Origin of the sequence: Bradyrhizobium sp. S3.12.5 (genome assembly GCF_040548225.1) — a bacterium.
GTDB lineage: Bacteria > Pseudomonadota > Alphaproteobacteria > Rhizobiales > Xanthobacteraceae > Bradyrhizobium > Bradyrhizobium cytisi.
In genome coordinates this window covers 111,668-167,754 of the sequence record NZ_JBEPRF010000018.1, presented here as the reverse complement: position 1 = coordinate 167,754, position 56,087 = coordinate 111,668, and the positions used below count along the sequence as shown (strand labels likewise).

Below are 56,087 nucleotides of genomic sequence, written 5' to 3'. Positions count from 1 at the left end.
AAGACCTTGTTAGCGATCTGCGGAAGCCCCGGTCCGTAGGAGTACGGAAAAACCCGTAGATGAATGCGAATCCCGGCAAGCGCTTCAGGGTTCAATAAGAGAAGCGGCAGAGTTTCCGTCTATTGGAGATTTCTGCCGCATGAACGTCATCTCACAGAGAGCCGGATGGAGCCGCCTGCCGCTGCGCGCGGCGGCTTTTGTCGCGCTCACCTGCGTGGCGATCCTCGGCGTCAGCGGCTGGCGTGAATGGGTCGCGCGGGACGCGGTGCTCAAGGGCGCCGAAACCGAGATGGCGAACGTCGCCCGCTCGCTGACGCAGCATGCCGAGGACAGCCTTGATTTGCTGGATTCCGGCGTCGTCGGCGTCGTCAGCCGGCTGGAGATGGACGGCGCCGATCCCGCCACGATCGCGAAGCTGCGCAACCTGCTGGAGGCGCGCAAGAAGGCGATGGAGCGCGTCCACAGCCTCGCCATCATCGACGACCAGGGCAACTGGCTGACCTCGCCCGGCACGATCGCCTCGACGCTCAGCGATGACACGCTCTTCCGTCACCACCAGCTCTCGCCCAAGCGCGAGGCCTATGTCGGCCGTCCCGTGAAGAGCCTCGTCGACGGCGAATGGGTCGTCACCCTGTCGCGCCGCTTCAACAAGCCCGACGGCAGCTTTGGCGGCGTGGTGCTCGCGGCCATCGGCTCCAAATACCTGTCGCATTTCTACGAGCAGTTCGAGATCGGCCGCAACAGCTCCGTGACGCTGATGCACGGCGGCGGCATGATCATCGCGCGCAACCCGAACAACGAGAAGTTCGTCGGCCGCAGCGTCGCCGACACGGCGCTGTTCCGCGACGCCAGCCTGCAACAGCCGAGCGGCACCCATCATTTCAAGTCGCCGCTGGACGGCGCCGAGCGCGTCAGCTTCTTCAAGCGCAGCGCCCGCTATCCGCTCGTGCTGCTCGCAACCGTCGACAAGGACGAGCTGCTCGCGCCGTGGCGGGCAGCCGCGATCTCCCGCATGCTCTACGTGGTCGCGCTGGTGATGCTGATCGCGGTGATCGGCGCGGTGCTGGTGCGGCAGCTGCAGCGCGGCCAGCGCATGGCCGCGGCCCTGATCGAGAAGGAGGCGCATTTCCGCCTGCTCGCGGAAGGCTCCAGCGACATGGTCACCCGCATCGGGCTCGACGAACGGCTGCGCTACGTCTCGCCGTCATCCAACCGCGTCGTCGGCTGGCGCCCCAATCAGCTCATGGGCACAGACGCGCTTGCTGGAATCCATCCGGAGGATCGGCCGCAGGTGCAGGCCATCGTCGATGCCATGAAGCGCGGCGAAACGGACGAAGCGCGGCTCACCTACCGCAACGTGCACCGGCAGAAGACCGAGGTCTGGCTGGAATCGACCATGCGCGTCACGCGCAAGGACAACGGCAATGTCGACGGCGTCGTCGCGATCTCGCGCGACATCACCGAACAGAAGAAGCTGGAGACCCGGCTCGAGACGCTCGCGATCGAGGACAGCCTCACCGGGCTTGCTAACCGCCGCCGTTTCGACGAGCGGCTCAAGGAGGAATGGGCGCGGGCCTATCGCGATCGCTCCAGCCTTGGCTTGCTGATGATCGACGTCGATCACTTCAAGTCCTACAACGATGAATATGGCCATCCCGCCGGCGACGCTTGCTTGCGCGTGGTCGCAAAGATCATCGCGGCCGAGATGCAGCGGGTCGGCGATCTCGCGGCCCGTTATGGCGGCGAGGAATTCGCCATGCTGCTGCCGAACACCGATGCCGCCGGCTGTGCCCGGATCGGCGAGCGGATCCGCGGCGCCGTCCACGATGCGGGCCTGATTCATGCTTCCAATCCGACCGCGCCATGCGTCACCGTCTCGGTCGGTGGTGCGGCCTGCCGGCCGGCCTTGGAGCGCACCGCGGGCACGGGATCGCTGGTGGAGGCCGCCGACCGTGCGCTCTACGCCGCCAAGGACGCCGGCCGAGATCGCCTGATGATGTCAGGCGAGGTGACGAATATGCTGGCCAGGGCTTCCGGGCAATAATCCCACTCAATAATGCGGCGGGGGTTCGTTGGCCGGGCCCGGCGCATTTGCCTCGGCCTCCTGCAGTCGGTCGTTGAGCTGCGCGAGCTGTCGCGTCAGCACGTCGATCTGCTTCCACTGCGCGGTGATGGTTTGGTTCAGCGTCTCGATGGTGTCGTCCTGATAGGCCAGGCGCGTCTCCAGCGCGTCGATGCGCTCGGCGAGCGTCTTGATGTCATTCGTCACGTGCGTGCCCCAATTCTTGCTCGCGCAGGCCCCGTTCGCGCAATCCGTGACCAAGCGCCATGCGCTCGTCGAACACAAAACATTCGCCGCGCCAGCGGCTCTGCGCCTCCGGCACCTCTTCCAGATATTTCAGAATACCGCCTTTGAGGTGATAGACCTCTGCAAAGCCGCGCGCCAGCAGATGCGCGCTCGCCTTCTCGCAGCGGATGCCGCCGGTGCAGAACATCGCGATACGCCGGTGCTTTGACGGATCGAGCTTCTCGGCGGCGAAATCCTTGAACTGGCCAAAGCTCGTGATGTCAGGATCGACCGCGCCCTCGAACGTGCCCATCGCTACCTCGAAGGCGTTGCGGGTGTCGAGCACCAGCGTGTCGGGCGAAGAAATCAGCGCGTTCCATTCGGCGGCCTCGACATAGGTGCCGACCTGCCGGGTCGGGTCGGCGGCTGGATCGCCAAGCGTGACGATCTCCTTCTTCAGCCGCACCTTGAGCCGGCCGAACGGCATCGCTTTCGCGGTCGAGCATTTCAGTTCGAGATTGTCTAGCCGGCCGCCGAACATCGCCCCGTGCCCGAGCTCGTGCGCGAAGGCGTCGATCGCCGCAGGTGAGCCTGCGATCGTGCCGTTGATGCCCTCCTGGGCCAGCAGCACGCTGCCCTTCAGCGACAGGCCGGCACAGAGCGCGCGCAGCGGCTCCCGCAGCTCGCGGTAATCGGGCAGGGCGGCGAATTGGTAGAAGGCGCAGACCTTGTAAATCATGCGCCCGTTTAGCAGGCGGCCGGCGCCCAGAAAACCCGCAACCGATAGCTCTATTCCCAGCGAATGGCAGCCATTTCCCTGGTATGCCAGCATTGCCCGGGCGGGCTGGAATGTGTCATGTAGGCCCGGTTTTCCCGAGATCGCGGCGCACGCGCCCAGAGACTTAGCCCACACGCCCAAGAGAGCAAGAATTCGATGAGAAACTTCCATTTCCCCGGCAGGTCCACGGTCCACGCCACCAACGCGATGGTGGCGACCTCGCATCCGCAGGCCTCGTTGGCCGCGATCGAGGTGCTGCGCGAAGGCGGCACGGCGGTGGACGCGGCGGTGGCGGGTTCTGCCCTGCTCGGAGTGATCGAGCCACAATCGACCGGCATCGGCGGCGATTGCTTTGCGCTGATCCAGCCGCGCGGCGAAGGCAAGATCATCGCCTATAACGGCTCCGGCCGGGCGCCGAAGGCGGCCAACGCCGACTGGTATATCGAGCGCAAGATCAAATCCGTGCCGCTGACCTCGGCCCATGCGGTTTCGATCCCCGGCGTGATCGACGCCTTCGACACCGTGCTGCGCGACCACGGCAAGTTCGGTTTCGACCGCCTGCTGCAGCCCGCGATCAAGGCGGCCGAGGAAGGCTATGTCGTTGCCCCCCGCATCGCGTTCGACTGGAAGAACCAGTTCGAGAAGCTGAAGGGCGGCACCAACACCGTTCGTTACCTGTTGCCTGGCGGCAAGCCGCCGGTGGCCGGCGACATCATCCGCCAGGCCGAACTCGGCAAGACGCTACGCGCAATCGCCAAGGACGGTCGCGATGCCTTCTACAAAGGCGAGATCGCTGAGGACATGGTCGAGACCTTACGCGGCATCGGTGGCCTGCACACGCTCGACGATTTCGCCGCGCACACGACCGAGACGACGACGCCGATCGGCACGATGTACAAGGGCTACGACGTCTGGCAGTGCCCGCCGAACGGGCCCGGCGTCACCGCGCTGCTGATGCTGAACATCCTGTCGCGCTTCGACTTGACCAAATACGCGCCGCTCAGCGTGGAACGCTTCCATCTCGAGGCGGAAGCCGCCCGCATCGCCTACATGAATCGCGAGATGCACGTCGCCTCTCCCGAGCACATGAAGATCAACGTCGCCGAGATGCTCGAAAAGGGCTTTGCCGACGAGTACATCAGCAAGATCCGCCTGGACGGAATGCTCGACCTGCCGAACGTCGCGCCGCCGATGAATCCCTCGACCATCTACATCACGGTCGTGGACAAGGATCGCAACGTCTGCTCGTTCATCAACTCGATCGCACATTCCTTCGGCTCGGCGATCGTCGCGAACAAGACCGGCGTGCTGTTCCAGAACCGCGCCGGCGGCTTCCGCATTCAGCCGGGCCATCCCAACTGCATCGAAGGCAGCAAGCGCCCGCTGCATACGATCATGCCGGGCCTGCTTACCAAGGGCGGCCGTTCCACGATGTCGTTCGCAGTGATGGGCGGCCAGTATCAGCCGACCGGCCATACCCATCTCTTGACCAACATCCTCGACTACGGGTGCGACGTGCAGGAGGCGATCGACATGCCGCGCGGCCTGCATTACGAGGGCCAGTATCAGCTTGAGGACAGCGTGCCGTCTGACATCGTCGAGGGCCTCAAGAAGCTCGGCCACAAGACCACGAATGTGGTGGGCCCGCTCGGCGGCGCCCAGGCGATCTGGATCGACTGGGACAAGGGCACGCTCACCGGCGGTTCCGATCCGCGCAAGGACGGCTGCGCGTTGGGCTATTGAGCCTTCGCGAGGTTCCGCACAAGATCAGGAAAAGTTGACGAAGGGGCGGCGCGGCGCAGGCTGCGCCGCCCTTTCTTATTCGGAACTGAGCTCGTTACTCCAAGTTATGGGGCGATGAGCGGTGCAGGCGTGCGCTGCTTTGTTTCCAAGCGGCGGAGGCCGTCCATGTCCGATACCTCAAGTTCCCGACAATCAGGATTCCACCGGCGCGCTTTCATCGCCGGTGCTGCCGGCAGCGCTCTTGTTCCGCTGGCGGCGCGTGCGGCCTCGCAGGACGCGCGAGCGCCCGCGGCGCAGGATCCGGCGCTTCCGGTCGATGTCACGCTGCGGGTGAATGGCCAGGACAAGCGCCTCAGCCTCGACGCCCGCACCACGGTGCTGGATGCGCTGCGCGAGCATCTCAAGCTCACAGGCAGCAAGAAAGGCTGCGATCACGGCCAATGCGGCGCCTGCACGGTGCTGATCGGCGACCGGCGCGTGGTGTCGTGTCTGACGCTGGCGCTTGCGGCCGAAGGGCAGGAGATCACGACCATCGAAGGACTCGCGACCAACGACCGCCTGCATCCCATGCAGCAGGCCTTCGTCGACAACGATGCGTTTCAGTGCGGCTATTGCACGCCCGGCCAGATCATGTCGGCGATTGCCTGCGTGAAGGAGGGGCACGCGAATACCGATGCCGACATCCGCGAGTACATGAGCGGCAACATCTGCCGCTGCGCTGCCTACCCCAACATTGTTGCCGCCGTGAAGCAGGCCGCGCCCGAAATCATGAAAGGCTAGGCGCATGCGATCGTTTTCATATCAGAGGGCGACAGACCCCAGCATGGCCGTGCAGGCGCTCAGCGCCGCCGCGGCAGCCGACAATCCGCTAACGCAGGCCACAGCACAGCCACTCGCCGGCGGCACCACGCTGATCGATTTGATGAAGCTCGACGTGATGCGGCCCGCCGCGATCGTCGACATCAATCCGCTCGCGCAGGGCTGGTCGGCGATCGAGCCTGGGAGTGGGAGCCTGTGGCTCGGCGCGCTCGCAAAAATGTCCGATGCCGCCGCGAATGAGGACATCCAGCGCAACTATCCAGTCATTGCAGATTCCCTGAAGCTCGCCGCCAGCGCGCAGCTGCGCAATATGGCGACGCTCGGCGGCAACGTGATGCAGCGGACGCGTTGCAGCTATTTCCGCGACGTTTCCTACGAGAATTGCAACAAGCGCAATCCCGGCTCCGGTTGTGCCGCAATGGATGGCGTCAATCGCATGCATGCCGTGCTTGGCACCTCCGAGCAGTGCATTGCGACCTATCCCGGCGATTTCGCCCAGGCGCTGATCGCACTGGACGCCACGGTCGAGGTCACCGGCAGGTCCGGGACCCGCAGCATGCCTTTTGCGGAATTGCATAAGCCCCCCGGCAACACGCCCGAGATCGAGACCTCGCTCCAACCGGGCGAGCTGATTTCCGCCTTCGTCATTCCCGGCCGCTGGCCGCGCTCCGTCTACCTGAAGGCGCGTGACCGGCAATCCTATGAATTCGCGCTGTCCTCCGCCGCCGTCGCGCTCGATGTACAGGACGGCACGATCAGGGATGCGCGCATCGCGTTGGGTGGTGTCGCCACGGTACCTTGGCGCGCGCGAGAGACGGAGGCGCTGCTCAAGGGCCGGAAGTTCGATGACGGTCTGGCGCAGCGCGCTGCGGACGCCGCATTCGCCGACGCCAAGGGGCGTCGGCACAACAGCTTCAAGATCGCGCTCGGCAAGCGCGTGGTGGCGCGCGCGCTCCAGCAGGCCGTAACGATGGAGATCTGACCATGACTGCTGCTGCTCCCGAGCCCAAGGCGAACATGGGCCAGGCCGTGCCGCGCTATGATGCAACGGCAAAAGTCACGGGGCGGGCGACCTACGGGTCCGATATGCCGCTGGACAATCCTGCCTATGCGTTCCTGGTCACCAGCGCGATTGCCAGGGGCCGCATCAACAGCTTTGATCTCGGCGATGCCAAGCGTGTCCGCGGCGTGATCGACATTGTCACGCACGAGAATGCGCCGAAGCTGAAGGAGTCAAAGCTCTTCAGCAATGGCGGCTATGCCGGGACCACGATCCAGCCGTTGAAATCGGCCGACATCGCGCATGACGGCGAGATCATCGCTGTGGTCGTTGCAGAGAGCTATGAGGCTGCGCGCGAGGCCGCCAATCGCGTCAAGGTCGGCTACTCGGCGGCCACCCCGAGCGCGAGCTTCGACTCGCCGGGAACCACGAAAGCTGCCGCGAAAGGCCAGAACGCGCAATTCAGGGAAGATCCGCAGGTCGGCGATTTCGCCAAGGCGTTTGAGGAGGCCGAGGTGAAGCTCACCGCTTCCTACGACACGCCGACCCAGCATCACAACCCGATGGAGCTATTCTCGACCAGCTGCGCCTGGATGGGCGACAACCTCGTCATCTATGAGCCGAGCCAATATGTCTACGGCCTGAAGAACGGCGTCGCCGAGCAGCTCGGTATCGATGCTGACAAGGTGCGGGTGGTCAATCCCTATGTCGGCGGCGGTTTTGGCTCGCGCGGCTCGATGACGCCGCGTACCGCGATCATCGCCGGCATCGCCAAGCGGCTGAACCGGCCGGTCAAGCTGGTCCCGACCCGCGACCAGGGTTTTACCATCGCAACTTATCGCGCCGAGACCCGCCACGAGATCAAGCTCGGCGCCAGCCGCGACGGCAAGCTGGTTGCGCTCGGGCACGAGGGCGCAGAAGTATCCTCGCGCGCTGACGCCTATTGCGTCGGTGGCACCAAGACCACGACGCGGCTCTATGCCTGCCCGAACGTCGACAGCCTCGTGTCGATCGTGCGTGCGGATCGAAACACGCCAGGCTTCATGCGCTCGCCGCCGGAGGTGCCGTATCTGTTCGCGCTGGAGAGCGCGATGGACGAGCTCGCGGTCAAGCTCAACATGGATCCGGTCGAGCTCCGCCGCGTCAACGACACCACCAATGAGCCGATCGGCGGCAAGCCCTATACCTCGCGATCGCTGATGGCGTGCTTCGACGAGGCGGCCAAAGCCTTTGGCTGGTCGCAGCGCTCGGCCGCACCCAGATCGATGTCCGATGGCGACTGGCTGGTCGGCTATGGCTGTGCCTCCACTTGCTATCCGACGCAGATGGGGCCGTCGGCGGCACGCGTGCGCCTCCAGCGCGACGGCCGTACCCGGGTCGAGATCGCCGGCCACGAGATCGGCACCGGCGCCTACACCATCATTGCCCAGACCGCGGCTGAGCGGCTCGGCGTGCCCTTGGAGAAGGTCTCGGTCTTTATCGGCGACAGCGATCTGCCGCCGGCGCCGGTCGCGGGCGGCTCGAACTCGACCGCGAGCACCTGCTCGGCGGTGATGATGGTGTGTGACCAGGTCCGCCAGAAATTGTTCAAGGCAGTGATGCCAAACGAGAGCCTCACGGACAAGGCCAAGGAAACGGTCGGCATCGGCCAGACGCCGACGACGCAGGCGGCGAAGAGTGACCGGCCGCTTGATCTGGAGAAGGCATTCGACGCGCTCGGTGCCAGCGTGGTCGAAGAATATGGCGAGTGGAAGCCGGACGGCGCGCCGCTGGATTCCTTCAAGGCAATGCATAGCGGCCACGTGCGCCTCGTCGGTGGTGCCGCCTTGAAGGACAAGGTCGCCTACGCTTTCGGTGCGGAGTTCGTCGAGGTCAGGATCAACCGCTTCACACACGAGATCCGCGCGCCACGGCTGGTCGGTGCGTTCGCAGCAGGCCGCATCATGAATCCGCGGACAGCGCGCAGCCAGCTGATGGGCGGCCTGATCTGGGGCATGTCCTCGGCGCTGCTGGAAGCCACGGAGATCGACGAGCGCACCGCGCGCTACGTCAACGACAATTTTGCCGACTATCTCGTCCCCGTGAATGCGGATGTGCCCGGGGTCGAGGTGATCCTGCTCTCCGAGCAGGACGATCACATCAATCCGGCCGGCGCGAAAGGGCTCGGCGAGCTCGCCAATGTCGGCACCAATGCAGCGATCTGCAACGCGATCTATCACGCCACCGGCCAGCGCATCCGCAAGCTGCCGGTACGGCTGGAAAATATCGAGGCCTGAGGGGTGGAAACCGCATGCTCGTTGCGCTAGACACCTCCCGCCTCAAACGGAAGGTGTTCTATGCAGCGTTTCCAGCGCATGCTCCTCGCCATCATGTCGGCCCTCGCGATCACTGTGATCGCCAGCGTGTCGACATTCGTCCCCACCACGGCATCGGCCCAGACCGCAGGAAAACCCATGACCACAGCTTCAGGCTTGCAGACTATCGACAGCGTCGCCGGCACCGGCGCTTCGCCGAAGCCCGGCCAGATTTGCGTGATGCACTACACCGGCTGGCTCTATGAGAACGGCCAGAAGGGCAAGAAATTCGACTCCTCGGTCGATCGCAACGAACCATTCGAATTTCCCATCGGCAAGGGCCGCGTCATCGCCGGCTGGGACGAGGGCGTTGCCACGATGAAGGTCGGCGGCAAGCGCACGCTGATCATCCCGCCGCAGCTCGGTTACGGCGCGCGCGGCGCCGGCGGCGTGATCCCGCCGAACGCGACCTTGATGTTTGACGTCGAGTTGCTCGCGGTGAAGTGAAGACTTTCGCCGTCAGTGCGGATGGATAAAAAAAGACCAGCCTCGCGGCCGGTCTTTTTGCTTTCAGTTTCGATCTTGCGCGCGTTACTCCGCCGCGCGGCGTGCCGCCGCAGCGGCGCGATCGATCGCTTCCTTCGCGGCGTCCTTGGCATCGCCCGTGGCCTTCTGGCCCTTGCCCTTCACCTCCTGGACCGCGCCTTCGCCCTGCAGGTGTTCGGAACCGGTGGCTTCGCCGATGTCCTGCTTGGCCTTGCCGATCGCTTCGTTGGCGGCGCCCTTGATCTTGTCGCTCGTGCTACCCATGAAACTCTCCTTCCGGTTTTCTCTCCGGGACAACAGCTGACGCGCGCGAGGGTTCCTATTTTGGTATGGCTTGATGTCGCGGCTTTGGTTAGCTTGCCCCGCACGGAACCAACAGAAAGCAAGATCAATGACCGGCCATGACCACTCGCATTCCCAAAATGCACACGATCATGACGATCGCTGGAAACATGACGGCGTGCGTGTCATTCCCGGCAATCAGCTCGATACCAACGTGCCGTCGACGGCAGGCATGGACCGTGCGGCCGCGATCAATTTCGCCCGCGTCGGCGCACAGAAATTGTGGGCGGGCACGGTCAGCATCAAGCCGGATGCGAAGACCGGCGCGCATCATCACGGTCATCTCGAAAGCGTCATCTACGTGGTGAAGGGCAAGGCGCGGATGCGCTGGGGCGAGAGCCTGCAATTCACCGCCGAGGCCGGTCCCGGCGATTTCATTTTCGTGCCGCCCTACGTGCCGCACCAGGAGATCAATGCCAGCCGCGACGAGGTGCTGGAATGCGTGCTGGTGCGCAGCGACGGCGAGGCGGTCGCGATCAATCTCGACATCGAGCCGGTCGAGAAGCCCGAGACCGTGCTGTGGATCGATCCGGTGCACCGGGATCCGAACGAGAAGAAGTAAGGCCGAAGACTGCGCGGGGTTCGGTGCGACAGAATCCCGCAGCCGGCGGCCGGGAAAATATTTCGGAAGCCGTGTCGGATGGCGGTCCAGCCATCCGTCCTTGGAAGAACCCGCCCAAGGAGCTTTCGATGCCCAGGATGATTTTCCTCAATCTGCCGGTGACCGACCTCAAGCGTGCGACCGCCTTTTATGAGGGGATCGGCGCGACCAGGAACCCGCAGTTCAGTGACGACACGGCGAGCTGCATGGTCTTTTCGGAGACCATCTACGCGATGCTGACGACCCATGACAAATTCCGCCAGTTCACGCCGAAGCCGATCGCCGATGCAAAGACCTCGAACCAGGCGCTGTTCTGCCTGTCCGCCGATAGCCGGAACGAGGTCGACGATATCGTCGGCAAGGCCGAGGCTGCGGGCGGAGTGGCCGATCCCAGCCCGAAGGACGAATACAGCTTCATGTACGGCCGCAGCTTCGAGGATCCGGATGGTCATATGTGGGGTGTGAACTGGCTGGACGTGGCAGCCGTCCCCCCGAAGCCCGCCATGGCGAACGCCTGATCGAAACCCTGAAGAGGAGCATTCGCAATGTCCAAGCTCGTGCCCTGCATGTGGTTCAACGGCGACGCCGAGGAAGCCGCGAAGTTCTACGTCTCGCTGGTGCCGAATTCGGCGATCACGCACGTCCAGCACAATGTTGCGGACAACCCGTCCGGCAAGGAGGGCTCGGTGCTCGTCGTCGAGTTCGCGGTGGCCGGCCAGCCGCTGGTCGCGCTCAACGGTGGCATGAAGGTGGAATATACCCACGCGCTGTCGCTGATGATCCATTGCGACGATCAGGTCCAGGTCGACAGCGTCTGGAATGCGTTCCTGGCCAACGGCGGCAAGGAGCAGCAGTGCGGCTGGATCTATGACCGCTACGGCGTGTCCTGGCAGGTGGTGCCGAAAGTGATGTTCGACTTCCTGTCGAGCCCCGACAAGGCAGCCGCCGCACGCGCGATGCAGGCCATGATGAAAATGGTGAAGCTCGATGTCGAGGCGCTGCGGCGCGCGTTCGAGGGCAAGTCGGCGGCGTGACGTCAACATCGGTGCCGTAGGGTGGTGCAAAGGCGCGACAGCGCCGTGCCCACCATTCGTCTCCGGTTGAGAAAGAAGTGGTGGGCACGCTCCGCTTTGCCCACCCTACGAGACTGGGGCTCGCGGCTAGTAACTAATCCTCAACCCCACGCCGCCGTGGATGGTGTTGCCGACCGGCTGCGGGCCTAGCGTCCCGTTGGCGAAGAGGTCCACGATCCAGCCCTTCTGCACGCGGAAGCCGAGGCGGCCGCCATATTCGAACCAGCCCTGGTTGCCCATCGTCGGCACCACCATGCCGTCGCCGGTCACGGTCGCGACGATGCCGCTATGGCTTGCGAACGACTGCACCCAGCCGCCGTTGATGTTGGTCTCGATGTTGCCTGCGAAGAGATGGGTCCACTGGCCGCCGATCTTGATCAGGCTGGTGCGGTCGGTGCCGGTCGCAATGCTGGCGTCGAACGGATTGAACGCGACGGTGTTGTCCGTATAGCCCGATACGCGCTGCCAGAGCTGCCAGACCTCGACGGAGGCTGCGACCTCGTCGCGCGGTGACAACCGGCTCATCCAGCCGGCGCGGCCATAGACCGCGTAGTTCGCGGCGTTGGTCGAGCTGGTCACGCTCACCGGGCCGAGGCTGGTGTTGTAGCTGCGGGTGTAGCGCGCCTTCTCCCACGGCGTCAGGATCGTACCGACGTCGAAGAATGGACGCGACGAGCCCCAATCGGTGAAGTCATAGCGCAGCGCAAAGGCGCCGATCGGTGCGCTGGTGATGTTGTAGCCGCCCTCGCCGTACTGCGTGTAGGCGAGGCCGGCGAGCAGCGACAGATTGGGCGTCAGCTCCTTGCGGCCGTGGATGCCGGCCGAGAACGAGCCGGCCGAGCCGAACGCGCTGATGCAGTCGCTGCAATTGACCTGCTCGTTGACGCCGAGCAGCACGTTACCGAGCACGCGGTTGGTGATCATCTGGTTGAAGCGCTGGTTGGCGAGGCCGTTGACCGAGTTGCCGCTGGAATCGGAGCCGGTCGGCGCCGGGCTCGGCGGCGGAGACGGGCTTGGGGACGGAGACGGGCTTGGAGACGGAGACGGGCTCGGGGAGGGTGACGGATAGGGGCTCGGCGAGGGCGAGTATGTCGGTGACGGGGAGGGTCCCAGCCCGCCGCACTCTGATTCGCAGCTCGCCTGGGCTGCGGCCGGACCGGCGTCGAGCGCAAACAGCGCAAGCGCAGCGGATGCGCTCAATGCACCAGCCAGGACGAAGCGTCTGAAGCCGAGCTTCCCCACCATCAGCGCCCGCACAGCATGCCATCGTCATGGACGGCGGGCGAGATGGTCGGCGAGGCGTCGGCATACTGGTTGACGGAGCAAAGCCCGGCATTCGCAGCGCAGTTGGCGGCGAAAGTCCAGGGCGGGGTGTTGGTCTCGGTGATGCTGGCCTTGCCGCCGGTCGAGGTGATGACCGCGGTATCGCCAGGCTGGGTGAGCTGGATGCATTGGAAGTTCAACGTGCAGACGCTGGCCGCGCCCTCCTGAAGCACGACGACCGAACGGCCGCGCTGCGACAGGATGTCGAGCGTGGTGCCGCGCACCCCGATGGTCGCGAGCGGCGTCGTGATCTTGTAGGCGGTTTTCTCCGAATGTCCGGTGACGAAGCGGAATGCTCCGGTGGTCATGCGGATCGCGACGTCGCGATAGCTGTGCTCGTCGTTGAAGACGGTGCGGTCGAGCTTCAGCGTCGCGCCCGGTCCAAGCGACAGATTGGTGCTGTCGGCCATGACGAAGCGCGCTGCGCTGTCGGCGCCGGTGCGCACGGTCTCGTCGCGCAACATGCTGTCGCCGACGCTGATCGGTGACGTCGTCGCGGCGACGCGCACCACTTCGTTCTGAACCAGGACGGCTTCGCCGACGCGCGTTTGAGCCTGCGCGCAAGGCGCAGCGCACAATGTGGCCGCCAGCAGTGAAGGGAAAAACAGAAAACGAAAATTCATATCATACCGATCGAAATCCCTGATCGCGCACCCGTGTTGTGGCAGAATTATCACAAGCGGCGCGGGACGAGCGTAAGCTTAGTGACAGTTGCGGCAGAATGCGTTCAATGGATCGGCTGAGTTATTTTTTATTCGCGGTGACGCAGATTTGCCACGCAAAGTAGCCCTACAGCAGTCGCTTGAAGCACATGCGGTTCCGAATTTGTCGCGAAGCGCAGTGATCGCTGTCGCGATCTTCCTGGCTGCGCATCTCGCGCTGCTGATCGGGCTGGTGACGCCGGAAAAGTTCGTGTTCGACGAGGTGCATTACGTGCCGGCTGCGCGGCAGATGCTGGGCTCCGGCGCGTCGCAGCCGATGCTCAATCCGATGCATCCGCCGCTGGCGAAAGAGCTGATCGCGGGTTCGATCGCAACATTCGGCGACAATGCGTTCGGCTGGCGCTATCCGGCGACGCTGTTCGGTGCGCTCGCGATCGTCGCGGTCTATCTCTGCGGCCTCGCGCTGTTCGGATCGCAAGGGCCCGCGATCGCAGCGGCGCTGATCGCGGCGTTCAACCAGATGCTCTATGTGCAGGCGCGCATCGCGATGCTCGACATCTTCGCACTCGGCTTCGGTCTGCTCGCCATCGCCGCCTTCATGCACGGCTTTCGACGAGAGCGGCCGCAGGCGCTGTTCGCGCTCGCAGGTAGCTTGTTCGGTCTCGCCGCCGCCTGCAAATGGAGCGGCCTGTTTCCGCTCGGTGTCTGCATCGTCATTGTTGCGGTGATCCGCCTGATGCAGGGCTGGCACGCGCTGTTTGCCGACGCCGAGCCGAGCGACTGGTATCGCCCCGATCTCTGGCCAGAGTTCAGAGCACATCATGCTGCGCTCTGCTTTGCGCTGTTGCCGGCCGTGACCTATCTCGCCGCCTTCGTTCCGCTCTACGGGGTGTCGTTGCCGGATCTGATAGAGGCGCAGCGTCGTATCTTTGCCGACAACACCACCACCTCGATCGCCGGCCATACTTACATGAGCTCGTGGCCGTCGTGGCCGCTGCTCGCGCGTCCCGTGTGGTTCCTGTTCGACAAGACCTCGGACGACAATGTCGCGGCGGTCGTTTTCCTCGGCAATCCTCTGGTCGCATGGCCGGCGCTGCTCGCGCTCGTCGTGGTGTTGCGTGACTTCATCGTTGCGCGTCGCTGGGATGCGTTCCTGATTGCGGCGTTCTATTTCGGCCTCTGGCTCGCCTGGGCGCTGCTGCCGCGCACGCTGGGCTTCATCTATTATTATCTGCCGGCCGCAACCGCGGCCTCGCTCGCGCTGGTCTATGTTCTGCACAGGGAGGGCCTGCCGCGCTGGCTGTTGTGGGCCTATGTCGGCGTCGCCGCGATGGGCTTTGTGGTGATGCTGCCGATCTCAGCCGCCTTCGTCGGTACGTCGATGCAGACGTTCAACCGGCTGATGCTGTTCCAGAGCTGGATCTGACAACAGAAAGCCGCCTGCCACTCTGGCGGCAGGCGGCTTGTCGATTGCTGCAATCACTTCTCAGATCATTTGGACGCGGTCTTGGTGTCCATGTTCACGACCTGGACGCGACGGTTGATCGGGTCGGCGCCGTTGGCGGTGTCCTTCAGCTTGGTCTTGCCATAGCCGACGGTGACAAGATCGTTGCCGCTAAGGCTGTAGTTCTGCACCAAATACTTCTTGATGGTGTCGGCGCGACGCTCGGAGAGGCCCTGATTGTATGCTTCGGTGCCGATCGCGTCGGTATGGCCGGCGACGACGAAGGTCGAGCCCTTCAGCGACGGGTCGGACAGCGCCTTGCCGAGCGCCTGCACCGACGGCACCGAGGTCTTGGCGATGTCGGCCGAGTTGTAGTCGAACTGAATCTCCAGATCGATGTTCGGCTTGGTCGCCGCGAGTTCGGCGATCTGATCTCGCTCGCCCATCGACAGCGAGCGGGTCTGCCGGTTGCGCACGGTGTTCAGGAAGCTCGCTTCCTTGGCCTGCGCCGTCGGATCGGCCTGCGGACCGACGGACAGGCCGCGGGTGATCGGCCTGGGCTTCAACGCATCCAGGATCTGGTTGGTGGAGACGTTGGTGTCGCCGGCGAAAGCCAGGCTCGCCGTCATCGACAGCGCGGCCGTGAGTGTCATCGCCTTCAGCCCAAAAAACTTATTGAAATGGGTCATCTTCGTATCCTCGCTGTGACGCCTGATGCCGATTTGATGCTGCAAGCATAGGGTAGGTTCAAAGGCTTGGATGTGATCCTCGTCACGTTGGGTGGCCAAGGGCCTCCGAGCCCATTTTAGTTGGCGCCCTGCGCAGATCGATCGTCGCAAAGCCGTCGCCGCATGGCCTGCTCGCGAACAAGAAATCGGCCAGATGCGCGCCTAGCAGACACCCTTCGTCAGACATCGCCAGGTGAGGGAGCCGAGTTCCATCCAGTGCCGAGGCCAAGTGACTATCAAGTCTATCGCAGCGGCCCGCCGGATCGGACTGTGTCTCTGAATCCCATGCCCATTTATATTGGCGCCGCGATGATTGCGGTGGCGATCCTGCTCTCGACGCTGATCACGGGGGTGACCTCCCGCTATGTCGGCCTCGAAGCTCCGACCGACGAGAGCATGTGGCTGGTCGATCGGCTCACCGGCAGCGTCTATCGCTGCCAGGCGGAGGGGCGCGGCAGGGCGTCCTGCGAGCCCGATATCGCCACCGGTAGCCTCAGTGACAGGCCCAGGGCGCCGAAGGACGGCCGCTGAGGCCGATTCCCTTCGCATTGCAGCAAGAAAATTATCTTCTCCGCGAAACGTTCTCGCCAGAGAATACGTATTGCGAATGCCGGCATGACGCCGGTTTCGTTTTACTTCAGGAGATATTTCGATGAAGACCTTGCTCACCGCCGCAGCCTTTGTCGCGTTCGCTTTTTCAGTTTCGCCCGCATCCGCCGCGATGATGGCGTGCACCAGCGATAACATGATGAAATCGACGGCCATGATGACCGGCCCGGCCGACACGCCCGCCAAGACGGCCGCGAACAAGGAAATGGCCATGGTCAACACCGACATGAGCATGGGCAAGATGAAGGGCGCCTGCATGCACTACATGAAGGCGCAGAAGGCGATGATGATGAAGTAGGCCTCGGCCCGCACCATCCAGCCGCGCTGTCAGCAGATGGCAGCGCGGCTTTTTCTTTGGCAGCCTGCTTCTTTCTCCCGGCGCGAATCTCGCTACATTGCCTTTCGCAATGTCCCGCGCACCAAAATCCCTTCCGCTCCCGACGACACAGGCCCGGCAGATCTGGCTGCGCGCCCAGCGGCTCGACACGCGCGCGCCGTTCGGGGAAGGCGCGCAGGCCGTGGCTGATGCGGTCTCCCATCTCGGCTATGTGCAGATCGACACCATCAACGTGATCGAGCGCTGCCATCACCACATCCTGTTCAGCCGTATCCCGTCCTACAGCCGCGCCGACCTGCGCCATGCCCAGAGCGTCGACAGGAGCGTGTTCGAATACTGGACCCATGCGCTGTCCTATGTGCCGTCGAACGATTTTCGCTTCTTCCTGCCGGCGATGCGCGAGCACAAGCGCGAGGGGCACAGATGGTATGCCTCGGTGACGCCGGGCGACACGCGCAAGGTGATGCGGCTGTTGCGGGCCGGCCCGCTGACGATCCGCGACATCGAGGACGACGTGCTCACCGAGAAGGAGCATCTGTGGCAGAGCCGAAAACCCTCGAAGCGCGCGCTCCAGCTTGCCTTCTACACCGGCGTCGCGACCATCAGCGCGCGCCAGGGCATGCTCAAGACCTATGATCTGATGACGCGGCATTTCGGCTGGGACAAGCTGCCGAAGCCGGCCTCGGCCAAGGAGATCACGGCCTATCTGCTCGACCGCGCGTTGCGCTCGCAAGGTGTCGTCAGCCTCGATTCGGTCTGCCATCTCGATGCGCCGAGCAAGAAGGCGGTGGCAAGCCTGATCGCCGCGCGCATTCGCCGCGGCGAGCTCATGCCGGTCGCGATCGAGGGCGCCGGCAAGCAGGAGCATTGGGCGCAGCCGTCCGCGCTGGAGCCGCATGAGGTGTCGCCGGATCTTGTCCACATCCTGTCGCCGTTCGATCCGCTGATCATCCAGCGCAAGCGCACCAATCTCATCTTCGGCTACAACCATCTGTTCGAGGCCTATGTGCCGAAGGCCAAGCGCAAGCTCGGCTATTTCGCGCTGCCCGTGCTGGTCGGCGACGAGATCGTCGCCGCGCTCGACCTCAAGACGGACCGGCAGGCCAAGAAGCTCTTGATGCAGAAATGGACCTGGCTCGGGCAGGCCAAGAAGATGGCGGGGCGCAAGGAGCTCAAGCAGAAGATCGAGGATGAGCTTGATCGCTTCGAGCGGTTTCAGCTCGCGGAGTAAAAAGTCAGGCCCGCACTTTACGGCCCCTTCTTGAGTTCGCCGCGCGAGCCTCGTGGTTCGCCTCCATGGACGGACACCACATGCGCATAACGGTCCAGCACGTCGTCGGCCGAATAGCCCGGGCGTCGCGCAAATTCCTGCCGCAAGCCCAGCCGCGCAGAGACCTTCAATCGTTCCGCCGTTGCGGTCGTCATCAGGGGGTCGAAGCCCAATTCCCGCAGGCCCTCCACCACGCCCTCCATTTCCACGGCGCGGCGCTCGGCATGCAGCACGTCGGAGCGGACGCACATGTCCAGGAACTTGCTGAACGTGGTGGCATCCATCGACGCGCAAAGCCCGCGCATGGTTTCCTCGCGCACGCCGGCGAGCGTTGCGGCGGTCAGGGCCTCGACCAGCAGCGCTTCCATGCCCTTCGTCACCACGCTCCGCAGCATCTTCACGGCCGCTGCTGTTCCAGCTTGTGGACCCGCCACCTCGATGCGAAAACCGAGTGGCTTGAAAATGTCTGAGAAGCGCTCGGCGCCGCTGCCGGACGCATAGAGCGGGACCGCGGCGCCATAGAGGTCGACCGAACCCATCAGATTCGTGTCCGCGAACACGCCGCCGCGCGCCTCGACGGCTTCGGCGACACGCCTTTTCGTTCGCGGGCTCGCGGCATTGATGTCCGCCACGAGACAGCCGGGACGTACGATTCTGGATATTGCCTCGCCGGTCTCGGCTGCAACCGCAACGACGACCGCGGAAAAGATCACGTCCGCGTCCGACAAATCGTCAAGTCGCTCGACCAGCGTGACGCCGCAACCGGCCGCCATCGCGCGAAAGGCTTGCGAGTAGGGCGGTGCATTCGTCTTGCCCTGACAGAACGCGACCATCGGCGCATCGGTCTGCGCCGCGAGATGCTTGGCAAAGCATTGTGCGGCCTCGCCAAATCCAACAAAGGCGACCTTGGGCTGAGGCATGGCTCTTCTCCGGAATCGTCCGATCGAGAGGATGGGATCTCCTCGTGCGGCTTTCAGCGTTGCCGCCATTGTGCCAAGTCCGGCGCCAGAGTCAATGAACCGGTTCATACGAGATTCGAGGGGCCTTTGTGCGAGCGATGGAAACTTCTACAATTTCTGTCAAAACCCTTGTCCCATATGATGAACCGGTTCATATAATCGGCATGTTGTCACAGCCACGCCGTTCGCAAACTGTAAAAGTCAAGGACGTGGCCCGAGAGGCCGGTGTCGCGGTCGGCACTGTATCCCGTGTGCTCAATGATCATCCTACGGTGGCCCGGGAGCTGCGCGAACGCGTCGAAAGGGCCATGGCGCATCTCGGCTATGAGGTCGATGTCACGGCGCAGAGCATGCGCGCGGGACGCTCGCGGCTCGTGGCCTGCGCGATTCGCGATTTCGACATCCCGCGCTTCGCGTTGTTCATCAAGGAGGCCGAGGCGGTTCTACGCGAGGCCGGATACACCTTGCTTCTGGCGAGCACGACCAACCGCCCCGAGGTCGAAATCGCCTTGCTGCGGGCCTTCCGTAGGCGCCGGGTGGATGGCGTGATGATGACGCTGAGCGACGAGGAGCACCGCGACGTGCGCGAAGCGCTGTCGGAGGCGCCGATGCCGGTCATGCTCATCGACCGCGATCGCATCGAGGCGCTCGATCGCGTCACGGCCGATCATCGCCAGGGCGCGCGGCTTGCGACGAGCCATCTGCTCGGCCTTGGGCATCGGCGGATTGCCATGCTCGTCGGCGACATCAAGGCCTTTCCGTCGCGAAGCCGCCTGGAGGGATTTCGCGCGGCGTGTTCGACGGCGGGCATCACGCCGGACCCGAGATTGTTGCGAGACAACGTGCTCTCGAGCGAAGACGCCTATCGGGCGACGGCGTCGCTCATGAGTCTCGCGAACCCCCCGACGGCGCTCTTCGTCGCGGCGATGGACATGCTCGGCGGCTGCCTGAGGGCCCTGCGGACGATGAGCATTGCCGTCGGTGACGGGATTTCGGTGGTGGCTGGCAGCGACTCCGACCTGGCCGAATTGCACACGCCGCCTATCACGGCGATCGAGTGGGATCTTGCGGCCATGGGCCGCCACGCTGCGACTATGCTGCTGGAGCGGATGCGCGGCGACGAGATTGAATGTGGCCGTGCTCTCACCGTGCCGACGGAGCTGATCATTCGCGGGTCGAGCCGGCCTGTTGCGAATTGAGTTTGCGACATCGAGGCAGGATCCGATCTTGGGCGAAGCTCGCGACACGGCTGTCGAGCCAGACGCCGGCCACGATTCCGATGAGGTAGGCGACCAAATTCCACAGCGAAAAGATTCGGCCCAACAGCAACGCACCCGCTGTGGTCAGCCGGAACGCATCGAGCCAGGGCGTATGCACCAGCCGCGAAAGCTCGACAACGATCGCAATCACCATCGCGATGGCCGCAAGCTGGCTCCGCGACAGCCGTGGTGCCAAAACTCCGACCAGCAAGAACACCATCGTCGCCCATAGCAGCGAGCCGCCGTACTTCACCACGAAGGCGGGGAGGCCGAGCGGGAAGCCGTACCAGCGTAGGGACAGGCCGCAGGCGATCACGATCAAAGCCAGGGCGGCGCGGAGCAGCATGCTCTGTCGCAGCGCAATGGTGTTGACCGGCTGCGCTCCGTGCATGGCTTCCATTGACTCTTTGCCCGTGATGCTGAAAACCGCCTTTTAGCTCACAAAAGCAACAAATCGGGGGGAAGCCATGAGCCAGACCACAACCTATACCGGTTCCGCGGGGGCCGAGAATATAAACAAGCCGGACATCGAGACTTCGACCATCCGCGCCATCTCCTGGCGCCTGATCCCGTTCCTGGTACTGGCCTATTTCTTCTCCTATCTCGACCGCGTCAATCTCGGCTTCGCCGCGCTGACCATGAACGCCGAGTTGAAGTTCACGCCGCTGATCTTCTCCTGGGGCGCCGGCATCTTCTTCATCGGCTATTTCATCTTCGAGGTGCCGAGCAATCTGGCGCTGGAGAAGTTCGGCGCCAGCCGCTGGATCGCCCGCATCATGGTGACGTGGGGCATCATCTCGGCACTGATGGCGCTGGTGAACGGCGTGACCAGCTTCTACGCCCTGCGCTTCCTGCTCGGCGTCGCGGAAGCCGGCTTCTTCCCCGGCATCATCCTCTATCTCACCTATTGGTACCCGGCCGAATATCGCGGCCGCTTCCTTGCGGCTTTCGCGATCGCCGTGCCGGTCTCGACCGTGATCGGCGCGCCGATCTCGGGCCTGCTGCTCGGGCTCGACGGCGCGATGGGTCTGAAGGGCTGGCAGTGGCTGTTCATTCTCGAGGGCATCCCCTCGGTGCTGCTCGGCATCGTCACCTGGTTCTATCTCACCGACAAGCCGGAGAAGGCGGACTGGCTCTCGGCCGAGCAGAAGGCCTGGCTGAAGGGCCGGCTCGATTCCGAGATCGCGGTCAAGCGCGCGGCGAAGCATATGACGCTCGGTGAAGCGCTGTCGTCGCCGAAGGTGATCACGTTGAGCCTGGTCTATTTCGGCTTCGTCGGCGCGCTCTATGGCATGCAGTTCTGGCTGCCGCAGATCGTCAAGGCGTTCGGGCTGAGCAACGCCCAGACCGGCTTCGTCACCGCGATCCCCTATCTGTTCGGGACGGTAGCCATGATCCTGTGGGCACGGCATTCGGACGCCACGCGCGAACGCGTGATGCATGTCGGTGCGCCAATGATCCTGATCGCGGTCGCGCTCGCCATCTCCAGCTACATCTCCGATCCCACCATGACGATGGTGGCGCTGACCTTCGCCGCGATCGGCGTGTTCTGCGTCTTCGGCGTGTTCTGGACCTTGCCGACCTCGTGGCTGTCGGGCACCGCGGCCGCCGGCGCCATCGCGCTGATCAACTCGATCGGCAATCTCGCCGGCTTCGGCGGACCCTATCTGATCGGCTGGGTCAAGGAAGCCACCGGCCAGACCTCGACGGGTCTGCTGGTGCTGGCCGTGCTGCCTCTGCTCGCCGGCATTCTGGTGTTCATCGGCGGCCACGAGACCAAGCACGAGTTCGCCGAACCGGGGCGGTAATTATCTCTCCGACCTAGCTAGCCCGGATTTCGCTGAAGCCAAATCCGGGCTACCGGCTAATCTGCGCCGGCGCCTTTCTGCGAACCGGCCAATCCGAGAAACACCAGCAGGGCGCGGCTGAGACGCAAAATGTCCTCGTCGTCGAGCCGTCCCACAAACTTTCCGATCTTGGACCTTGGCACGGTGGTAATTTTATCCACCATCAGGCGGGAGCGTACCCGTAGACCATTGCGTTCGGTCTGGTCGACCGGCAGGCGGAATAGCGGCGCTTCAATCTCGTTGGTCGTGAATGCACAGACCGTAACGGAGTTCGCTGTGTCGAAACCGTCATCCTGGACGATGACCACGGGACGCGGTTTTCCCGCATAGTCTTTGCCCCCCGCGAGTGTCCAGATCTCGCCCCGCTTCATTCGTCATTCAAAATGGAGACGGAATCGATGAAAGCCTGATCGTCATATTCCTGAGCGCTCGATGAGACCGCCAGTGACTGGCGATGGGCTTCCGCCTTGAAGGACGCTGAACGCACATCCGGAACCCAGATCTGGATCGGACGGAGCCCCTGCGCGCGCAGCCGCTCTCGATGCTCGCGGACCTTCGCTCGCGATGACTTTGGCTTGGAAGAGGACGGCACGGGTTCCTCCATTCGGTTACATGTAACCATATCAGGATAAGGGAGTTCCGCCAACCGCATGACTCCTTACCACCCCTTAACGATCACGCTTTTCTGATGACTGACGATTATTGACTTTTATCAGTGATTAGTCGACATTCCTCTCATTGCAGACGCAGGAGTGTCCTCCGATGTTCGTTCGGTCCGTTTTGTCCAGCTATTCCAGGCTCTTGGCAGGTGTGTCGCTGGCCCTGATGGCCGCTGCGCTGGCCGGGTGCAATGATACCGTGGCACAAAAAGCCGAGCCGCCGCGGCCGGTCCTGGTCGCAACCGCCCATTATGATGCCGAGACCCCGGAGCGCAGCTTCGTCGGCACCGTCAGGCCCCGGATCGAGAGCGATCTGGGCTTCCGCGTCGCCGGTAAGGTCGCAAAACGCCTCGTCGAGGTCGGCCAGACGGTCGAAGTCGGCCAGCCGCTCGCCACCCTCGATGAGGTTGACCTGAAACTCCAGGCCGAGCAGGCCGTCGCCGAGCAGACCGCGGCCACCGGCGTGCTGGCGCAGGCTGCCGCGGCCGAGCAGCGCGCCAAGGATCTGAAAGCCAAGGGCTGGACCACGGACGCAGCGATGGATTCGAGCCGCGCCGCCGCCGACGAAGCCCGTGCGCGCCTCGACCGCGCCGTCCGCTCGGTCGAGCTGACCAAGAATTCCCTCTCCTACGCGACGCTCAACGCCGACGCCCGTGGCGTCGTCACCGCAACGCTGATCGAGCCGGGCCAGGTGGTTGCCGCAGGCCAGACCTCGATCCGTGTCGCCCGCTTTGCCGAAAAGGAAGCGGTCGTCGCGATCCCTGAGACGCTGGTCGGACGTGCCAAGTCGGGCGCCGCCAGCGTCACTCTTTGGTCGGAGCCGGACAAGAAGTACACGGCGAAGCTGCGCGAGATCGCGCCCACCGCGGATTCCGCGACGCGCACCTATCTCGCGAAGTTCTCGCTGCCCGAGGCCGACGACAAGGTTTCGCTCGGCATGACCGCGACGCTGACGCTGTCGGACGCTGCTACCGAGCGTGTCGCGCGGCTGCCGCTGTCGGCGCTGTTCAACGAAGGCGGCAAGCCGTCCTTCTTCGTCGTCGACGACAATGGCGCGGTCACGCTGAAGCCGGTGGCGGTGAAGTCCTACGATAGTAACGACGTCGTCATCACCAGCGGTGTCGACGAGGGCGCCAAGATCGTCACGCTCGGCGTGCAGAAGCTCGATCCCGGCCAGAAGGTGCGGGTCGTGTCGTCACTGTCGTTCTAGAGATTACGAGTTACGTCGTGTGAGGTGAGTTTCGGCCTGTGCCCCTACGCAAAGGCTGAAGCGGCGAAGCGATCCAGAACCTGCCCAGCCCCCTGGATTGCTTCGCTGCCTCGCGACGACGCCTTGAACAGAGTGGCTGTCGTTTTTGGCAATTGGATCGTTTTTTCCGGAGAGTGCGATGAAGCGCTTCAATCTTTCGGCCTGGGCCGTCAGCCATCCGACGCTGGTCCTGTTCTTGATGCTCGTGCTCGGCGTCGCTGGCTTCTTCTCCTATCAGAAGCTCGGCCGCGCTGAGGATCCGTTCTTCACCGTGAAGGTGGTCAACGTCTCCGTGATGTGGCCGGGCGCGACCGCGCAGGAGATGCAGGCCCAGGTCGCCGACCCCATCGAGAAGAAGATTCAGGAGCTGCCCTACTTCGAGAAGGTGCAGACCTATTCCAAACCCGGCTTCACCGCGCTTCAGGTAACCTTCCGCGACTCCACGCCGCCCAAGGACGTGCCGTATCTGTTCTATCTGCTGCGCAAGAAGCTGGTCGACGTGCAGGGCCAGTTGCCCGCAGGCATTCTGGGACCCGTCGTCAATGACGAGTTCTCTGACGTCGATTCCATCCTCTACATGATGACCGGCGACGGTGCCGATTACGCCCAGCTCAAGAAGGTCTCCGAAGGTTTTCGTCAGCGCCTGCTCAAGGTGCCCGGCGTGACCAAGGTCGACGTCTACGGCAATCAGGACGAGCGCATCTTCGTCGAATTCTCGCACGCCAAGCTCGCCACCCTCGGCATCACGCCGCAGGCGCTGTTCGATTCGCTCGCCAAGCAGAACAACGTGACGCCGGCCGGTACGGTCGAAACCTCGTCGCAGCGCGTGCCACTGCGCGTCACCGGTGCGCTTGACGGCGCCAAGGCGGTGGCCGAGACCCCGGTCGAGAGCGACGGCCGCGTGTTCCGCCTCGGCGACATCGCCACCGTCACCCACGGCTATGTCGATCCTCCGAGCTTCGTCGTCCGCCAGGAAGGCAAGCCCGCGATCGGTATCGGCGTCGTCACCGCCAAGGGCGCCAACATCCTCGATCTCGGCAAGGAGGTCGAGAAGGCGACCGCGGAATTCATGAAGGCCGTGCCGCAGGGCGTCGACGTCAAGCTTATCGCCGATCAGCCCAAGGTGGTCGAGCACGCCGTCAGCGAGTTCGTGCATTCCTTCATGGAAGCGCTGGTGATCGTGCTGTTCGTGTCGTTCCTCGCGCTCGGCTGGCGCACCGGCATCGTGGTCGCGCTCTCGGTGCCGCTGGTGCTCGGCATCGTCTTCATCGTCATGAACACGATGTCGCTCGACCTGCACCGTATTACGCTCGGTGCGCTGATCATCGCGCTCGGCCTGCTCGTCGACGACGCCATCATCGCGGTCGAGATGATGGTGGTGAAGATGGAGCAGGGCTGGGACCGCATGCGCGCAGCGTCCTTTGCCTGGGAATCAACTGCGTTTCCGATGCTCACGGGAACGCTGGTCACGGCCGCTGGCTTCCTCCCCATCGGCTTTGCCAATTCCGCGGTCGGCGAATATGCCGGCAGCATCTTCTGGATCGTGGCGATCGCGCTGGTCGCCTCCTGGTTCGTAGCCGTGATCTTCACGCCCTATATCGGCGTCATGCTGCTGCCCAACATCAAGGTGCATCACAATCACGATCCGCACGCGGTCTACGAGACCCGCATGTACCGCGGCCTGCGCGCGATCGTGCAATGGTGCGTCAATCACCGCATCACCGTCGTGGTCGCGACCGTCGGCGTGTTCGTCGCCTCGATCGTTGGATTCGGCCACGTCCAGCAGCAGTTCTTCCCGCTGTCGGAGCGGCCTGAGCTGTTCCTCCAGCTGCGCCTGCCCGAAGGCACCGCCTTCAACGTCACCGAGAAGGCCGTGAAGAAGGCCGAGACGCTGCTCAAGGACGACAAGGATATCGAGACCTATACGTCCTATGTTGGCCAGGGTTCGCCGCGCTTCTGGCTCGGCCTCAATCCGCAACTGCCGAACGAGGCCTTTGCCGAGATCGTCATCGTCGCCAAGGGCGTCGAGGCGCGCGAGCGCGTCAAGGCCAAGATCGAGGGTGCTGTCGCCGACGGCACGCTGACGGAGGCCCGCGTGCGCGTCGATCGCTTCAATTTCGGTCCGCCGGTCGGTTTCCCCGTCCAGTTCCGCGTGATCGGTCCCGACGCCAACAAGGTGCGCGAGATCGCCTACCAGGTCCGCGATGTCATGCGCGAGAACAAGAACGTCAAGGACGTCCAGCTCGACTGGAACGAGCAGTCACCTTACCTCAAGCTCGTGGTCGACCAGGATCGCGCCCGCGCCATGGGCCTGACCCCGCAGGACGTCTCGCAGGCGCTGTCCATGCTGATCTCCGGCGCGCAGGTGACGACCGTGCGCGACGGCATCGAGAAGGTCGGCGTGGTTGCGCGAGCGATCCCGTCCGAGCGTCTCGATCTCGGCGGCGTCGGCGATCTCACCATCACCTCGCGCAATGGCGTCGCCGTACCGCTGCAGCAGATTGCCAAGATCGAATATGCCCACGAGGAGCCGATCCTGTGGCGGCGCAACCGCGACATGGCGATCACCGTGCGCTCCGACGTCGTCGACGGCGTGCAGGCGCCCGACGTCACCGGCCAGATCGCGCCGAAGCTGCAAGCCATCAAGGACCAGCTTGAGCCGGCCTACCGGATCGAGCCGGGCGGGGCGTTCGAGGAGTCCGCCAAGGGCAATGCCTCGATCTTCATCCTCTTCCCGCTGATGGTCATGGTGATGCTGACGCTGTTGATGATCCAGCTGCAGAGCTTCTCGCGCCTGATCCTGGTGTTTTTGACCGCACCGCTCGGCATCGTCGGCGCCTCGTTGGGGCTCAACGTCGCCAACGCGCCGTTCGGCTTCGTGGCGCTGCTCGGCCTGATCGCGCTCGCCGGCATGATCATGCGCAACGCGGTCATCCTGGTGGACCAGATCGAGACCGACGTTTCTCATGGCTTGACTCGCCGAGAGGCGATCGTGGAGGCGACCGTCCGCCGCGCCCGTCCAGTGGTGCTGACGGCGCTCGCCGCCATCCTCGCCATGATCCCGCTGTCGCGCTCGGCATTCTGGGGCCCGATGGCGATCACGATCATGGGCGGCCTGTTCGTCGCGACCTTCCTGACGCTGCTGTATCTGCCGGGCCTCTATGCCCTGTGGTTCAGAAAGAGCCTGGACGAGGCCGGCACCCCCGAGCAGCCTGCCGCGCCGCAGCATGGGAGCGATGACCAGGAAGCAATTCCGCTTGCTGAAGCGGCTGAATAAATGAGAAGACTACCGACAGACGAGTCCTGACAGATGACACTGGTTGCGGAACATATCGAGGGCGACACCCGGGATCGTATTCTCGAGGTGGCTGAGCGGCTGTTCCGCGTGATCGGCTACCAGAAGACCACGGTCGGGGACATCGCCAAAGAGCTCCGGATGAGCCCCGCCAACGTCTATCGCTTCTTCGAATCGAAGAAGGCGATCCACCAGGCGGTGGCGCGGAGCTTGATGGGTGAGGTCGAGCTGGAGGCGCAGCGGATCGTGGCGAGGCCCGGTCCGGTGCTCGAGCGCTTCCGCGAGCTGCTCACCACCATCAACCGCATGAACACCGAGCGCTATGTCGGCGACTCCAAGCTGCATGAGATGGTCGAGATCGCGATGCAGGAGGACTGGGACGTCTGCGTCACCCATATGGAGTGCATTGCCGGCTTCATCGGTCAGATGATCGCCCAGGGCGCCGCCACCGGTGAGTTCGAGGCGCCGGACCTGCAGCTGGCGTCGCTCTGCGCCTGCACCGCCATGATGCGCTTCTTCCACCCCCAGATGATCGCCCAGTGCGCCACCAAGCCTGGCCCGAGCATCGACCAGATGATCGATTTCGTCATCGCGGGTCTGTCGCCGCGCCACTGACAGGGCGCTGGAATTCCTCCTATAAGTGGATCTGCCGCCCCCGCGAGACGATGGCGGGCAAGGACGGATCAACAATCTCCGTCATTGCGAGCGCAGCGAAGCAATCCAGTCTGCGTCCTGCGGATGGATTCTGGATTGCTTCGCTGCGCTCGCAATGACGATCAGGGGAAGCCAGCGTGACCGACAAAGACCTGTACTTCTACGAGCCCTCCAAGGGCCACGGCCTCAAGCACGATCCCTTCAACGCCATCATCGCGCCGCGGCCGATCGGCTGGATCTCCTCGCGCGACGGCAAGGGCCACGTCAATCTGGCGCCCTACAGCTTCTTCAACGCCTTCTGCTACGTGCCGCCGATCATCGGCTTCTCCTCCACCAACTGGAAGGACTCGGTCGAGAACATCCAGCAGACCGGCGAATTCGTCTGGAATCTCGCTACGATGGATCTCGCCAAGCACATGAACGCGACCGCCGCGCATGTTGCGCCCGAGGTCGACGAGTTCGAGATCGCAGGCCTCACCGCCGTGCCGGGCAAGCTCGTCAACGTGCCGCGCGTGGCTGAGAGCCCCGTCGCTTTCGAGTGCAAGGTGTCTGACGTCGTCCGCCTCAAGGGCGCCGATGGCAGGGAGGCCGACGCCTGGCTGACGCTGGGCGAGGTCGTCGCCGTCCATATCGACAAGGCCATGATCAAGGACGGCGTCTACCAGACCGCCGCCGCCCGCCCGATCGTGCGCGCCGGCCGCCGCGGCGATTACTTCGAGATCAAGCCGGAAAACATGTTCGAGATGGTCCGGCCGGACTGATCCAGGCTACTGCTCGTCCCACCTATTCCGTCCCCGGAACCGCCCCCACGCCCCTGCCGTTATGGTCCGGGTGGCCGCCCGGCCGCGTCAATTCGCTTCTTTTTGGGCGCGAAGTGTTCACTTCCGCCGGCCACTTTCCGCTAAAATGCCCTGTAACCGCGCCGTTGCATGAGGTCCGCCATGAGCTTCCGCCGCGACACCCTGACAAAACCGATCTTCTCCTGGGCGCGCGGCGTGCTGCCGGCGATGTCCGATACCGAGCGCGAGGCGCTGGAGGCCGGTGACGTCTGGTGGGACGCCGATCTCTTCACCGGCAATCCCGACTGGTCGAAGCTGCTGAGGATTCCGCAGGCAACGCTGACGGACGAGGAGCGGGCTTTCCTCAACGGTCCCGTCGACGAGCTCTGCGCCATGCTCGACGAGTGGAAGATTTTTTGGGAATGGCGTGACCTGCCGCAGGAGGCATGGGCCTTCATCAAGCGCGAGAAATTCTTCGGCATGATCATCCCGAAGGAATTTGGCGGCCTCGGCTTCTCGCCCTATGCCCATTCGGAAGTGGTGCGGAAAATCTCGACCCGCTCGATCGCCGCCGCCGTCACGGTGATGGTGCCGAACTCGCTCGGCCCCGGCGAGCTCCTGATGCGCTTCGGCACAAGGGAGCAGCAGGAGCGCTGGCTGCCGCGCCTCGCGGATGGTCGCGACATTCCCTGCTTTGGCCTCACCAGTCCGGAGGCCGGCTCCGATGCCGCCTCGATGGTCGACACCGGCATCATCTGCAAGGGCTTCTTCGAGGGGCAGGAGGTCTTGGGCCTGAAGCTCAACTGGCACAAGCGCTACATCACGCTTGGTCCCGTCGCGACGCTGCTGGGTCTCGCCTTCAAGGCCTACGATCCCGATCATCTCGTCGGCGATCAGGAAGAGCTCGGTATCAGCGTGGCACTGATCCCGACCAATCTGCCCGGCGTCGAGATCGGCCACCGCCATCTGCCGTCGATGCAGGTGTTCCAGAATGGCCCGAACCGGGGCCGCGATGTCTTCATCCCGCTCGACTATGTCATCGGCGGTGAGGCACGGCTCGGGCACGGCTGGAAAATGCTGATGACCGCGCTCGCCGCCGGTCGCGGCATTTCGCTGCCGTCGCTCTCAGCGGCCGGCGCCGCCTACGCGGCGCGCACCACCGGCGCCTACGCCCGCATCCGCGAGCAATTCGGCATCTCCATCTCAAAATTCGAAGGCGTCGAGGAGCCGCTTGCGCGTATCGTCGCCACCGCTTATCAGCTCGACGCGGCGCGGCGAATGACCTGCGCTGCGCTCAACGCCGGCGTGCATCCCGCCGTGATCTCCGGCATCATGAAGCTGCACGCGACCGAGCGGATGCGCGTTGCGGTCGACGACGCCATGGACATCCACGGCGGCAAGGCCGTGATCGACGGTCCGCAGAACTATCTCGGCAATCTCCACCGCGCCGTGCCGGTCGGCATCACGGTCGAGGGCGCCAACATCCTCACCCGCAATCTCATCGTGTTCGGGCAGGGTGCGATCCGCGCCCATCCCTATCTGCTCGACGAGATGAATGCGCTCGCCGATACCGATCGCGAGCGCGGTCTCGCCGCGTTCGACAAGGCGTTCTGGAAGCATGTCGGCCATAGCTTCCGGACGCTGTTCCGCGCCTTCGGTCGAAGCTGGACCTTTGGCGCCTTTGCGCTTGCGCCTGATGCAGGCGACGCCACGCCGTTCTATCGCCAGCTATCGCGCTACTCCGCGGCGTTCGCGCTCTGCGCCGACATGGCGCTGCTGACGCTCGGCGGTGCGCTGAAGCGCAAGGAGATGCTGTCGGCGCGATTCGGCGACATCCTCTCCGAACTGTACCTGCTCTCTGCCGCGCTAAAGCGCTGGCAGGACGAGGGCCGGCAGAAGGAAGACTTTGCCGCGCTGGAATGGTGCATGACGACCGGATTCCGGACGATCGAGAACCGGCTCGCCGAAATCCTCGCCAACCTGCCGAACCGCTTCGTCGCAGTGATTCTCAAGCTCGTGGTCCAGCCCTTCGGTGCCCGCGTGCTCGGCCCGTCCGACCGCGTCGTGCACCAATGCGCAAGCCTCGTGCTGGAGCCCACGGCCGCACGCGAGCGTCTCACGCCGGATCTCGCCCATGTCGACGACGACAGCGGCTTCGCCCGGCTGGAGCGCGCATTCAAGCTGGTGACGAGCACCGACGCCATCGTCAAGCGCATGCGCGCTGCGCGTATCCGCGACGCCAAGGACGCCGTCGCCAAGGGCGTGATCACGCAGGCCGAAGGCGAGCAGGTCGCGGCCGCTCATGAAGCCGTCACAAAAGTCATCGAGGTCGACGATTTTGCGCCGGAGGCGCTGTCGCCGATTTACAAGAAAACCGGCGGCGTGCATCAGTTCTTCCAGGAACTCGGTGAACAGAGGGCGGCGAGCTGATGGCACGACCGGTATTCATCGTCGACGGCAGCAGGACGCCGTTTTTAAAGGCGCGCTCGGGGCCCGGCCCGTTCACGCCGGTTGATCTTGCCGTGCAATGCGGCCGGCCGCTGCTGGCGCGCCAGCCGTTCTCGCCCACGACTTTCGACCAGGTCATCCTCGGCTGCGTCAACGTGATCGCGGACGAGATGAACCCGGCTCGTGTCGCAGCACTTCGGCTCGGCATGGGTGAGGACATGGTCGCCTTCACCATGCAGATCAATTGCGGCTCCGGCATGCAGTCGATCGACACCGCCTACCGCTACATCCGCGAGGGCCACGCCGACATGATTTTGGCGGGCGGCACCGAGGCGCTGAGCCACGCGCCGCTGGTCTGGCCGAACTCCGGCGTGCGATGGTTTGCCGGTCTTGCCACGGCGAAAGGCATTGCCGCGAAGGCCGCCGCTGCCTTCAAGCTGCGTCCGCGCTATCTCAAGCCGATCATCGGCCTCGAGCGTGGGCTGACCGATCCCATCACCGAATTGAACATGGGCCAGACCGCCGAGGTCGTCGGCCATCTCTTCGGCATCACCCGCGCACAGTCGGATGCCTATGCGGCCGAGAGCCATCGACGCCTTGCACACGCGCAGGCCGAAGGCTTTCTGAAGGGCGAGGTCGAGACCGCCTTCTCCCGCGACGGAAAATTCTTCGACCATGATGACGGCGTGCGTCCGGACTCGACAGCCGAGACGCTGGCAAAACTCAGGCCGGTGTTCGAACGTCCCTGGGGCCAGGTCACCGCGGGCAATTCCTCGCAGATCACCGATGGCGCCTCGTGGGTGATCCTCGCCTCCGACGCCGCCGTCGCAAAGCACGGACTGAGGCCGAAGGCTGCGATCGTCGATAGCAACTGGGCCGCGCTTGATCCGAGCATCATGGGGCTCGGCCCCGTGATGTCGGCGACGCCGCTGCTCCAGCGCAACAACCTCACAATCCAGGACGTCGAGACCTGGGAATTGAACGAGGCCTTCGCAACGCAGGTGCTCGGCTGTCTCGCCGCCTGGAACGACGACAAATTCTGCCGCGAGATTTTGGGCCTCGACGGTGCCGCCGGCGAGATCGATCGTGAGAAGCTCAACGTCGATGGCGGCGCGATCTCGCTCGGCCATCCCGTCGGCACCTCTGGCAACCGCATCGTGCTGCACCTCGTCAACGCCATGAAGCGGCTGGGAACGCGACGCGGGATTGCCACCGAATGCATCGGCGGCGGGCTCGGCGGTGCCATGCTGATCGAGGCGGTGTGACCATGGATTCGAAGATCATGACCGCGCTCGGCGACCGCGTGCTGACGCTCGGACCTCAGCCCGCGGCTGATAGTCCGTACAAGAACTTCAAGCTGACGCGCGACGCCGACGGCGTTGCCTGGCTGCTGTTCGATCGCGCTGATGCCAGCGCCAACACGCTGTCCGCCGAGGTGATGGAAGAGTTCGACGCCGTGCTCGCCGCGATCGAGACCGAACGTCCCGCCGGTCTCGTGATCCGCTCGGCAAAACCGTCGGGCTTCATCGCGGGCGCCGACGTCAACGAATTCCGTGGCGCCAGCGATTCCGCGATGGTCGAGACCCGCATCCACGCCGCGCATGCGGTGGTCGATCATCTGGAGGCGCTTAAGCTGCCGACGGTCGCGGTCATCCACGGCTTCTGCCTCGGCGGCGGGCTCGAGGTCGCGCTGGCCTGCCAGTCGCGCATCGCCATCGACGGCGCGCGCTTCGGCTTCCCGGAGGTGATGCTGGGCCTGCATCCCGGCCTCGGCGGCACCGCGCGCTTCACCGCGCTGGTCAATCCGACCCAGTCGATGGCGCTGATGCTGACCGGCCGCACCATCGATGCGCGCCGCGCCAAAGTGCTCGGTCTCGTCGACACCGTGACGCAGGAGCGCCATGTCCATAACGCGGTGAAGGACGCGCTGTTTGGCCGGCTGAAGAAGGCGCGTCCGAACCTCCTTGCGCGGGCTGCCAATTTCGGACCGGCGCGTGGGCTGCTGGCAAAGCGTATGCGTCGCGAGGCGGCGAAGGCCGCGCCCCGCGAGCATTATCCGGCGCCTTATGCGCTGATCGATCTCTGGGAGACCCATGGCGGCAGCAAGTCCGCGATGCTGAGGGCGGAGCAGGCCTCGTTCGCCAAGCTGATGGTGACGCCGACCGCGCAGAATTTGATACGCGCGTTCTTCCTGCGCGAGCAGATGAAGAAGGCGGCGGGCAGCGGCAACACGGTCAAGCACGTCCATGTCATCGGCGCCGGCGCCATGGGCGGCGATATCGCGGCCTGGTGCGCGGGGCAGGGGCTTCGCGTCTCGCTCGCCGACATGAAGGCTGAGCCGATCGCAGGTGCGGTCAAGCGCGCTGCCGAGCTCTACGGCAAGATCATCCGCAAGCCGACCGAGGTCCGCGACGCGCTCGATCGCCTGATCCCGGACATGGACGGCGAGGGCGTCCGCAATGCGGACCTCGTCATCGAGGCGGTGCCGGAAAAGCTCGAGCTCAAGCAGAAGGTCTATGCCGGCCTCGAGCCGAAGATGAAGCCGGGCGCGATTCTCGCCACCAACACCTCGAGCATTCCGCTTCAGGATCTGCGCACCACGTTGTCGCGGCCGGAGCGGCTCGTCGGCCTGCACTTCTTCAATCCGGTGTCGCGGCTGCAGCTCGTCGAGGTCGTCAGCCATGACGGCAACGACGCGGAAGTCCGCAAAGAAGCGCTCGCCTTCGTCGGCGCAATTGACCGGCTGCCGCTGTCGGTGAAGAGTTCGCCGGGCTTCCTCGTCAACCGCGCGCTGACGCCCTACATGCTGGAAGCGATGGTGATGCTGGACGAGAAGATCGACCAGCGCCTGATCGATGCTGCCGCGGAACAGTTCGGCATGCCGATGGGGCCGATCGAGCTGGCCGACCAGGTTGGCCTCGACATCTGTCTCGACGTCGGCGACATGCTGCGCACCAGGTTCGGCGATCTCCTGCCGCCGACGCCGGCATGGCTGCGCGAGAAGGTTGCTAAGGGCGAACTCGGCCGCAAGACCGGCAAGGGGTTTTATACCTGGAAGGACGGCAAGGCGGAGAAGACGCCATTGCCCGAGACCGGTCCGCGCGTCACCGACCAGATGATCGACCGCCTGGTGCTGCCGATGTCCAACGTCTGCGTCGCGTGCCTGCGCGAAGGCATCGTCGACGATCCCGATGCGGTCGACGGCGCCATGATCTTCGGCACGGGTTATGCGCCGTTCCGCGGCGGGCCGCTGAACTATGCGCGTGCACGTGGCGTGGAGAATGTCGTATCCACCATGCGCGCGCTGGCCGAACGATTCGGCGAACGCTTCGCGCCCGACCCGGGCTGGGACAATTTCAAGTGAGCAGATGTCACGCGAGAGAAGCATGAGCGAACAGGGGACTACCGAGCCGAGCGGCGATCTCTGCATCCGCACGCTGGCGATGCCCGCCGACACCAATGCCAATGGTGACATCTTCGGGGGCTGGCTGCTCAGCCAGATGGACGTCGGCGGCGGCGTGTTTGCCTCGAAGGCCGCCAAGTCGCGTACCGTCACGGTCGCGATCGACGCGATGAATTTTCGCAAGGCGGTCTATGTCGGCGATCTCGTCTCGGTCTACGCCAATCTCGTGCGTGTCGGTCGCACCTCGCTCACCGTCCATCTCGAAGCCTGGGCGCTGCGGCGGCGCGAGTTGCAGCCGATCCTCGTGACCGATGGCAATTTCACCTACGTCTCGATCGACGATAACGGCCATCCGCAAGCGATTCAGTGGGATGATCCGCCGATCGCGACGTAATTTCGCGCGGCGCCTTGTCCCATCTCACGAAACAGCACCGTGAAACGCGGCGCTGGTGAGTGAGCATGCCGCGGCATTGCCAACAACCAGTCATAAAACGGATGAGGTTCCGGCGTACTCAAAAGCGCGTCGATTCGGGGTGGAAACGGCCGATTTGCCCTTGGGAACCTTTGGGCAAAACCGTCGTTATTTGCCCGCACTGAGGAATCTACGGGCCATGCCGGACAGCTACATCATCGAAGTTAACTCTCAGACCGCGGGCATCGTCGTCCGCGGCGACGGAGGTTATTGTTTCTTCGCCTCGTCTCACCCGTTCAATCGCCTCGAAGGCCAGATATTCCGTAATGCGCGCGAAGCCGAACGCGCCGCGCGCAAGCTGGTTAGCGGCGATGTGGAGGAGGCGGCGTAACCTCTGTCATTCCGGGTCGCGCAAAGCGCGAGCCTGGAATCCATTTCGGCTGAGAATACGTCGCTCGATGGATTCCGGGCCCGCGCCCTTCGGCGCATCCCGGAATGACACTGTCCATCACAACTTCGTCGCTGCGCGCGACAAGAGTTTCCACTCGTCGCCCTGCTTTTGCCAGTTCATCAGGATGTGAAGGTTGGTCGGCACTTTTTTCCCATCGGCCGCCATCTCCTGTTCCGCGACCCAGTGGAAGCGCACGATCGCGGCCAGGCCGACGACCTTGATGGTCGGGTCCTGATAGGCGATCGAGAGAAACTTCGATTTGCCGTCGGTGGCATTGGTGATGAAGGTCGCCTTGTCCTCGACCTTGCCGCTGGAATGGCTGTAGCTGAGATCGTCCCAGCACAGTGCGCCGAGCGCCTTCGGGTCGGCCGCGATCTGGGCGAGGCGGAAGGCCTCGACCTGCTTCGCCACGGCTTCTTCGTCCGCTGAAGCAGCGAGCGCCGGTGTCGAGAGCGCAAGCGCGGAGACGGCGAGAGCCGAGAGAGCCAGATCGCGTCGATTGATCGTCATCGTTTCCTCCTTTTTGATCTTGCATGGAGTGTTGCAGCCGCGCGCGGCTTTGTCGAGTGGCGCGTGGTCGTCATGCGCATGCGTCATTGCGCGCGAGAGGCTCTATTGATACGTCTTCGGCATTGATGCGTGTCGCATTCGGGAAGGTACGGACATGATCGAGATTCTCGGCAGGGCATTGCTGTTCGACATCGACGGCACGCTTGCCAACACCGACCCGCTGCACCTGAAGGCGTTCAATCAGGTGCTCGGTCCTCACGGTCATGTTTTCGACCACGCGCGCTTCTCCAGGGAGCTGCAGGGCTTCGCCAACGTGTCGATCGGGGAGCGTTTTCTGCCCGATGAAACGTTGGAGCGGCGCGCAGCGATCCTCGGTGAAAAGGAAGAAGTGTTCCGCACGCTGGTCGCGGGGCAGATCGAGCCGTTGCCGGGCCTGACGGCGCTGCTCGACCGCGCGGATGCCGCCGGCATTCCCATGGTTGCCGTCACCAACGCGCCGCGCCTCAACGCCGAGCTGCTGTTGTCCGGCCTTGGCATTACGCAGCGCTTCAAGGCGCTCGTGATCGGCGACGAGCTGCCGCACGGCAAGCCGCATCCGCTGCCCTACCAGGAGGGGCTGCGTTTCGTCGGCGCCAGCGCGGCTGCCTCGATCGCCTTCGAGGATTCCCGCTCCGGCGTGCAGTCGGCAGCCGCCGCCGGCATTCCCACCATCGGCATCCGGACCAGCCTCAGCGACGCTGACCTTGTTGGCGCAGGCGCGGTTGCCTCCGCGAGCGCCTTCGACGATCCCGAGTTGCTCGTGCGGCTCGCAGCTGCGATGGCGTGGTGAGGGCTTCATCCATTAACCGTGATCGGCGGGCGCATTGACCGCGCGCGCGAACCGCCGCACCATGCATCGTTCTGATTTGAGGCCGTTGCCGTGACCGGATTGACCCATCGCCAAGCCGAAATCCTCAACATCGCCCGCGCCTCCGGCCGCGTCATGGTCGACGAGCTGGCGCGCCGGTTCGAAGTCTCGGCGCAAACCATCCGCAAGGACCTCAACGATCTCTGCGAGCGCCGTTCGCTGACCCGTGTCCATGGCGGCGCGATCATCGCCTCGGGCGTCGAAAATCTCGCTTACGAGGCGCGCCGCTTCGTTGCCGCCGACGAGAAGAAGGCGATCGGCGCGGCCGCCGCCTCGCTGATCCCGAACGGCTGCTCGCTCTTCATCAACATCGGCACCACCACGGAGGAGGTCGCGAGCGCGCTGACCTCGCATGAGGATCTCCTCGTCATCACCAACAACCTCAATGTCGCCATGCTGCTCTACCGCCATCCCCGCATCGAGGTGGTGGTGGCCGGCGGCACGGTGCGGCGCGCGGACGGCGCCGTGGTCGGCTCGACCGCAACGCAGCTGATCGGCCAGTTCAAGGTCGATTACGCCATCATCGGTGCGTCCGCGATTGACGAGGAAGGCGCGCTGCTCGACTTCGACTATCGCGAGGTGCAGGTGGCGCAAGCCATCATCGCCAATGCCCGCAGCGTCATGCTGGTGGCTGATTCCACAAAACTTCGCCGCAGCGCGCCGGTCCGCATCGCCCATATCAGCCAGATCCAGACCTTCGTCACCGATCAGGAACTGCCCGAGCGCCTCTCCACCATCTGCCACGGCAAGGGCATCGAGGTGGTGGCGGCGATGCCGAAGGCGGCGGGCGATATCGATGAGGCTCAGGCCGAAGCGCAGGAGGCGGCGCCGGAAGCAGCACCTGTGGTGCGGCTGCGATAGCGCCTCAGGCGTTGCTCCACGGGTTAAACAGCGCCACGCCCGTGGGTTCGAAATCCCCCACATTGCGTGTGACGACCGTCAACCCGTGAACAAGCGCGGTTGCTGCAATGAGAGCGTCTCGTTCAGCCCGCGGATTGGGAACGTGAAGTTGCGCACAGCGCTGCGCCACGGCCGTATCGACGGCCAGGATTCGCCCCTCAAAGCGAGCCAGCACTTGATCGTCGATCCACGAGCGCAAGACAGCACCTTGCGTAGCGTCTTTGCGCTCGATCAGACGCGCGCCGAGTTCGATCTCGAGAATCGAGATGACAGACATGAAGAAATTTGCCGCAGGGACCGCATTGGCCCAGGCGACGACATTGCGATCGGCTTTATCCGTTCGCCTGAGTTCGGAAATGACATTGGTGTCCAGCAGAAACATTAGTCGAGATCGGCGGGCTTGAAGACCCCGTCGAACATGCGAGGCGGATCGAAATCAAAGTCCGCGTTCGCTTGTGCCAGCGCCTCGGCGAGGCTCAGGTGTCCGCCGCTCAGACGCAAATAATCTTCGATCGTCAGCAGCACATGGGCTGGGCGGCCGCGATCCGTAATAAAGACCGGTCCTTGCGAGGCGGCCTTTTTGGCACCGCTGGTGTCCTGATTGAATTCTCGGCTGGTGAGGGTGGTCACCATCGTTAGCGCTCCTGATTGCGCGGTGCCATACGTGTCCCGAAGTATATGTAGCTATGTTGCTACATTCAAGATCGCCGTCGCCCTTATTTGCTCCGGAACGTCCACATGCCGTCCAATCGCGCCGATTGCCTTTGAATCCGTCCGTCCGCCTGCCCATTTTTACGCCATTCTAGCGGTCAAAAAGTTCCACTTTCGCTTCTTTCCGTCTGTCTTTCGTCTTGCTTTCGTTTTTCGGTGTGATCTAATCAAAAACGAAAGTAGCCACTCGAGGGAACGAGTGGGTCGCCGGGGGAAGCGTCTGTTGGAGCGTATTTTCGACCTCGCCATCATTGGAGGCGGTGTTAACGGTTGCGGCATCGCGCGCGATGCCGTGGGCCGCGGAAACACTGTTTTCCTGTGCGAAATGAACGATCTGGCTAGCGGGACATCGTCCTGGTCGACCAAGCTGGTGCATGGCGGCCTGCGCTATCTCGAATATTACGAGTTCCGGCTGGTCCGCGAAGCGCTGATCGAGCGCGAAATTCTCTGGGGCATCGCGCCCCACATCATCCGTCCCCTGCGTTTCGTCTTGCCGCATCACGCGGGCCTGCGACCGGCCTGGCTGCTGCGCCTTGGCCTGTTCCTTTACGATCACATCGGCGGTCGTCATTTGCTGCCGGCGACCCGCTCGGTCGATCTCGGGCGTGACGAGGTCGGCCGCCCGCTGATCCCGAATCGCTACAGTCGCGCGTTCGAATATTCCGACTGCTTCGTCGATGACGCCCGCCTCGTCGTGCTCAACGCGCGCGACGCCGCCGACAAGGGTGCAGAGATTCGCACTCGCACCCGTGCGACGGATATCAAGCAGTCCGACGGCGTCTGGACCGTCGGTATGATCGACACGCTGACCGGCGCGCGCTCGCAGGTCCAGGCTCGCGCGCTGGTCAATGCCGGCGGCCCTTGGGTCGAGGACGTGCTCGGCCGCGGCGCCGGCGTCAATGCGAAAGCAAAGGTGCGCCTGGTGCAGGGTTCGCACATCGTGGTCAAGAAGCTCTACGACCACGACCGCGCCTACATGTTCCAGAACGCCGACGGCCGCATCATCTTCGTCATCCCCTATCAGGACGATTTTACGCTGATCGGCACCACCGACCGCGACTATGACGGCGATCCCTCCAAGGTGAAGGCCACCGCGGAAGAGATCCAATATCTCTGCGCTGCTGCCAGCGAATATCTCGCCAAGCCGGTGACATCAGAGGATGTGGTCTGGACCTATTCCGGCGTGCGGCCGCTTTATGACGACGGCGCCAGCGAGGCCAAGGCTGCGACCCGCGATTACGTGTTCGAGCTCGACACGCCCGGCGGTTCGCCGCTGCTGTCGATCTACGGCGGCAAGATCACGACCTATCGCCGCCTCGCCGAAGAGGCGCTGGAACGGCTCGCGCCCTATCTTCGCAGTGCGAAAGCGCGCGAGGGCTGGACCGGCAAATGGCCGCTGCCGGGCGGCGACATGGATGTGTCGGCCGTCGAGGGCCTGATCGGCGAGCTCCAGCGCGGCTATCCCTTCCTAAGCCATGAGCATGCGCGACGTCTCGCGCGCGCCTATGGCACCCGCGCCATCAAATTGCTCGGCGACGCCAAATCGGTCGCCGATCTCGGCCAGGCCTTTGGCGCGACTCTGACCGAACGTGAGGTTCGCTACCTGATGACCAACGAATGGGCGGTGACCGCCGAGGATATCGTCTGGCGCCGCTCCAAGCTTGGTCTGCGGCTATCTGCCGACGAAATTGCCGCCCTGGACGACTGGATCAGGACCCAAATTGTGTCGCAAAGTCCCCTGCTGGAAGCAGGAGGACGCTCATGAGCGTGACACTCGATCACGTGACCCGGACCGTTGACGGTATCGAGCACATCCGCGACGTCTCGCTGACGCTGGAGAGCGGCACGCTCAACGTGCTGCTCGGGCCGACGCTGTCGGGCAAGACCTCGATCATGCGGCTGCTCGCCGGCCTCGACAAGCCGACCACGGGCAAATTGCTGGTCAACGGCCAGGACGTCACTGGCGTCGACGTGCGCCAGCGTTCCGTCGCGATGGTCTATCAGCAGTTCATCAATTACCCCTCGCTCACGGTCTACGAGAACATCGCGTCGCCCTTGCGCGTGCAGGGCAAGCCGCGTGAGGAGATCGAGGCGCGCGTGGCGGAAGCCGCCCGGCTGCTCCGGCTCGAGCCGTTCCTGAAGCGAACGCCGCTCCAGCTCTCCGGCGGCCAGCAGCAGCGCACCGCGATGGCGCGCGCGCTGGTGAAGGGCGCCGATCTTGTGCTGCTCGACGAGCCGCTCGCCAATCTCGACTACAAGCTGCGCGAGGAGCTGCGCACCGAGCTGCCGCGCATCTTCGAGGCCTCCGGCGCGATCTTCGTCTATGCCACCACCGAACCGACCGAGGCCTTGCTGCTCGGCGGCAACACGGTCTGCATGTGGCAGGGCCGGGCGCTCCAGATCGGCGAAACGCCCGGCGTCTACCGCCGTCCACAGACGCTACGCGTCGCGCAGGTGTTCTCCGATCCGCCGCTCAATCTCGTTGGCATCGAGAAGAAGAACGGTTCCGTACAATATGCGGGAGGCATCGCCGCGCCGGCGTCTGGTCTTTATTCCTCGCTCGCCGACGGTGCCTATCGCGTCGGCTTTCGCGCGCATCAGCTTGCGCTCGCCAACGGCCAGGCCGACCGCCATGCCTTCCATGCCACGGTAACGGTGACCGAGATCACTGGTTCGGAGAGTTTTGTGCATTTGACCCGCGGCGGATCGAACTGGGTTGCGGTGCTGCACGGCGTGCACGAATTCGAGCCCGGCCAGACCATCGATGCCGTGCTCGATCCCAATGATGTCTTCGTGTTCGACGCGGCCGACCGTCTGGTCGCCGCGCCGAGCTCATGAGGGAGGTGCGCCATGGCTCGCATTGACCTCGTCGATCTCGCTCATTCCTACGGCGGCAACGATGCGCCGCAGGAAAGCTTTGCGCTGAAGCCGGTGACCATGACCTGGCGGCAGGGCGGCGCTTATGCGCTGCTCGGCCCGTCCGGCTGCGGCAAGACCACGCTGCTCAACGTCATCTCCGGCATCATCACGCCGTCGCGGGGGGAAATCCTGTTTGACGGCCAGGACATCACACCGCTGTCAACCCAGAAGCGCAACATCGCCCAGGTGTTCCAGTTTCCGGTGATCTACGACACCATGACGGTGGGGCAGAACCTGGCGTTTCCGCTGAAGAACCGTGGCGTGCCGAAGGCCGAGATCGACAAGCGCGTTGCCGAGATCGGCCGCCTGCTCGACCTCGAGCCCTATCTGAACCGCAAGGCGACCCGGCTCACCGCTGACGCAAAGCAGAAGATTTCGCTTGGCCGCGGTCTCGTCCGCTCCGACGTCGCCGCCGTTCTGTTCGACGAGCCGCTGACGGTGATCGATCCCGAGCTGAAATGGCAGCTCCGGTCCAAGCTGAAGGCGCTGCATCGCGAGCTCGACCTCACGATGATTTACGTCACCCACGATCAGACCGAGGCGCTCACCTTCGCCGACACCGTCGTCGTCATGCATGACGGCCGTGTGGTGCAGAGCGGCACGCCGGCCGAGCTGTTCGACAAGCCGGCCCACACTTTTGTCGGCTATTTCATCGGCTCACCCGGCATGAATATCCTGCCCGCCGAGGTGAAGGGACGCGAGGCGCGGATCGACGGCCATGTCATCGCACTCAAGCGCGCCTACGACAATCTGCCGGCAAGCGCCAAGATCGAGATCGGCGTGCGTCCGGAATTCGTCGAGGTCGTCGCGCCGACACCCGGCCTGCTCACCGCGAAGATCGAGCGCATCGACGATCTCGGCCGCATCCGCTTTGCGCGCGCGCATCTCGGCGAAGCCAAGCTCGCGGCGCGGGCGCCTGCGGGTTTCACCAGTTCGGACGGCATGGCCGGGCTGAGATTCGATCCGGCGCACATCCACGTCTATGCCGACAGCCTTCTGGTGGAAGGAGCCGCCTGATGGACAAGACCATCAACCAAAAAGCCTGGTTCCTGGTGCTGCCGGTGTTCCTGGTCGTCGCCTTCTCGGCGGTGCTGCCGTTGATGACGGTGGTGAACTATTCGATGCAGGACACCTTCGGCAACAACCAGTTCTTCTGGAACGGCGTCGGCTGGTTCAAGGAGTTGCTCGATCCCTCGACCGATCTCGGCGGCCGCTTCCTCGCGTCGCTCGGTCGCAATCTGTTCTTCTCGCTGGTCATCCTCGCCATCGAGGTTCCGCTCGGCATCGTCGTCGCGCTGTCGATGCCGCGCCAGGGCTGGACAGTGGCGGCCTGTCTCGTCACCCTCGCGCTGCCGCTGCTGATTCCGTGGAACGTGGTCGGCACGATCTGGCAGATCTTTGGCCGGCCTGACATCGGCCTGCTCGGCTATGTCCTTAACCACATAGGCCTCGACTATAATTACGTCTCAAATGACATCGACGCCTGGGTCACCGTCATCGTCATGGATGTCTGGCATTGGACCAGCCTCGTTGCGCTCTTGTGCTATGCCGGCCTGAAGTCGATCCCCGAGGCCTATTACCAGGCCGCCCAGATCGACGGCGCCTCGCGCTGGGCCGTGTTCAAGGCGATCCAGTTGCCGAAGATGAACCGCGTGCTGCTGATCGCGGTGCTGCTGCGCTTCATGGACAGCTTCATGATCTATACCGAGCCGTTCGTCGTCACCGGCGGCGGCCCCGGCAACTCGACCACCTTCGTCTCGATCGAGCTCGTCAAGATCGCGCTCGGCCAGTTCGACCTCGGCAAGGCGGCTGCGCTCTCGCTTGTGTACAATCTGATCATCCTGATCGTCTGCTGGATCTTCTACACCGTCATGACCAATGCCGGCAGCGAACGGAAACCCCAGAAAGGAGCGGCGTGATGCACTCGATTCCCGGCCGCCGCCTCATCATGGGGCTGTTCCTGATCTTCCTGCTGTTGCCGATCTACTGGCTCGTCAACATGAGCTTCAAGACCAACGCCGAGATCGTCTCGACGATGACATTGTGGCCGCACGCGCCGACGCTGCAGCACTACAAGCGTATCTTCACCGACGAGAGCTGGTATTCCGGCTATATCAATTCGCTGGAATACGTCATCCTCAACACCATCATCTCGATCTCGGTGGCGTTGCCGGCGGCCTACGCGTTCTCGCGCTACCGCTTCCTCGGCGACAAGCATCTGTTCTTCTGGCTGCTGTCGAACCGCATGGCGCCGGCGGCGGTCTATGCGCTGCCGTTCTTCAACCTCTATTCGGCGATTGGCCTGTTCGATACGCCATGGGCGGTTGCGCTGGCGCACTGTATCTTCAACGTGCCGTTGGCGGTGTGGATCCTCGAGGGCTTCGTCTCCGGCGTGCCGCGCGAGATCGACGAGACCGCCTTCCTCGACGGCTATTCCTTCCCGCGCTTCTTCGTCCGGATCCTCGTGCCGCTGATCGCGAGCGGCATCGGCGTCGCCGCCTTCTTCTGCTTCATGTTCTCATGGGTCGAGCTGCTGCTGGCGCGGACACTGACCTCGGTGCAGACCAAGCCGATCGCGGCAATCATGACGCGCACGGTGTCGGCCGCCGGCATGGATTGGGGCCTGCTGGCGGCGGCCGGTGTGCTCACCATCATTCCGGGCGCGCTGGTGATCTGGTTCGTCCGCAACTATATCGCGCGCGGTTTTGCGCTTGGCCGGGTCTGAGGGGGCTCTTATGGAATCCATCGCATGGATGGCCTGGACGCTGCCGACGGCGATCTTCTTCGCAGCGCTCGCTTGCACGCTTGCCGTGATGACGTGGCTCGCGTCTGTCTATCCGGAGGCCGAGCGTGTCGGCGTGCTCAGTATTCCGACCACGCGCGGCGATCGCCTGTTCATCTCGCTGATTTTGGCTGCCGTCATCCACCTGGCGTGGATCGGCCTGGTCGGCACCGACCCGATCGCCTCGCTGCCGATCGGCGAGGAGGGGATCGAGATTTCGAGCCTGTGGCTCGCAAGTGGAATTTCGCTGGCCACGGCCGTGCTCATTTTTCGCACGGTCTGAAGCTCGCGAAGGGACGGCCAGATCCGGGGTCAACCCGGGCCTGTATAAAAGTTTGTCGCTGCAACGGAGGAACAACATGCGACAGTTTAGGAGAAGGAAAGGTCCATTGACCAAGATTAGCTTTCTGACCGTATCGAGCGCCGCGGCCATTCTCGCCACCGCGTTCGCTGCCTCGGCGCCGGTTCGCGCCGCCGACGATGCCGCCATCCAGAAGTGGATCGCGGAATTCCAGCCTTCGACCATCTCGAAGGACGACCAGAAGAAAGAGCTCGAGTGGTTCGCGAAGGCCGCCGAGCCCTTCAAGGGCATGGAGATCAACGTCGTCTCGGAGACCATTGCGACCCACGAATACGAGTCGCAGACGCTCGCCAAGGCGTTCTCCGAGCTGACCGGCATCAAGCTCAAGCACGACATCATCCAGGAAGGTGACGTCGTCGAGAAGCTTCAGACCCAGATGCAGTCCGGCAAGAACGTCTATGACGGCTGGATCAACGATAGCGACCTGATCGGCACGCACTTCCGCTACGGCCAGACCATCGCGCTGTCGGACTACATGACCGGCGAGGGCAAGGACGTCACCGATCCCCAGCTCGACGTCAACGACTTCATCGGCAAGTCGTTCGGCACCGCGCCGGACGGCAAGCTCTACCAGCTGCCCGACCAGCAGTTCGCGAACCTTTATTGGTTCCGCTACGACTGGTTCACCAACCCCGACTACAAGGCCAAGTTCAAGGCCAAGTATGGCTACGATCTCGGCGTCCCCGTGAACTGGTCGGCGTATGAAGACATCGCCGAGTTCTTCACCAACGACATCAAGGAGATCAACGGGGTCAAGGTCTACGGCCATATGGACTATGGCAAGAAGGACCCTTCGCTCGGATGGCGTTTCACCGACGCCTGGCTGTCGATGGCCGGCAACGGTGACAAGGGCATTCCGAACGGTCTGCCGGTCGACGAGTGGGGCATCCGCATGGAAGGTTGTCGTCCGGTCGGCTCGTCGATCGAGCGCGGCGGCGACACCAACGGTCCGGCTGCGGTCTACTCGATCACGAAGTACCTGGAGTGGATGAAGAAGTACGCTCCGCCGCAGGCGCAGGGCATGACGTTCTCCGAGTCGGGTCCGGTCCCGGCGCAGGGTAACATCGCCCAGCAGATGTTCTGGTACACCGCCTTCACCGCCGACATGGTGAAGCCGGGCATCGCCGTGATGAACGCGGACGGTACGCCGAAGTGGCGTATGGCCCCGTCGCCGCACGGCTCGTACTGGAAGGAAGGCATGAAGCTCGGCTACCAGGACGCGGGCTCGCTCACGCTTCTGAAGTCGACCCCGGCGGATCGCCGCAAGGCGGCCTGGCTGTACCTCCAGTTCATCGTCTCCAAGACGGTGTCGCTGAAGAAGAGCCATGTCGGTCTCACCTTCATCCGTGAATCCGACATCTGGGACAAGTCGTTCACCGAGCGTGCGCCGAAGCTCGGCGGCCTGATCGAGTTCTACCGCTCGCCCGCGCGCGTGCAGTGGACCCCGACCGGCAACAACGTGCCTGACTATCCGAAGCTCGCGCAGCTCTGGTGGCAGAACATCGGCGATGCGTCGTCCGGTGCGAAGACGCCGCAAGCCGCGATGGATGCTCTTGCCGCCGCGCAAGACTCCGTCATGGAGCGGATCGAGAAGTCGGGTGTGCAGGGTGCCTGCGGTCCGAAGCTGCACAAGAAGGAGTCGGCCGAGTTCTGGTTCGCCAAGGCCCAGAAGGACGGCACCATCGCGCCGCAGCGCAAGCTCGCCAACGAGAAGCCGAAGGGCGAAACGATCGACTACGACACGCTGATCAAGTCGTGGCCGGCCACCCCGCCCAAGCGCGCCTCGCTGCAGTAAGCGACGCTTCATAACGACGAAAGGCCGGGAGCAATCCCGGCCTTTTTTTGTCTTGGTGAGTTAGGCGGAATACCTCAGCGCCGTCATTGCGAGCGAAGCGGCGTAGCGAAGCAATCCAGAGTCTTTCCGCGGAGGCACCGAGAGAAGGCCGCGCGCTTCTCTCCCAGGAGCAGACGAATGCCGCCGCTTGACTCCCCGTCATACCGAATTCATAGTTAGCATAATGCGATTGAAGTAATCGTATTACGATTACTTGCGCAGACGCCGTTTGGGCCAGCGTCGGCCCGTCCCGGAGGCTGGTGATGGCATTGATCGAGGCGTTCAGGCAGTTGCTGGGCGACACGGCCGTGCTGACTCGCGAGGAGGATCTCGCGGGCCTCACCGAGGATTGGCGCGGCCGTTTTCGCGCGGCGGCGCTCTGTGCGGTAATGCCATCCACCACGGAGCAGGTCGCGGCCATCGTCCGCCTTTGCGTCGCGCATGAAACGCCAGTGCTGCCGCAGGGCGGCAACACCAGCCTGTGCGGCGGAGCGACGCCATCGGGGCAGGGCAAGCCGCCGGTCATCGTCGCGCTGACGCGCATGCGCCGGATCCGTTCGCTCGATCCCGTCAACAACACCATGGTGGTCGATGCCGGCTGCGTGCTCGCAACCATTCAGGAGGCCGCCGCTGCTGCGGGCCGGCTCTTTCCGGTGAGCCTCGGCGCCGAAGGGTCCTGCCAGATCGGCGGCAATATCGGCACCAATGCCGGAGGCACGGGCGTGCTGCGCTACGGCAATACCCGCGACAATGTGCTCGGGCTAGAGGTGGTTCTGCCGGACGGATCGGTCTGGGACGGCCTCTACGCGCTGCGCAAGAACAACACCGGCTACGACCTCAAGCATCTCTTCATCGGCTCCGAGGGCACCCTCGGCATCATCACCGGTGCGGTGCTGAAGCTGCATCCGCTGCCGACGGCGGAGGCCGTCGCCTGGCTTGCGGTCGATCATCCGCAGAAGGCGCTGGACGTGCTGGGCCTGTTCCAGGCCTCTTGCAGCACGCGGCTCTCAGCCTTCGAGTTGATGAATGCGAAGCAGATCCGGCTCGTACAGGAGCAGGTGCCGGGCCGGCGCTGTCCGGTCGCGGAAATCGACACCTGGCACGTCCTCGTCGAATTGTCCGACACCGGCGATGCCGCGGCGCTCGCGACGACGATGCAAACGGTGCTCGAACAGGCGCTCGAGGCGGGACTGGTCAGCGACGGCGTCGTCGCCGCAAGCGAGGCACAGCGCAAGGCAATGTGGCTGGTGCGTCACAGCGTCTCGGAAGCCAACAAGAAAGCAGGCGTGGGCCTCACGTCGGACACCGCGGTGCCGGTGTCGACCGTGCCGGCCTTCATCGACCAGGCGATGGCCGCTGTGCGCGCGGTCGTGCCGGATCTGCCGTTCGTGATCGTCGGCCACATGGGCGACGGCAACATTCATCTCATTCCCTTCTTCAGCTTTGCCGAGTGGGAAGCCCTGCCGGAGCGCGACACCGTTGCGCAGCGCATCCGCCGCGCCATGAACGATGTCGCAAGCTCGCTGCGCGGCACCTTCAGCGCCGAGCACGGCGTCGGACGCACGCTGACCGGCGAGATGTCCCGCTACAAGCCGCCGGTCGAGCTCGCCTTGATGCAGGCGGTGAAACAGGCGTTCGATCCGCAGGGCCTCTTCAATCCTGGCCGCGTTCTGCCACCACCCATTGCAACATCATAGAGGGGACTGACATGACCAATCTTCCGAAGATCATCACTTCCCGCCGCCGTCTGCTGCTCGGTGCGGGAGCCGGCGCCGTCGCGCTCGCCGCGCCCTCGGTCTGGTCGCCTTCCCGCGCCGCCGGCAAACGGATTGTCGTGCGCGACGACGGCGGCATTTACACCAAGGCCTATGGTGCGGTGTACTACCGGCCCTTCACGGAAGCGACGGGAATCGAGGTCGTCGGCGTGCAGGCCAATGCTGAGCCGGTCGCTCAGATCAAGACCATGGTCGAGACCAAGAGCTACACCTGGGACATGGCCAAGATCTCCTGGCCCGCGATCCAGCTCCTGACCACCGGCGGCAAGCAATATCTCGAGAAGCACGGCCTCGAATCCGAGCCCGTCGTCAAGTCGATCCCGGCCGAATACGCCTCGCCCTACGGCGTCGCGACCAACGTCTACACCACGGTGCTCGCCTATCGCACCGACGCCTTCAAGGGCCGCAAGGCGCCGCAATCTTGGGCCGATTTCTGGAATGTGGCGGACTTCCCTGGCCGCCGCTCGGTGCGCAAGCATCCGTTCGACACGATCGAGGAGGCGCTGATGGGAGCCGGCGCCCCGACCGCGCAGGTCTATCCCTGCGATCTCGACAAGGCCTTTGCCTCGCTCGACAAGATCAAATCGTCGGTCGCGGTGTGGTGGACCAGCGGCGCGCAGGTCGAGCAGATGCTGACCTCGGGCGAGATCGACATGCTGCCGACCTGGGTGTCGCGTGCGCAGTCGGCACAGGCGGCAGGCGCTCCCGTCGAGATCGTCTGGAACCAGGGGGTCTGGGGCGCTGACAATTGGTCGATCCTCGCCGGCTCGCCGAATGCGGATGCCTGCCGCGAGTTCATCAAGTTCGCCTCCGATCCGAAGCGGCAGGCAGCCCTCGTGGAATATTTTCCGGCCGGCCTCACGCAGCCGGAGGCCTTCAACTACGTCAAGCCGGAGGTCGCCAGGAACTGCCCGACCTATCCGGACAACATCAAGGCCGGGCTGAAGATCGATCCGAAATACTGGTACGACAACCAGGCCGCCGTCATCGAGCGCTTCAACAGCTGGATACTGGCTTGACCGGCGCCCAGGAAAGCGCGAAGCGATCGGAGCGGCCCATGGTCTCGTCGAGCCTGCGCATTCACGAGCTGTGCAAGCGCTATGGCGACTTCGTCGCGCTGGCGCCGACCTGCCTCGACGTCGCCAGCGGCGAATTTCTGACCCTGCTCGGCCCGTCGGGATCGGGCAAGACGACGCTGCTCAGCCTGATCGCAGGTCTCGCCCATCCCGACGAAGGGCGGATCCTGATCGACGATACCGACGTCACGCACAGCCCGGCCTATGACCGCGATATCGGCGTCGTGTTCCAGAACTACGCGCTGTTTCCTCACATGACGATCGAGGACAACATCGCGTTTCCCCTGAAGATGCGGAAGGTGGCCGACGCTGAGGCGCGCCGGCGCACGGCCGAGGCGCTGGAGACGGTGCGACTGCCGCACGTTGCAAAACGCTATCCGCGCGAGCTCTCCGGCGGCCAGCAGCAGCGCATCGCGCTGGCGCGCTGCATCGTCTATCGGCCCGCCATCATTCTGATGGACGAGCCCTTGGGCGCGCTCGACAAGAAGCTGCGCGACCAGATGCAGCTCGAGATCAAGCGCATCCATCGCGAGCTCGGCACCACGATCGTCTACGTCACCCACGACCAGGAAGAGGCGATGACGATGTCTGATCGCATCTGCCTGATGAATGCAGGCGCGATCGAGCAGCTCGGCACGCCTGAGGATCTCTATTTCCGTCCGCGCTCGGTATTCGTCGCCGACTTCCTCGGCGAGTCCAATTTGCTCAGCGCCACCGTGCGTGGCGTCGACGGCGATGGGCTCGACATCGTCCTGGCCGCGCAGGCCGCGCCGTCGCGCGCCGTCGGCAATGGCGGGAGTTTCGCCGCGGGCGAGCCGATCAAGGTAATGGTGCGTCCCCAGAACCTCGTGGTCGGGGACGCCGGCGGCGGAGGCCAGCTCTCCGGCCGTATCTCTGGGCGGCTTTTGGACGTGATGATCAGCGGCAGCCTGACGCGGCTCTACATCGCGCCGGAGACGGCGGGCATGCCGCAACTTGTCGCCGCGCATCCGACCCGCAGCGGCGCGGCGCCCTACGAGATCGGACAGCTTCTGTCGCTCGGATGGCATGCGGCGGACGCCGTCGCCATCCGCGATGGCAAGGGGATTTGAGCTTGGCCGCCCCGCGCGCGATACAGCGGAATCTGGCCTGGACGCGGGCGGCAATGGGCGCGCCGCTGGTCCTGCTGCTCGTGCTGTTCCTGGTCTATCCGGTCGGCCAGCTGCTGCTGCTCAGCGTCTACGGCGACAATGGCTTCACGCTGGCGCAATACCGCCAGCTCTTCGCCTCATCGGTCTATCTCGACGTTCTCCTGATCACCCTGAAGATCTCGCTGGTCACCACCCTGGTCTGCGTCATCACGGGGTATCCGATCGCCTATCTGATCTCGGTCGTCGACAAGGAACGCAAGACGACGCTGCTGTTCTGGGTGCTGCTGTCATTCTGGACCAGCTTCCTGGTCCGCGCCTTCGCCTGGATCGTGCTGCTCGGGCGCAACGGCGTCATCAACAAGCTCCTGATCTCGCTCGGCATCATCTCGAGCCCCGCGAGCCTGCTTTACAATTTCGGCAGCGTGCTCGTCGGCATGGTCAATGCGCTGCTGCCGCTCGCCGTGCTGACGATGCTCGCGGTGATGGAGAACATCGACCGCACTCTGCCGCGCGCGGCCGCCACGCTCGGGGCGCGGCCGGGCATGGCGTTCTGGAGAATCTATTTTCCGCTGTCGCTGCCGGGCGTCGCTGCGGCGGGCATCATGGTGTTCGTCACCGCGATCGGCTTCTTCATCGTGCCGGCACTGCTCGGAGGACGCCGCGAGACCATGATCACGCAGCTCATCATCGACCAGGTCCAGCAGACCATGAACTGGGGCTTTGCCGGCGCGATCTCGGTGCTGTTGCTGTTCGTGGTCTTCATCGTCTTTGCTGCCTATGACCGCCTGCTCGGCCTGTCGACCATGACCGGCGCGGCCGCGCCGCGCAACGCGGCACCGTCGCGTTCGTCGGGCCCTCTTCACAGGGCGGGTGACGCGCTCCTTACGCTGCTCGGTGCGGTCTCCGACCGGATCCTCCGGCTCCTGCCGTCACGCCGTCGCGACCGCAATCCCGACCAGGCCGGCATGGGCTTGCAAGCCTTCGTCTGGGTCATGCTGCTCATCATCAGCGCGCCGACCATCCTGATGATCCCGCTGTCGTTCGGCACCGGCGGCCTCAACTGGCCGCCGCAGGGTTTTACCCTGCATTGGTATGAGACCGTGCTGAGTTCGCCGCTCTGGACCCAGGCCATGCTGCGCTCGCTCATGGTCGGGGTCGGAACGGGACTGCTCGCCATGCTGATCGGCACGCCGGCCGCGTTCCTGCTGGTGCGCAGCGACATCCGCGGCAAGGCGGCGTGGCTGGCCTTCATCCTGTCTCCGATCGTGGTGCCCCGCATGATCATCGCGGTCGGGCTGTTTTACGTCTTCGCGCGGATGGGCCTAATCGGCAGCGCTTTCGGCCTCATTCTCGGCCATACCGTCGTGGCGGTGCCCTACGTGGTCATGACGATGATGGCGGTGCTGCGCAATTACGACACGCGGCTCGACCACGCCGCGCAGAGCCTCGGCGCGCGCCCGTTCGCGACGTTGCGCTACGTCACCTTCCCGATCCTCGGCGCGGGCATGATGTCGTCATTCCTGTTCGCCTTCGCGACCTCGTTCGACGAGCTCACCATCGCCCTGTTTGCGACCGGCGGCCTCAACGCGACGCTGCCAAAGCAGTTTTGGGACGAGGTGACGCTTCAGGTCTCGCCCGCGATCGCCGCCGTTTCGACCTGCCTGTTCGTTTTCATGGGGCTCCTGATCTTCGTCGCCGAACGCCTGCGCCGGCGGGCCGCCGCGAGATAGAAGCTCCGCATTCCAACCAGAGGCTCACATCATGCTTACTGCCAATCGTCTTCGCGGCCTGTTCCCGGCCATTCCGACCCCGGTCAAGGCCGACGACACCATCGATGCCGGCGCGGTCTCGGCGCTGTTTGCCTGGCTCAACAAGCAGGGGATCGACGGCGTGGTGCCGCTCGGCGGCACCGGCGAATATGGCGCGCTGGCACGCGCCGAGCGCATCAAGATGGCCGGCTTGTCGGTGAAGGCGATGGCGGGCAAGGGCCCGGTCATCGCCGGCGTGCTGGACACCGGCTTCCACGATGCCTTGCAGGCGGGCAAGGAATTCGCAGCGGAGGGCGTGGACGGTCTCCTGGTTCTTACGCCATATTATACCAACCCGACTCAGGCTGGCGTCCGCGACTATTTCCTGCGTTATGCCGACGCCTCGCCTGTGCCTGTCCTGATCTATGAGATTCCCTACCGCACCCGGATAGCGATCGAGCCCAAGATCCTGCATGAGCTCTCCAGGCATCCCAACATCATCGGCATGAAGGCCTGCAATCTCGACATGTACCATTTCCTCCAGGTCGTGGCCGGCGTCGACGCGAGCTTTGCGGTGCTGAGCGGCGAGGACAGCCTGTTTCCGCTGCATCTCGCGGCCGGCGCGACGGGCGGCATCGTTGTGACCGCATGCCTTTTGCCCCGAGCCTGGCGCCAGATATTCGAGACGGCCACAGCTGGCAAGACAGCGGAGGCCTTGAGCCTCCATCGCCGCCTGATCCCGCTGATGAACATGGCGTTCGCCGAAACCAATCCGGGACCGATGAAAGCGGTGATGGACCTCGTCGGCGTCGAGGCGCCGCGCATGCTGGCGCCGCTGGTCCAGCCGGCACCGGCGCTGGTCGCCGCGCTCCGCGCCGAGCTCGGCCGGCAGTTGGCGGTCTCGGAGGGCATCGGGTGAGAGGACGGCAGCATGGCGCGTAGCAGTCGTGACGGCAGCGGCCGCGCCGCGAAGGCAAAGGCCGCCAAGGCCGACGAGAAGGCCGCGGACAACGGCGGCGAGTCACGTTCGTCGCTGTTCGTCGGCTCGACCGAAAAGGCGTTCCAGGTCCTGCACGCCTTCGACGGCCCGCAGCGCTACATGACGCTCGCCGACATCGCGCGCGCCGCCGGTCTTGACCGTAGCGCCACCCAGCGCCTGGTCTACACGCTCGAGACGCTCGGCTATCTCAAGCGGATCGAGGGCACGCGCAATTACGGTCTTACCTCGAAGGTGCTCCAGTTCTCGCACAGCTATCTCAAGGCTAACGATCTGATCGACCGCGCATCGCCCTATTTGCTCGAGATCAGCCGCAATCTCGGCGAGACGACCAACCTGCACGAGCTGGATGGCCACGAGGTTGTCTTCGTGGCACGCTTTCCGGGGGCGCACCTCATCAACATCGACATCGTGATCGGCAGCCGGCTGCCGACCTTCTTCACGGCGTCCGGCACGGCGATCCTGTCGGCGCTGCCCGAGGAGGAACGCCTCGATCTTCTCAAGCGCACCCCGCTCGCGCCGCTCACGCCTTTCACTGTAACCGACCCGAAGATGCTGATGGAGCGTGTACGCGTCGCGGCCCGGCGCGGCTATGCCGTCATCATGAACGAGACCGTGATGGGCGACATTTCGGTCGCAGCTCCCATTATCGACGAGCATGGCCGTGCGATTGCCGCGATCAACATTTCAGTGCCGACGACGCGCTGGACCAAAGAGCGTGCCGAGGCCGAGCTGGCGCAGCACGTCCACGTCGCCGCAACCTCGATCTCGAAGTCGAAATTCAACCGCTACGCGGCCTGAGGCGCGGGGGTAGCAAAAAGGCCGGGAGCGATCCCGGCCTTTTTCCTTTCGTGGCGCGCCACGCTCGCCGTTCCTCTCCGCAGTCATCGTCCGCGAAGGCGGACGATCCAGTACGCCGCGGCCTCTCGACCTGATCTCGCTGCCGGTGGTTACTGGATGCCCCGCCTTCGCGGAGCATGACAGTCGTCGCTTGGGAAAGGCTACTCCGCCGGCTCGGCGGCCAGCGTCGGGTAATCCGTGTAGCCCTTGGCGCCGCCGCCGTAGAACGTGTTCTTGTCCCAATCGTTCAGCGCCGTGCCCTTCTTCAGCCGCTCGACCAGGTCGGGGTTGGAGATGAACGGCTTGCCGAAGGCGATCAAATCGGCCGCGTTCGCGTCGAGCACCTTGGTCGCGAGTTCGAAATCGTAGCCGTTGTTGGCGATGTAGGCGCCCGAGAAGCGCTTGCGCAGGCTCGCATAGTCGAACGCTGCGAAGTCGCGCGGGCCGCCGGTGGCGCCTTCGACGACGTGGAGATAGACGAGCTTCAGCGCGCTGAGGCCGTCGGTGATGTGATTGAACAGCGCTTGCGGATTGGAATCGGCAATGTCGTTGGCGGGCGTCACCGGCGAGATGCGGATACCGGTCCGGTCGGCACCGGCTTCCGCCACGACGGCCTTGGAGACCTCCAGCATCAGCTTGGCGCGGTTCTCGATGGAGCCGCCATAGGCGTCGGTGCGCTTGTTGGCACCATCCTTGGCGAACTGATCGAGCAGGTAGCCGTTGGCGCCGTGGATCTCGACGCCGTCGAATCCGGCCTCCAGCGCGTTCTTCGTGGCGCGCTTGAAATCGTCGATGATGCCTGGAATTTCGGAGAGCTCGAGCGCGCGGGGCTCGGAGACGTCGGCGAAGGTGCCGTTCACAAAAGTCTTGCCCTTGGCGCGGATCGCGCTCGGCGCCACCGGGGCTGCGCCGCCCGCCTGGAGGTCGACATGCGAGATGCGGCCGACATGCCAAAGCTGGATGAAGATCTTGCCGCCGCGCTCGTGCACCTTGTCGGTGACCTTGCGCCAGCCGGCGACCTGGTCCTTCGAATAGATGCCGGGAGTGTCCTGGTAGCCCTGGCCCTGCTGCGAGACCTGGCTCGCTTCGGTAATCAGCAGGCCCGCAGACGCACGCTGGCCGTAATAGTCGGCGGCGAGCGGAGAGGGCACGAAGCTGCCGGGCGCGGCGCGATTGCGCGTCAGCGGTGCCATCACGAAACGGTTGGCCAGCGTGATCGGGCCGAGCTTGTAGGTCTCAAACAGTTTGGTCGGACGGCTCATTGGGGTGCTTCCAGCGGTTAAGAGGTCCGGAACACTTGTGCATTGCGACATCAGGCGCAAGGGATGAGCCATACGGAAAGTGCAGGCGAGCTGCGCGGCAGGCCCGCGCAGCATAATTCATGTGCATTTTCGGCTGCCGCAGCGTGAATTCGCTGCCGCGGCCGTGCGGCCTGACAAACTCAGTTTACGCCGAGGAAATCGCGCTTGCCGATCTCGACGCCGCTGTGACGCATGATGCCATGAGCGGTGGTGGCATGAAAATAGAAGTTCGGCAGCGAGACCGCGCTGAAGAACTGCTGGCCCTTGAGCGTCATGGTCCGGTCCGGGCCCGCCGGGAAGGTCACGTCCTTGGTGTCGGCGCCTTCGAACTGCTCCGGCTTGAATGATTTCACGTAGTCGATCGTCCTGGCGAGCCGCTGCTTCAGCTCCTCGAACGTCTTTTCCGTGTCGGGCATCGAAGGCACCTCGCTATGCGTCAGCCGGGCGCAGCCCTTGGCGGCGAAATCGCTGGCGAGCTGGATCTGCTTCGACAGCGGCAGCATGTCCGGGAAGAGGCGCGAGCCGAGCAGGACGGCCGGGTCGATCTTTTTGGCCGCGCAATGCGCCTCGGCCTTGGTGAGCAGGCCGATAAGGCTGTTCAGCATTTGCAGATAGGCGGGGACGACGGCGTCGTGGAAGGACATGTGATGCTCGCTTCAATGGTGGGAGATCTCAGGAGAAAACCTGAGCCACTCACATGGGAGCCTCATGGAATAATACAATCGACGAAGTGGCTTGTGCGGTGCGAAAATTCTACCGCACCGTCGCCTGGGGCTGCGCCTGTGCCGTGCTGCCCCGCATGCGGGCCAGAAGCTCCGCGGTCGGCCAGGAATCGGCGGGCAGGCCGTATTTGATCTGCATCGCCTTCACGGCCGCGCGGCTCTGCTGGCCCAGCACGCCGTCGACCTTGCCGACATTGAAGCCGGCTTGGACCAGAAGTTGCTGCAATTGCCTGAGCTCGTTGAACGGCAGTTGCGCGACCTGCCCGGCCGGCCTGCGCATCGGGGCGGCGCCCGCAATCCGCG

General features: G+C 64.2%; 55 protein-coding genes (1 of these 55 cut by a window edge). 39 read left to right on the top strand and 16 right to left on the bottom strand.

Annotation, left to right across the window (positions count from 1 at the left end; all coding sequences use genetic code 11):
- Positions 1-139 precede the first annotated feature (139 nt).
- Entirely contained in the window at positions 140-2,044 is a 1,905-nt protein-coding gene (locus ABIC09_RS25885; RefSeq protein ID WP_354111032.1) for a diguanylate cyclase, read from the top strand.
- A gap of 6 nt (positions 2,045-2,050) precedes the next feature.
- Here the strand turns inward: ABIC09_RS25885 and ABIC09_RS25880 are convergent, their stop codons facing one another.
- Both ABIC09_RS25880 and trhO read right to left on the bottom strand, forming a co-directional pair.
- A complete protein-coding gene (locus tag ABIC09_RS25880) occupies positions 2,051-2,269 on the bottom strand; it encodes a SlyX family protein (RefSeq protein WP_354111031.1) in 219 nt (72 codons plus the stop codon).
- The gene (trhO, locus tag ABIC09_RS25875) at positions 2,259-3,026 is read right to left on the bottom strand and encodes an oxygen-dependent tRNA uridine(34) hydroxylase TrhO (RefSeq protein WP_354111030.1); all 768 of its coding nucleotides are present in this window, start codon (positions 3,024-3,026) and stop codon (positions 2,259-2,261) included. Before trhO ends, ABIC09_RS25880 begins: the two co-directional genes overlap by 11 nt.
- Positions 3,027-3,221: 195 nt before the next feature.
- Here trhO and ggt point away from each other — a divergent pair, with 195 nt between their 5' ends.
- The 5 genes from ggt (at position 3,222) to ABIC09_RS25850 (ending at position 9,428) form a co-directional block, all read left to right on the top strand.
- A complete protein-coding gene (gene ggt / locus ABIC09_RS25870) occupies positions 3,222-4,808 on the top strand; it encodes a gamma-glutamyltransferase (RefSeq protein WP_354111029.1) in 1,587 nt (528 codons plus the stop codon).
- Between the two features lie 165 nt (positions 4,809-4,973).
- The gene (locus ABIC09_RS25865) at positions 4,974-5,588 is read left to right on the top strand and encodes a (2Fe-2S)-binding protein (RefSeq protein ID WP_354111028.1); all 615 of its coding nucleotides are present in this window, start codon (positions 4,974-4,976) and stop codon (positions 5,586-5,588) included.
- Positions 5,589-5,592: 4 nt separating this feature from the next.
- Positions 5,593-6,609: an FAD binding domain-containing protein gene (locus ABIC09_RS25860; RefSeq protein WP_354111027.1), complete on the top strand. Its 1,017-nt coding sequence runs from the start codon at positions 5,593-5,595 to the stop codon at positions 6,607-6,609.
- A 2-nt stretch (positions 6,610-6,611) separates the two neighbouring features.
- The gene (locus ABIC09_RS25855) at positions 6,612-8,903 is read left to right on the top strand and encodes a xanthine dehydrogenase family protein molybdopterin-binding subunit (protein WP_354111026.1); all 2,292 of its coding nucleotides are present in this window, start codon (positions 6,612-6,614) and stop codon (positions 8,901-8,903) included.
- 60 nt (positions 8,904-8,963) lie between these two features.
- Entirely contained in the window at positions 8,964-9,428 is a 465-nt protein-coding gene (locus ABIC09_RS25850; protein ID WP_148755559.1) for an FKBP-type peptidyl-prolyl cis-trans isomerase, read from the top strand.
- A gap of 84 nt (positions 9,429-9,512) precedes the next feature.
- On the opposite strand, the gene ABIC09_RS25845 is transcribed toward ABIC09_RS25850, so the two are convergent.
- Positions 9,513-9,731, bottom strand: a complete 219-nt coding sequence (locus tag ABIC09_RS25845; protein ID WP_148755560.1) for a CsbD family protein — start codon at positions 9,729-9,731, stop codon at positions 9,513-9,515.
- 127 nt (positions 9,732-9,858) lie between these two features.
- Between ABIC09_RS25845 and ABIC09_RS25840 the strand changes: the two genes are divergently transcribed.
- The 3 genes from ABIC09_RS25840 to ABIC09_RS25830 all read left to right on the top strand — a co-directional run bounded on the left by ABIC09_RS25840 (position 9,859) and on the right by ABIC09_RS25830 (position 11,444).
- Entirely contained in the window at positions 9,859-10,371 is a 513-nt protein-coding gene (locus ABIC09_RS25840) for a cupin domain-containing protein (protein ID WP_354111025.1), read from the top strand.
- Between the two features lie 128 nt (positions 10,372-10,499).
- The gene (locus ABIC09_RS25835) at positions 10,500-10,928 is read left to right on the top strand and encodes a VOC family protein (RefSeq protein ID WP_354111024.1); all 429 of its coding nucleotides are present in this window, start codon (positions 10,500-10,502) and stop codon (positions 10,926-10,928) included.
- Positions 10,929-10,955: 27 nt separating this feature from the next.
- The gene (locus tag ABIC09_RS25830; RefSeq protein WP_354111023.1) at positions 10,956-11,444 is read left to right on the top strand and encodes a VOC family protein; all 489 of its coding nucleotides are present in this window, start codon (positions 10,956-10,958) and stop codon (positions 11,442-11,444) included.
- 126 nt (positions 11,445-11,570) lie between these two features.
- On the opposite strand, the gene ABIC09_RS25825 is transcribed toward ABIC09_RS25830, so the two are convergent.
- A complete protein-coding gene (locus ABIC09_RS25825) occupies positions 11,571-12,728 on the bottom strand; it encodes a hypothetical protein (RefSeq protein ID WP_354111022.1) in 1,158 nt (385 codons plus the stop codon).
- Positions 12,728-13,429 (bottom strand): FecR family protein, encoded by a 702-nt coding sequence (locus ABIC09_RS25820; protein ID WP_354111021.1) that lies wholly within the window; start codon positions 13,427-13,429, stop codon positions 12,728-12,730. Before ABIC09_RS25820 ends, ABIC09_RS25825 begins: the two co-directional genes overlap by 1 nt.
- Positions 13,430-13,646: 217 nt before the next feature.
- Between ABIC09_RS25820 and ABIC09_RS25815 the strand changes: the two genes are divergently transcribed.
- The gene (locus ABIC09_RS25815; RefSeq protein WP_354111020.1) at positions 13,647-14,894 is read left to right on the top strand and encodes a phospholipid carrier-dependent glycosyltransferase; all 1,248 of its coding nucleotides are present in this window, start codon (positions 13,647-13,649) and stop codon (positions 14,892-14,894) included.
- A 65-nt stretch (positions 14,895-14,959) separates the two neighbouring features.
- Here the strand turns inward: ABIC09_RS25815 and ABIC09_RS25810 are convergent, their stop codons facing one another.
- Positions 14,960-15,601 carry an OmpA family protein gene (locus ABIC09_RS25810; RefSeq protein WP_354033763.1) on the bottom strand — a complete coding sequence of 214 codons (642 nt, stop codon included), beginning with the start codon at positions 15,599-15,601 and terminating at the stop codon, positions 14,960-14,962.
- Between the two features lie 324 nt (positions 15,602-15,925).
- Between ABIC09_RS25810 and ABIC09_RS25805 the strand changes: the two genes are divergently transcribed.
- From ABIC09_RS25805 to ABIC09_RS25795, 3 genes are all read left to right on the top strand, one after another.
- Complete coding sequence (locus ABIC09_RS25805) at positions 15,926-16,171, top strand: hypothetical protein (protein WP_148755568.1); 246 nt, start codon at positions 15,926-15,928, stop codon at positions 16,169-16,171.
- A gap of 121 nt (positions 16,172-16,292) precedes the next feature.
- Positions 16,293-16,547, top strand: coding sequence for a hypothetical protein (locus ABIC09_RS25800; RefSeq protein ID WP_148755569.1), 255 nt, complete (start codon positions 16,293-16,295; stop codon positions 16,545-16,547).
- 109 nt (positions 16,548-16,656) lie between these two features.
- A complete protein-coding gene (locus tag ABIC09_RS25795; protein WP_354111019.1) occupies positions 16,657-17,817 on the top strand; it encodes a winged helix-turn-helix domain-containing protein in 1,161 nt (386 codons plus the stop codon).
- Positions 17,818-17,834: 17 nt separating this feature from the next.
- Here the strand turns inward: ABIC09_RS25795 and ABIC09_RS25790 are convergent, their stop codons facing one another.
- On the bottom strand, positions 17,835-18,776 hold the full coding sequence (locus tag ABIC09_RS25790) for an NAD(P)-dependent oxidoreductase (RefSeq protein WP_148755571.1): 942 nt from the start codon (positions 18,774-18,776) through the stop codon (positions 17,835-17,837).
- 203 nt (positions 18,777-18,979) lie between these two features.
- Between ABIC09_RS25790 and ABIC09_RS25785 the strand changes: the two genes are divergently transcribed.
- Entirely contained in the window at positions 18,980-20,014 is a 1,035-nt protein-coding gene (locus tag ABIC09_RS25785; protein ID WP_354033813.1) for a LacI family DNA-binding transcriptional regulator, read from the top strand.
- On the opposite strand, the gene ABIC09_RS25780 is transcribed toward ABIC09_RS25785, so the two are convergent.
- Positions 19,980-20,465 carry a ribosomal maturation YjgA family protein gene (locus ABIC09_RS25780; RefSeq protein WP_354111018.1) on the bottom strand — a complete coding sequence of 162 codons (486 nt, stop codon included), beginning with the start codon at positions 20,463-20,465 and terminating at the stop codon, positions 19,980-19,982. The genes ABIC09_RS25785 and ABIC09_RS25780 overlap by 35 nt on opposite strands.
- Before the next feature lie 76 nt (positions 20,466-20,541).
- On the opposite strand from ABIC09_RS25780, the gene ABIC09_RS25775 reads away from it, so the two are divergent.
- Positions 20,542-21,882, top strand: coding sequence for an MFS transporter (locus tag ABIC09_RS25775; RefSeq protein ID WP_354111017.1), 1,341 nt, complete (start codon positions 20,542-20,544; stop codon positions 21,880-21,882).
- 56 nt (positions 21,883-21,938) lie between these two features.
- On the opposite strand, the gene ABIC09_RS25770 is transcribed toward ABIC09_RS25775, so the two are convergent.
- A complete protein-coding gene (locus ABIC09_RS25770; RefSeq protein WP_354111016.1) occupies positions 21,939-22,292 on the bottom strand; it encodes a type II toxin-antitoxin system PemK/MazF family toxin in 354 nt (117 codons plus the stop codon).
- Positions 22,289-22,567: an antitoxin MazE family protein gene (locus ABIC09_RS25765; RefSeq protein ID WP_354084865.1), complete on the bottom strand. Its 279-nt coding sequence runs from the start codon at positions 22,565-22,567 to the stop codon at positions 22,289-22,291. The genes ABIC09_RS25770 and ABIC09_RS25765 overlap by 4 nt, the downstream gene beginning before the upstream one ends.
- Positions 22,568-22,683: 116 nt before the next feature.
- Between ABIC09_RS25765 and ABIC09_RS25760 the strand changes: the two genes are divergently transcribed.
- From ABIC09_RS25760 to ABIC09_RS25720, 9 genes are all read left to right on the top strand, one after another.
- Entirely contained in the window at positions 22,684-23,790 is a 1,107-nt protein-coding gene (locus ABIC09_RS25760; protein WP_148755575.1) for an efflux RND transporter periplasmic adaptor subunit, read from the top strand.
- 178 nt (positions 23,791-23,968) lie between these two features.
- Positions 23,969-27,106, top strand: a complete 3,138-nt coding sequence (locus tag ABIC09_RS25755) for an efflux RND transporter permease subunit (RefSeq protein WP_354084864.1) — start codon at positions 23,969-23,971, stop codon at positions 27,104-27,106.
- Between the two features lie 33 nt (positions 27,107-27,139).
- Positions 27,140-27,739 carry a TetR/AcrR family transcriptional regulator gene (locus ABIC09_RS25750; RefSeq protein WP_354084863.1) on the top strand — a complete coding sequence of 200 codons (600 nt, stop codon included), beginning with the start codon at positions 27,140-27,142 and terminating at the stop codon, positions 27,737-27,739.
- A 176-nt stretch (positions 27,740-27,915) separates the two neighbouring features.
- A complete protein-coding gene (locus ABIC09_RS25745; RefSeq protein ID WP_354111015.1) occupies positions 27,916-28,539 on the top strand; it encodes a flavin reductase family protein in 624 nt (207 codons plus the stop codon).
- A 180-nt stretch (positions 28,540-28,719) separates the two neighbouring features.
- On the top strand, positions 28,720-30,987 hold the full coding sequence (locus ABIC09_RS25740; protein ID WP_354111014.1) for an acyl-CoA dehydrogenase: 2,268 nt from the start codon (positions 28,720-28,722) through the stop codon (positions 30,985-30,987).
- Positions 30,987-32,270 carry an acetyl-CoA C-acetyltransferase gene (locus ABIC09_RS25735; protein ID WP_354033755.1) on the top strand — a complete coding sequence of 428 codons (1,284 nt, stop codon included), beginning with the start codon at positions 30,987-30,989 and terminating at the stop codon, positions 32,268-32,270. Before ABIC09_RS25740 ends, ABIC09_RS25735 begins: the two co-directional genes overlap by 1 nt.
- 2 nt (positions 32,271-32,272) lie before the next feature.
- The gene (locus tag ABIC09_RS25730; protein WP_354111013.1) at positions 32,273-34,369 is read left to right on the top strand and encodes a 3-hydroxyacyl-CoA dehydrogenase NAD-binding domain-containing protein; all 2,097 of its coding nucleotides are present in this window, start codon (positions 32,273-32,275) and stop codon (positions 34,367-34,369) included.
- A gap of 22 nt (positions 34,370-34,391) precedes the next feature.
- The gene (locus ABIC09_RS25725) at positions 34,392-34,802 is read left to right on the top strand and encodes an acyl-CoA thioesterase (protein ID WP_148755582.1); all 411 of its coding nucleotides are present in this window, start codon (positions 34,392-34,394) and stop codon (positions 34,800-34,802) included.
- 217 nt (positions 34,803-35,019) lie between these two features.
- A complete protein-coding gene (locus ABIC09_RS25720; protein WP_148755583.1) occupies positions 35,020-35,211 on the top strand; it encodes a hypothetical protein in 192 nt (63 codons plus the stop codon).
- Between the two features lie 117 nt (positions 35,212-35,328).
- On the opposite strand, the gene ABIC09_RS25715 is transcribed toward ABIC09_RS25720, so the two are convergent.
- Positions 35,329-35,781 carry a nuclear transport factor 2 family protein gene (locus tag ABIC09_RS25715; protein WP_354111012.1) on the bottom strand — a complete coding sequence of 151 codons (453 nt, stop codon included), beginning with the start codon at positions 35,779-35,781 and terminating at the stop codon, positions 35,329-35,331.
- 154 nt (positions 35,782-35,935) lie between these two features.
- Here ABIC09_RS25715 and ABIC09_RS25710 point away from each other — a divergent pair, with 154 nt between their 5' ends.
- Together ABIC09_RS25710 and ABIC09_RS25705 are read left to right on the top strand one after the other, a co-directional pair.
- A complete protein-coding gene (locus ABIC09_RS25710; RefSeq protein WP_354084859.1) occupies positions 35,936-36,610 on the top strand; it encodes an HAD family hydrolase in 675 nt (224 codons plus the stop codon).
- A gap of 90 nt (positions 36,611-36,700) precedes the next feature.
- Positions 36,701-37,549, top strand: a complete 849-nt coding sequence (locus ABIC09_RS25705) for a DeoR/GlpR family DNA-binding transcription regulator (RefSeq protein WP_148755586.1) — start codon at positions 36,701-36,703, stop codon at positions 37,547-37,549.
- Positions 37,550-37,553: 4 nt separating this feature from the next.
- Here the strand turns inward: ABIC09_RS25705 and ABIC09_RS25700 are convergent, their stop codons facing one another.
- Both ABIC09_RS25700 and ABIC09_RS25695 read right to left on the bottom strand, forming a co-directional pair.
- Positions 37,554-37,970 carry a type II toxin-antitoxin system VapC family toxin gene (locus ABIC09_RS25700; RefSeq protein ID WP_354033750.1) on the bottom strand — a complete coding sequence of 139 codons (417 nt, stop codon included), beginning with the start codon at positions 37,968-37,970 and terminating at the stop codon, positions 37,554-37,556.
- Positions 37,970-38,221 carry a type II toxin-antitoxin system Phd/YefM family antitoxin gene (locus tag ABIC09_RS25695; RefSeq protein ID WP_354033749.1) on the bottom strand — a complete coding sequence of 84 codons (252 nt, stop codon included), beginning with the start codon at positions 38,219-38,221 and terminating at the stop codon, positions 37,970-37,972. Before ABIC09_RS25695 ends, ABIC09_RS25700 begins: the two co-directional genes overlap by 1 nt.
- Positions 38,222-38,522: 301 nt before the next feature.
- On the opposite strand from ABIC09_RS25695, the gene glpD reads away from it, so the two are divergent.
- The 13 genes from glpD (at position 38,523) to ABIC09_RS25630 (ending at position 53,722) form a co-directional block, all read left to right on the top strand.
- Positions 38,523-40,064, top strand: coding sequence for a glycerol-3-phosphate dehydrogenase (glpD, locus tag ABIC09_RS25690; protein ID WP_354084855.1), 1,542 nt, complete (start codon positions 38,523-38,525; stop codon positions 40,062-40,064).
- Positions 40,061-41,137 carry an ABC transporter ATP-binding protein gene (locus ABIC09_RS25685; protein WP_354084854.1) on the top strand — a complete coding sequence of 359 codons (1,077 nt, stop codon included), beginning with the start codon at positions 40,061-40,063 and terminating at the stop codon, positions 41,135-41,137. The genes glpD and ABIC09_RS25685 overlap by 4 nt, the downstream gene beginning before the upstream one ends.
- A 12-nt stretch (positions 41,138-41,149) precedes the next feature.
- A complete protein-coding gene (locus ABIC09_RS25680) occupies positions 41,150-42,235 on the top strand; it encodes an ABC transporter ATP-binding protein (RefSeq protein WP_354111011.1) in 1,086 nt (361 codons plus the stop codon).
- On the top strand, positions 42,235-43,137 hold the full coding sequence (locus tag ABIC09_RS25675) for a carbohydrate ABC transporter permease (protein ID WP_354033742.1): 903 nt from the start codon (positions 42,235-42,237) through the stop codon (positions 43,135-43,137). The genes ABIC09_RS25680 and ABIC09_RS25675 overlap by 1 nt, the downstream gene beginning before the upstream one ends.
- On the top strand, positions 43,137-43,943 hold the full coding sequence (locus tag ABIC09_RS25670; protein WP_212297498.1) for a carbohydrate ABC transporter permease: 807 nt from the start codon (positions 43,137-43,139) through the stop codon (positions 43,941-43,943). The genes ABIC09_RS25675 and ABIC09_RS25670 overlap by 1 nt, the downstream gene beginning before the upstream one ends.
- Positions 43,944-43,953: 10 nt before the next feature.
- Positions 43,954-44,283: a DUF2160 domain-containing protein gene (locus tag ABIC09_RS25665; protein WP_354033740.1), complete on the top strand. Its 330-nt coding sequence runs from the start codon at positions 43,954-43,956 to the stop codon at positions 44,281-44,283.
- A 76-nt stretch (positions 44,284-44,359) separates the two neighbouring features.
- On the top strand, positions 44,360-46,156 hold the full coding sequence (locus ABIC09_RS25660; RefSeq protein WP_354033738.1) for an ABC transporter substrate-binding protein: 1,797 nt from the start codon (positions 44,360-44,362) through the stop codon (positions 46,154-46,156).
- A gap of 302 nt (positions 46,157-46,458) precedes the next feature.
- Positions 46,459-47,892: an FAD-binding oxidoreductase gene (locus ABIC09_RS25655; RefSeq protein ID WP_354111010.1), complete on the top strand. Its 1,434-nt coding sequence runs from the start codon at positions 46,459-46,461 to the stop codon at positions 47,890-47,892.
- Between the two features lie 11 nt (positions 47,893-47,903).
- Positions 47,904-48,989, top strand: a complete 1,086-nt coding sequence (locus tag ABIC09_RS25650; RefSeq protein WP_354111009.1) for an ABC transporter substrate-binding protein — start codon at positions 47,904-47,906, stop codon at positions 48,987-48,989.
- A 38-nt stretch (positions 48,990-49,027) separates the two neighbouring features.
- Positions 49,028-50,137: an ABC transporter ATP-binding protein gene (locus ABIC09_RS25645; RefSeq protein ID WP_354111008.1), complete on the top strand. Its 1,110-nt coding sequence runs from the start codon at positions 49,028-49,030 to the stop codon at positions 50,135-50,137.
- A gap of 2 nt (positions 50,138-50,139) precedes the next feature.
- Positions 50,140-51,906: an ABC transporter permease subunit gene (locus tag ABIC09_RS25640; protein ID WP_354111007.1), complete on the top strand. Its 1,767-nt coding sequence runs from the start codon at positions 50,140-50,142 to the stop codon at positions 51,904-51,906.
- Between the two features lie 31 nt (positions 51,907-51,937).
- Positions 51,938-52,843: a 4-hydroxy-tetrahydrodipicolinate synthase gene (gene dapA / locus ABIC09_RS25635; protein ID WP_354033730.1), complete on the top strand. Its 906-nt coding sequence runs from the start codon at positions 51,938-51,940 to the stop codon at positions 52,841-52,843.
- Between the two features lie 12 nt (positions 52,844-52,855).
- The gene (locus ABIC09_RS25630; protein WP_354111006.1) at positions 52,856-53,722 is read left to right on the top strand and encodes an IclR family transcriptional regulator; all 867 of its coding nucleotides are present in this window, start codon (positions 52,856-52,858) and stop codon (positions 53,720-53,722) included.
- A gap of 200 nt (positions 53,723-53,922) precedes the next feature.
- Here ABIC09_RS25630 and ABIC09_RS25625 read toward each other — a convergent pair whose 3' ends face one another.
- The 3 genes from ABIC09_RS25625 to ABIC09_RS25615 form a co-directional block, all read right to left on the bottom strand.
- Entirely contained in the window at positions 53,923-55,023 is a 1,101-nt protein-coding gene (locus ABIC09_RS25625; protein ID WP_148755603.1) for an alkene reductase, read from the bottom strand.
- A 179-nt stretch (positions 55,024-55,202) separates the two neighbouring features.
- The gene (locus ABIC09_RS25620; protein ID WP_148755604.1) at positions 55,203-55,706 is read right to left on the bottom strand and encodes a DUF1993 domain-containing protein; all 504 of its coding nucleotides are present in this window, start codon (positions 55,704-55,706) and stop codon (positions 55,203-55,205) included.
- 109 nt (positions 55,707-55,815) lie between these two features.
- Positions 55,816-56,087 carry the 3' portion of a lytic murein transglycosylase gene (locus ABIC09_RS25615; protein ID WP_354111005.1) on the bottom strand. Its footprint extends 1,030 nt past the window's final position, so the window shows 272 of its 1,302 coding nt (coding positions 1,031-1,302); its start codon lies beyond the right edge, outside the window — the gene reads right to left on this strand; the stop codon is at positions 55,816-55,818.

Coding starts and splice junctions, on each gene's coding strand:
- ABIC09_RS25885 (WP_354111032.1), top strand. CDS start 140: ATGAACGTCATCTCACAGAGAGCCGGATGGAGCCGCCTGCCGCTGCGC.
- trhO (WP_354111030.1), bottom strand. CDS start 3,026: ATGATTTACAAGGTCTGCGCCTTCTACCAATTCGCCGCCCTGCCCGAT.
- ggt (WP_354111029.1), top strand. CDS start 3,222: ATGAGAAACTTCCATTTCCCCGGCAGGTCCACGGTCCACGCCACCAAC.
- ABIC09_RS25865 (WP_354111028.1), top strand. CDS start 4,974: ATGTCCGATACCTCAAGTTCCCGACAATCAGGATTCCACCGGCGCGCT.
- ABIC09_RS25860 (WP_354111027.1), top strand. CDS start 5,593: ATGCGATCGTTTTCATATCAGAGGGCGACAGACCCCAGCATGGCCGTG.
- ABIC09_RS25855 (WP_354111026.1), top strand. CDS start 6,612: ATGACTGCTGCTGCTCCCGAGCCCAAGGCGAACATGGGCCAGGCCGTG.
- ABIC09_RS25850 (WP_148755559.1), top strand. CDS start 8,964: ATGCAGCGTTTCCAGCGCATGCTCCTCGCCATCATGTCGGCCCTCGCG.
- ABIC09_RS25845 (WP_148755560.1), bottom strand. CDS start 9,731: ATGGGTAGCACGAGCGACAAGATCAAGGGCGCCGCCAACGAAGCGATC.
- ABIC09_RS25840 (WP_354111025.1), top strand. CDS start 9,859: ATGACCGGCCATGACCACTCGCATTCCCAAAATGCACACGATCATGAC.
- ABIC09_RS25835 (WP_354111024.1), top strand. CDS start 10,500: ATGCCCAGGATGATTTTCCTCAATCTGCCGGTGACCGACCTCAAGCGT.
- ABIC09_RS25830 (WP_354111023.1), top strand. CDS start 10,956: ATGTCCAAGCTCGTGCCCTGCATGTGGTTCAACGGCGACGCCGAGGAA.
- ABIC09_RS25825 (WP_354111022.1), bottom strand. CDS start 12,728: ATGGTGGGGAAGCTCGGCTTCAGACGCTTCGTCCTGGCTGGTGCATTG.
- ABIC09_RS25820 (WP_354111021.1), bottom strand. CDS start 13,429: ATGAATTTTCGTTTTCTGTTTTTCCCTTCACTGCTGGCGGCCACATTG.
- ABIC09_RS25810 (WP_354033763.1), bottom strand. CDS start 15,601: ATGACCCATTTCAATAAGTTTTTTGGGCTGAAGGCGATGACACTCACG.
- ABIC09_RS25805 (WP_148755568.1), top strand. CDS start 15,926: ATGCCCATTTATATTGGCGCCGCGATGATTGCGGTGGCGATCCTGCTC.
- ABIC09_RS25800 (WP_148755569.1), top strand. CDS start 16,293: ATGAAGACCTTGCTCACCGCCGCAGCCTTTGTCGCGTTCGCTTTTTCA.
- ABIC09_RS25795 (WP_354111019.1), top strand. CDS start 16,657: ATGTCCCGCGCACCAAAATCCCTTCCGCTCCCGACGACACAGGCCCGG.
- ABIC09_RS25790 (WP_148755571.1), bottom strand. CDS start 18,776: ATGCCTCAGCCCAAGGTCGCCTTTGTTGGATTTGGCGAGGCCGCACAA.
- ABIC09_RS25785 (WP_354033813.1), top strand. CDS start 18,980: ATGTTGTCACAGCCACGCCGTTCGCAAACTGTAAAAGTCAAGGACGTG.
- ABIC09_RS25780 (WP_354111018.1), bottom strand. CDS start 20,465: ATGCACGGAGCGCAGCCGGTCAACACCATTGCGCTGCGACAGAGCATG.
- ABIC09_RS25775 (WP_354111017.1), top strand. CDS start 20,542: ATGAGCCAGACCACAACCTATACCGGTTCCGCGGGGGCCGAGAATATA.
- ABIC09_RS25770 (WP_354111016.1), bottom strand. CDS start 22,292: ATGAAGCGGGGCGAGATCTGGACACTCGCGGGGGGCAAAGACTATGCG.
- ABIC09_RS25760 (WP_148755575.1), top strand. CDS start 22,684: ATGTTCGTTCGGTCCGTTTTGTCCAGCTATTCCAGGCTCTTGGCAGGT.
- ABIC09_RS25755 (WP_354084864.1), top strand. CDS start 23,969: ATGAAGCGCTTCAATCTTTCGGCCTGGGCCGTCAGCCATCCGACGCTG.
- ABIC09_RS25750 (WP_354084863.1), top strand. CDS start 27,140: ATGACACTGGTTGCGGAACATATCGAGGGCGACACCCGGGATCGTATT.
- ABIC09_RS25740 (WP_354111014.1), top strand. CDS start 28,720: ATGAGCTTCCGCCGCGACACCCTGACAAAACCGATCTTCTCCTGGGCG.
- ABIC09_RS25735 (WP_354033755.1), top strand. CDS start 30,987: ATGGCACGACCGGTATTCATCGTCGACGGCAGCAGGACGCCGTTTTTA.
- ABIC09_RS25730 (WP_354111013.1), top strand. CDS start 32,273: ATGGATTCGAAGATCATGACCGCGCTCGGCGACCGCGTGCTGACGCTC.
- ABIC09_RS25725 (WP_148755582.1), top strand. CDS start 34,392: ATGAGCGAACAGGGGACTACCGAGCCGAGCGGCGATCTCTGCATCCGC.
- ABIC09_RS25720 (WP_148755583.1), top strand. CDS start 35,020: ATGCCGGACAGCTACATCATCGAAGTTAACTCTCAGACCGCGGGCATC.
- ABIC09_RS25715 (WP_354111012.1), bottom strand. CDS start 35,781: ATGACGATCAATCGACGCGATCTGGCTCTCTCGGCTCTCGCCGTCTCC.
- ABIC09_RS25710 (WP_354084859.1), top strand. CDS start 35,936: ATGATCGAGATTCTCGGCAGGGCATTGCTGTTCGACATCGACGGCACG.
- ABIC09_RS25700 (WP_354033750.1), bottom strand. CDS start 37,970: ATGTTTCTGCTGGACACCAATGTCATTTCCGAACTCAGGCGAACGGAT.
- ABIC09_RS25695 (WP_354033749.1), bottom strand. CDS start 38,221: ATGGTGACCACCCTCACCAGCCGAGAATTCAATCAGGACACCAGCGGT.
- ABIC09_RS25685 (WP_354084854.1), top strand. CDS start 40,061: ATGAGCGTGACACTCGATCACGTGACCCGGACCGTTGACGGTATCGAG.
- ABIC09_RS25680 (WP_354111011.1), top strand. CDS start 41,150: ATGGCTCGCATTGACCTCGTCGATCTCGCTCATTCCTACGGCGGCAAC.
- ABIC09_RS25675 (WP_354033742.1), top strand. CDS start 42,235: ATGGACAAGACCATCAACCAAAAAGCCTGGTTCCTGGTGCTGCCGGTG.
- ABIC09_RS25670 (WP_212297498.1), top strand. CDS start 43,137: ATGCACTCGATTCCCGGCCGCCGCCTCATCATGGGGCTGTTCCTGATC.
- ABIC09_RS25665 (WP_354033740.1), top strand. CDS start 43,954: ATGGAATCCATCGCATGGATGGCCTGGACGCTGCCGACGGCGATCTTC.
- ABIC09_RS25660 (WP_354033738.1), top strand. CDS start 44,360: ATGCGACAGTTTAGGAGAAGGAAAGGTCCATTGACCAAGATTAGCTTT.
- ABIC09_RS25655 (WP_354111010.1), top strand. CDS start 46,459: ATGGCATTGATCGAGGCGTTCAGGCAGTTGCTGGGCGACACGGCCGTG.
- ABIC09_RS25650 (WP_354111009.1), top strand. CDS start 47,904: ATGACCAATCTTCCGAAGATCATCACTTCCCGCCGCCGTCTGCTGCTC.
- ABIC09_RS25645 (WP_354111008.1), top strand. CDS start 49,028: ATGGTCTCGTCGAGCCTGCGCATTCACGAGCTGTGCAAGCGCTATGGC.
- dapA (WP_354033730.1), top strand. CDS start 51,938: ATGCTTACTGCCAATCGTCTTCGCGGCCTGTTCCCGGCCATTCCGACC.
- ABIC09_RS25630 (WP_354111006.1), top strand. CDS start 52,856: ATGGCGCGTAGCAGTCGTGACGGCAGCGGCCGCGCCGCGAAGGCAAAG.
- ABIC09_RS25625 (WP_148755603.1), bottom strand. CDS start 55,023: ATGAGCCGTCCGACCAAACTGTTTGAGACCTACAAGCTCGGCCCGATC.
- ABIC09_RS25620 (WP_148755604.1), bottom strand. CDS start 55,706: ATGTCCTTCCACGACGCCGTCGTCCCCGCCTATCTGCAAATGCTGAAC.